The 48,972-nt window shown below is 36.2% G+C and carries 42 protein-coding genes and 5 tRNA genes (2 of these 47 running past the window's edge); 19 read left to right on the top strand and 28 right to left on the bottom strand.

Annotated features, from left to right (window positions below; genetic code table 11):
• The 9 genes from CALKRO_RS01455 to CALKRO_RS01410 form a co-directional block, all read right to left on the bottom strand.
• Positions 1-768, bottom strand: partial view of a family 43 glycosylhydrolase gene (locus CALKRO_RS01455; RefSeq protein ID WP_013429358.1) — the 5' portion only. The gene continues 168 nt to the left of window position 1, outside the view; only the first 768 of its 936 coding nucleotides appear in the window; the start codon lies at positions 766-768; the stop codon falls past the left edge of the window.
• 15 nt (positions 769-783) lie between these two features.
• Complete coding sequence (locus CALKRO_RS01450) at positions 784-3,162, bottom strand: beta-galactosidase (protein ID WP_013429357.1); 2,379 nt, start codon at positions 3,160-3,162, stop codon at positions 784-786.
• A gap of 44 nt (positions 3,163-3,206) precedes the next feature.
• Entirely contained in the window at positions 3,207-5,360 is a 2,154-nt protein-coding gene (locus CALKRO_RS13200; RefSeq protein ID WP_013429356.1) for a uroporphyrinogen decarboxylase family protein, read from the bottom strand.
• Between the two features lie 216 nt (positions 5,361-5,576).
• Positions 5,577-6,782, bottom strand: coding sequence for a sugar ABC transporter substrate-binding protein (locus CALKRO_RS01435; protein WP_013429355.1), 1,206 nt, complete (start codon positions 6,780-6,782; stop codon positions 5,577-5,579).
• Positions 6,783-6,921: 139 nt separating this feature from the next.
• Positions 6,922-7,944, bottom strand: coding sequence for a LacI family DNA-binding transcriptional regulator (locus tag CALKRO_RS01430; RefSeq protein ID WP_013429354.1), 1,023 nt, complete (start codon positions 7,942-7,944; stop codon positions 6,922-6,924).
• Between the two features lie 6 nt (positions 7,945-7,950).
• Positions 7,951-9,573 (bottom strand): alpha-glucan family phosphorylase, encoded by a 1,623-nt coding sequence (gene glgP / locus CALKRO_RS01425; RefSeq protein WP_013429353.1) that lies wholly within the window; start codon positions 9,571-9,573, stop codon positions 7,951-7,953.
• A gap of 63 nt (positions 9,574-9,636) precedes the next feature.
• Positions 9,637-10,506, bottom strand: coding sequence for a sugar ABC transporter permease (locus CALKRO_RS01420; protein ID WP_013429352.1), 870 nt, complete (start codon positions 10,504-10,506; stop codon positions 9,637-9,639).
• Positions 10,506-11,414: a carbohydrate ABC transporter permease gene (locus CALKRO_RS01415; protein ID WP_013429351.1), complete on the bottom strand. Its 909-nt coding sequence runs from the start codon at positions 11,412-11,414 to the stop codon at positions 10,506-10,508. The genes CALKRO_RS01420 and CALKRO_RS01415 overlap by 1 nt, the downstream gene beginning before the upstream one ends.
• A gap of 107 nt (positions 11,415-11,521) precedes the next feature.
• Entirely contained in the window at positions 11,522-13,255 is a 1,734-nt protein-coding gene (locus CALKRO_RS01410; protein ID WP_013429350.1) for a glycoside hydrolase family 13 protein, read from the bottom strand.
• A 236-nt stretch (positions 13,256-13,491) separates the two neighbouring features.
• Here CALKRO_RS01410 and CALKRO_RS01405 point away from each other — a divergent pair, with 236 nt between their 5' ends.
• Genes CALKRO_RS01405 through CALKRO_RS01395 form a run of 3 tightly spaced genes read left to right on the top strand, consistent with a single transcriptional unit; the run spans position 13,492 to position 17,813 of the window.
• Positions 13,492-14,133, top strand: coding sequence for a class II aldolase/adducin family protein (locus CALKRO_RS01405; RefSeq protein WP_013429349.1), 642 nt, complete (start codon positions 13,492-13,494; stop codon positions 14,131-14,133).
• Positions 14,134-14,161: 28 nt separating this feature from the next.
• Complete coding sequence (locus CALKRO_RS01400) at positions 14,162-17,152, top strand: alpha-L-rhamnosidase (protein ID WP_013429348.1); 2,991 nt, start codon at positions 14,162-14,164, stop codon at positions 17,150-17,152.
• Positions 17,153-17,171: 19 nt separating this feature from the next.
• The gene (locus CALKRO_RS01395; RefSeq protein WP_013429347.1) at positions 17,172-17,813 is read left to right on the top strand and encodes a cobalamin B12-binding domain-containing protein; all 642 of its coding nucleotides are present in this window, start codon (positions 17,172-17,174) and stop codon (positions 17,811-17,813) included.
• A 58-nt stretch (positions 17,814-17,871) separates the two neighbouring features.
• On the opposite strand, the gene CALKRO_RS01390 is transcribed toward CALKRO_RS01395, so the two are convergent.
• From CALKRO_RS01390 to CALKRO_RS01380, 3 genes are all read right to left on the bottom strand, one after another.
• Positions 17,872-18,390: a spore maturation protein gene (locus CALKRO_RS01390; RefSeq protein WP_013429346.1), complete on the bottom strand. Its 519-nt coding sequence runs from the start codon at positions 18,388-18,390 to the stop codon at positions 17,872-17,874.
• Complete coding sequence (locus CALKRO_RS01385; RefSeq protein ID WP_013429345.1) at positions 18,387-18,956, bottom strand: nucleoside recognition domain-containing protein; 570 nt, start codon at positions 18,954-18,956, stop codon at positions 18,387-18,389. Before CALKRO_RS01385 ends, CALKRO_RS01390 begins: the two co-directional genes overlap by 4 nt.
• A gap of 152 nt (positions 18,957-19,108) precedes the next feature.
• Positions 19,109-20,215, bottom strand: a complete 1,107-nt coding sequence (locus tag CALKRO_RS01380; protein ID WP_013429344.1) for a Gfo/Idh/MocA family protein — start codon at positions 20,213-20,215, stop codon at positions 19,109-19,111.
• A 205-nt stretch (positions 20,216-20,420) separates the two neighbouring features.
• Between CALKRO_RS01380 and CALKRO_RS01375 the strand changes: the two genes are divergently transcribed.
• From CALKRO_RS01375 to CALKRO_RS01365, 3 genes are read left to right on the top strand one after another with little or no spacing between them, the layout of a single operon-like run.
• On the top strand, positions 20,421-21,587 hold the full coding sequence (locus CALKRO_RS01375; RefSeq protein WP_013429343.1) for an efflux RND transporter periplasmic adaptor subunit: 1,167 nt from the start codon (positions 20,421-20,423) through the stop codon (positions 21,585-21,587).
• 2 nt (positions 21,588-21,589) lie between these two features.
• The gene (locus tag CALKRO_RS01370; RefSeq protein ID WP_013429342.1) at positions 21,590-22,282 is read left to right on the top strand and encodes an ABC transporter ATP-binding protein; all 693 of its coding nucleotides are present in this window, start codon (positions 21,590-21,592) and stop codon (positions 22,280-22,282) included.
• A gap of 24 nt (positions 22,283-22,306) precedes the next feature.
• Positions 22,307-23,515 (top strand): ABC transporter permease, encoded by a 1,209-nt coding sequence (locus CALKRO_RS01365; RefSeq protein WP_041741485.1) that lies wholly within the window; start codon positions 22,307-22,309, stop codon positions 23,513-23,515.
• Between the two features lie 61 nt (positions 23,516-23,576).
• On the opposite strand, the gene CALKRO_RS01360 is transcribed toward CALKRO_RS01365, so the two are convergent.
• Entirely contained in the window at positions 23,577-24,848 is a 1,272-nt protein-coding gene (locus tag CALKRO_RS01360; protein WP_013429340.1) for a sensor histidine kinase, read from the bottom strand.
• Positions 24,849-24,869: 21 nt separating this feature from the next.
• Positions 24,870-25,535, bottom strand: coding sequence for a response regulator transcription factor (locus CALKRO_RS01355; RefSeq protein ID WP_013429339.1), 666 nt, complete (start codon positions 25,533-25,535; stop codon positions 24,870-24,872).
• A gap of 160 nt (positions 25,536-25,695) precedes the next feature.
• Here CALKRO_RS01355 and CALKRO_RS01350 point away from each other — a divergent pair, with 160 nt between their 5' ends.
• Positions 25,696-26,241 (top strand): DUF2680 domain-containing protein, encoded by a 546-nt coding sequence (locus CALKRO_RS01350; protein WP_013429338.1) that lies wholly within the window; start codon positions 25,696-25,698, stop codon positions 26,239-26,241.
• A gap of 109 nt (positions 26,242-26,350) precedes the next feature.
• Here the strand turns inward: CALKRO_RS01350 and CALKRO_RS01345 are convergent, their stop codons facing one another.
• On the bottom strand, positions 26,351-26,974 hold the full coding sequence (locus tag CALKRO_RS01345; RefSeq protein ID WP_013429337.1) for a class I SAM-dependent methyltransferase: 624 nt from the start codon (positions 26,972-26,974) through the stop codon (positions 26,351-26,353).
• 305 nt (positions 26,975-27,279) lie between these two features.
• Here CALKRO_RS01345 and CALKRO_RS01340 point away from each other — a divergent pair, with 305 nt between their 5' ends.
• The 8 genes from CALKRO_RS01340 (at position 27,280) to CALKRO_RS01310 (ending at position 33,667) form a co-directional block, all read left to right on the top strand.
• Positions 27,280-27,816: a hypothetical protein gene (locus tag CALKRO_RS01340; protein WP_041741483.1), complete on the top strand. Its 537-nt coding sequence runs from the start codon at positions 27,280-27,282 to the stop codon at positions 27,814-27,816.
• 13 nt (positions 27,817-27,829) lie between these two features.
• Positions 27,830-28,561, top strand: coding sequence for a cytochrome c biogenesis CcdA family protein (locus CALKRO_RS01335; RefSeq protein WP_013429335.1), 732 nt, complete (start codon positions 27,830-27,832; stop codon positions 28,559-28,561).
• A 35-nt stretch (positions 28,562-28,596) separates the two neighbouring features.
• Positions 28,597-29,466: a spermidine synthase family protein gene (locus tag CALKRO_RS01330; RefSeq protein WP_049775605.1), complete on the top strand. Its 870-nt coding sequence runs from the start codon at positions 28,597-28,599 to the stop codon at positions 29,464-29,466.
• A 46-nt stretch (positions 29,467-29,512) separates the two neighbouring features.
• Positions 29,513-29,644, top strand: a complete 132-nt coding sequence (locus tag CALKRO_RS13960; RefSeq protein ID WP_272940825.1) for a hypothetical protein — start codon at positions 29,513-29,515, stop codon at positions 29,642-29,644.
• Positions 29,645-29,667: 23 nt separating this feature from the next.
• Entirely contained in the window at positions 29,668-29,889 is a 222-nt protein-coding gene (locus tag CALKRO_RS01325; protein WP_013429334.1) for a hypothetical protein, read from the top strand.
• Between the two features lie 117 nt (positions 29,890-30,006).
• On the top strand, positions 30,007-31,551 hold the full coding sequence (locus tag CALKRO_RS01320) for an alpha-amylase family glycosyl hydrolase (protein WP_013429333.1): 1,545 nt from the start codon (positions 30,007-30,009) through the stop codon (positions 31,549-31,551).
• 297 nt (positions 31,552-31,848) lie between these two features.
• The gene (locus tag CALKRO_RS01315) at positions 31,849-32,688 is read left to right on the top strand and encodes a 5'-methylthioadenosine/S-adenosylhomocysteine nucleosidase family protein (protein WP_013429332.1); all 840 of its coding nucleotides are present in this window, start codon (positions 31,849-31,851) and stop codon (positions 32,686-32,688) included.
• A complete protein-coding gene (locus CALKRO_RS01310) occupies positions 32,657-33,667 on the top strand; it encodes an SPL family radical SAM protein (protein ID WP_013429331.1) in 1,011 nt (336 codons plus the stop codon). The genes CALKRO_RS01315 and CALKRO_RS01310 overlap by 32 nt, the downstream gene beginning before the upstream one ends.
• Positions 33,668-34,063: 396 nt before the next feature.
• Here the strand turns inward: CALKRO_RS01310 and CALKRO_RS01305 are convergent, their stop codons facing one another.
• Positions 34,064-34,480: a type II toxin-antitoxin system HicB family antitoxin gene (locus CALKRO_RS01305; RefSeq protein ID WP_013429330.1), complete on the bottom strand. Its 417-nt coding sequence runs from the start codon at positions 34,478-34,480 to the stop codon at positions 34,064-34,066.
• Between the two features lie 7 nt (positions 34,481-34,487).
• Entirely contained in the window at positions 34,488-34,697 is a 210-nt protein-coding gene (locus tag CALKRO_RS01300) for a type II toxin-antitoxin system HicA family toxin (RefSeq protein ID WP_013429329.1), read from the bottom strand.
• Positions 34,698-34,929: 232 nt separating this feature from the next.
• On the opposite strand from CALKRO_RS01300, the gene CALKRO_RS01295 reads away from it, so the two are divergent.
• The gene (locus CALKRO_RS01295; RefSeq protein WP_013429328.1) at positions 34,930-36,117 is read left to right on the top strand and encodes an ISL3 family transposase; all 1,188 of its coding nucleotides are present in this window, start codon (positions 34,930-34,932) and stop codon (positions 36,115-36,117) included.
• 404 nt (positions 36,118-36,521) lie between these two features.
• Here the strand turns inward: CALKRO_RS01295 and CALKRO_RS01290 are convergent.
• The 5 genes from CALKRO_RS01290 to CALKRO_RS01270 form a co-directional block, all read right to left on the bottom strand.
• Positions 36,522-36,598: transfer RNA gene (locus CALKRO_RS01290), tRNA-Arg, on the bottom strand.
• Positions 36,599-36,605: 7 nt separating this feature from the next.
• Positions 36,606-36,681, bottom strand: a tRNA-Lys gene (locus CALKRO_RS01285).
• Between the two features lie 28 nt (positions 36,682-36,709).
• Positions 36,710-36,785, bottom strand: a tRNA-Thr gene (locus CALKRO_RS01280).
• Positions 36,786-36,802: 17 nt separating this feature from the next.
• Positions 36,803-36,887 (bottom strand) — tRNA-Tyr (locus CALKRO_RS01275).
• A gap of 93 nt (positions 36,888-36,980) precedes the next feature.
• Positions 36,981-37,057, bottom strand: a tRNA-Pro gene (locus CALKRO_RS01270).
• Between the two features lie 151 nt (positions 37,058-37,208).
• Between CALKRO_RS01270 and CALKRO_RS01265 the strand changes: the two genes are divergently transcribed.
• Positions 37,209-37,916: a tRNA 2-thiocytidine(32) synthetase TtcA gene (locus CALKRO_RS01265; protein ID WP_013429327.1), complete on the top strand. Its 708-nt coding sequence runs from the start codon at positions 37,209-37,211 to the stop codon at positions 37,914-37,916.
• 45 nt (positions 37,917-37,961) lie between these two features.
• Entirely contained in the window at positions 37,962-40,595 is a 2,634-nt protein-coding gene (locus CALKRO_RS01260; protein ID WP_013429326.1) for a phosphodiester glycosidase family protein, read from the top strand.
• A gap of 42 nt (positions 40,596-40,637) precedes the next feature.
• Here the strand turns inward: CALKRO_RS01260 and spoIVA are convergent, their stop codons facing one another.
• The 6 genes from spoIVA to CALKRO_RS01230 all read right to left on the bottom strand — a co-directional run bounded on the left by spoIVA (position 40,638) and on the right by CALKRO_RS01230 (position 48,565).
• Complete coding sequence (spoIVA, locus tag CALKRO_RS01255) at positions 40,638-42,113, bottom strand: stage IV sporulation protein A (RefSeq protein ID WP_013429325.1); 1,476 nt, start codon at positions 42,111-42,113, stop codon at positions 40,638-40,640.
• Positions 42,114-42,203: 90 nt separating this feature from the next.
• Positions 42,204-42,923, bottom strand: coding sequence for an FTR1 family protein (locus CALKRO_RS01250; protein ID WP_013429324.1), 720 nt, complete (start codon positions 42,921-42,923; stop codon positions 42,204-42,206).
• A gap of 161 nt (positions 42,924-43,084) precedes the next feature.
• Positions 43,085-44,101: an alpha-hydroxy-acid oxidizing protein gene (locus tag CALKRO_RS01245; protein WP_013429323.1), complete on the bottom strand. Its 1,017-nt coding sequence runs from the start codon at positions 44,099-44,101 to the stop codon at positions 43,085-43,087.
• 119 nt (positions 44,102-44,220) lie between these two features.
• Entirely contained in the window at positions 44,221-46,011 is a 1,791-nt protein-coding gene (locus tag CALKRO_RS01240) for a carbon starvation CstA family protein (protein ID WP_013429322.1), read from the bottom strand.
• 145 nt (positions 46,012-46,156) lie between these two features.
• The gene (locus CALKRO_RS01235) at positions 46,157-46,906 is read right to left on the bottom strand and encodes a LytR/AlgR family response regulator transcription factor (RefSeq protein WP_013429321.1); all 750 of its coding nucleotides are present in this window, start codon (positions 46,904-46,906) and stop codon (positions 46,157-46,159) included.
• Between the two features lie 15 nt (positions 46,907-46,921).
• Positions 46,922-48,565 (bottom strand): LytS/YhcK type 5TM receptor domain-containing protein, encoded by a 1,644-nt coding sequence (locus tag CALKRO_RS01230; protein WP_013429320.1) that lies wholly within the window; start codon positions 48,563-48,565, stop codon positions 46,922-46,924.
• A gap of 245 nt (positions 48,566-48,810) precedes the next feature.
• On the opposite strand from CALKRO_RS01230, the gene CALKRO_RS01225 reads away from it, so the two are divergent.
• Positions 48,811-48,972 carry the 5' portion of an FmdB family zinc ribbon protein gene (locus tag CALKRO_RS01225; protein ID WP_013429319.1) on the top strand. It continues 57 nt past the right edge of the window, so only the first 162 of its 219 coding nucleotides appear in the window; it begins with the start codon at positions 48,811-48,813; the stop codon falls past the right edge of the window.

The following is a 48,972-nucleotide window of genomic DNA, read 5'->3' as shown; positions in this document are numbered from 1 at the left end:
ATAAGCTGTCTCATCATCTATTACAAGAACATCAGCATGATGTCCTATTTGCCCATCATCTTCCCTTTTTCCTGGCTTGTCTAAGATATTTTCTTGCCTGTGCCACACATTTGCATCTTCTGAAGAATAAACTCCCAGTCCACACCACGGGTCTGTTATCATCCAGTATTTGCCTTTCCAATAAAAAACGTTTGGCCCCTCTTGAGGTCTGTCAGTTAAAGCTGGTCCTAAAACTTTCCAATCTTTTAGATTGGTACTCTCTGCTACATAGATGTATGAATGGTCCGCTTCATCCTTGTACCACATCCTAAAAGTTCCATCTGGCATCTGGAAAACACACGCGTCAATAACTTTATTTGAAGATAGTTTAAGCTTGCAGATAAACTCCCAGTCCCACAGATTCTTGCTTTTGTAGTACAAAATGTATCTGTCTGCATTCCAATCCTGTGGAACACCAGGTACAAAGCTCACATACATATGGTATTCCCCTTCATAGAATATCACCTCAGGTGCCCAGAAGGTGTTTCTGCCCCTGCCATATTGAAGGTCTATAGTACCTCTATAAAGCCAAGTTCTGCCACCATCTTTTGATTCAGCAATGCCTATGTCAGTCCCATGCATAAAAGCCTTGCCAGGAAGTTTTTGGTTTGCTCTTCTGTTTGTGTACAAAATCCACCAACTTTTTTCAAGGTGATTGTATATGATTGTGGGGTCTGCCGCACCGTCATAGATTGGGTCTCTAAAAAGTGGAGCTGGTGGTCTTGGCACATTTATCATCCCCTTTTAATAAATTTTTATTTCTCTTTTGTACACTGGAATTAACTTGGCCGATTTAATCACAGCAACCCTGTCATTTTCCTTGTAATCAGGCACTTTCTGAAGATATATGTTATGAAACTTTGAAATAGCAGATATCTTTATTATGATTTCCTCAGGAAAATAGAGCTCTTTGAGGCTCAGGTGAAATCTATTAAAACCATCATAAAAATCGTCGTTTACAAGTTTGTCATTTACAAATGCTTGAATGACATCCCCAACATATTCTATCTCAAGAAGCAAATCGTCCAAATCTTCTTTTTTACCCCAAATCATGGATCTGAACTTAAACTGTTTGACATTGTCTTTTCTGTCGACATCAGCATATAAAAATCTATCAAACTCATTTTTAACAAACTCTTCTTCATACCATTTCACATCTGTTTTTATTTCTTCGAACCAAAAACTGATTCTATAAAAGTTTTCCGCAATCATTTCAGCGCGCAAGTTCTCATCAAATTCTATTTTATCATCTTCATAAGCTGGATATAGATAAAAATAACCCTCAGGATTTTCACCAAACACATGGACAGTATCATCTTCCACAAATATATTGTGTGTTGGGCATATCAATATTCTTTCTCGACCGCTAATCTTTAGCTTCCACATCTTTTCAGCTTGCATCTGATCAAGTGTTATAATTCTTAGATTCTTATCACTTTCTTTATGTTTTAGCGAAATTGATTTTTCAACTCCCAACTGAACATTTGAAATTTTTGTGTAACTGCTGCCATCAATATTGCAAATTTCAGAAAATTCCTTATGAGAAACAATGTTTTCCGTGATATCGCCCTCAAATACATATTCAACCTCAAGCCCTTTGCATTTTCTGAAAACACATATTAATTCATTATTTTTTTCATTGTACAGCTTGCAAAGAGGCTGGGCTGTTGCATATACAATTTTAAAATTACCAACATCAAAGTTAAATGGTAAAAAGAAGTATGCATCTTTTTCAAGTGTAAATGACTGAAAAGGTACTGTCAGAGCTTTTTCAGGAAGCTGAATTTTTACCTGCAATTTTTCTATATCAGAGAGTTTAGGATTTCTTTGATAGTTGTTGAAAAATACAAACCCACTTTTACCATTGCTTCTTACTGCCACTCTTGGAGTTGTTATGTCAAATCTATTAGCTGGGACTAACTTAGGAAGATACATCTCCATTGGTGCTAAAATATCACCAAAATCTTCTACAAACATGTGAATAATTCTCAAGATGTGATAATGCCGCCTTACCTCACCAAACTCTCCAAGTGGTGCTTGAAAGTCATACGAAATCACTGGATAGTCGTTAGGGTATCGTGTATCTTTACTCTCTTGCAATGTTGAGAGTTTGCCTATTGCATGTCTTCCCCCGTGATACATATAATACCCTAAGAGTGTACAACCACTACCAAGCTTCACAAGAGCAATTGCTCCAACATCATCTGGATCAATATATGGTCTTCTGTGATATGTCTTTTGAACTCCACCTCCAAGCTCGCACGTCCAAAACGGATAGTTATAAATTGCTGGATCATCTGATAAAGCATCGTTCGAAGATGAGATCAAATCATTCCCAATACCCGCATCATTTCTCAAGTGTGTGAAGAAAAAGTTGGGATTTGGAGGAAGTTCTTTTGTGTGTTGCTCCCACGGTGCTTCAGGATAGCCTCCAAACACAGGTATGACCTCACCTTCTGGGAACTTTGCTCCACCTTTTGGTCCCCAGCCTGTGACTGTATAAATGGGTGCTCTTAAACCAACTTTATTTGCAATCTTTTTGAGAGTTACTATGTGTTCTTTGTTGTCATAAAGCTCATTTTCAAGCTGGATGCTAATTATTGGTCCGTCTTGGTCAAAATAAAGTCCATCAACTTGTTTAGCAATCTCTCTATACCATCTTTCTACATACTCTAAATACAAAGGGTCATCTGTTCTCAAATTGCAGCCTTTTTGTAAAAGCCAATCAGGAAAGCCTCCATTTCTGCACTCACCATGCGCCCATGGTCCGATTCGTAAAAATACAAACATATCATGTTTTTTGCAAAGCTCAACAAACTTGCGGATATTTTTATTTCCTGACCAGACAAACTCTCCTTCAATCTCTTCATGATATATCCAAAAAAGATATGTAGCAATTATTTGAATACCGCCAAATTTTATTTTGAGAATTTCCTTTTCCCATAAATCCTCTGGATATCTTGAAAAATGAAACTCTCCCATGGTAGGAAGCCAGGGAATTTTGTTTTTGAGAAGATACTTGTTTGTGACAAAGATTTCCATCGAAGAATTTTTGCCACCAAAATTAAGTAAACTAATGTTTTTCTGAGGGCATGCCATATCAACATTCACCACAATCTGCACTATTATTCATCCCCTTAAATTTCAATTTGTTTAAAACAAAGTTTTCAATACCCCAGCATAGCCTTTTTGTTTTCTAAATAATAAAGATAATTCTCATACGGCACATCTGGGGGACACCTGTGGTCAACATGGGGTATAAAACCGCCTTGTTCCACCACCTTTTCAAGCCTTTTTAGTTCCTTTAGTATATCTTCTTTTGAACCCTGAAGTTTTGTCTTGTCAACACCGCCCATAAGCCTTATACTATCTCCGTAAAGTTTTTTCAGCATTACTGGGTCTGTGCCAGCATGAACCTCTACAGGAAACATGAGGTTAAACCCTGCTTCCAGCCAAAGCTCAACAATTGGCATGACGTTACCGTCACAGTCAGTTCCTATTATATCTACCCCATGCTTGTGCAAAAAATCTGCTATCTTCTTGTACCTTGGCATTAAAAATTCTTTGAACATCTGTGGAGATATAATTGGTCCCTTGTTAAACGCTATATCTTCCCAGCCGAGAGCAAAATCTACCTCAACGTCTTTCAAGGCCTTTTCCATGAGCTTTATTGAAAAATCAGTCATGTACTCAATCATCTCGTCCACCAAATCGGGCATGTCATAAAATGCAAGTGCAATGTTCTCGAAACCCATCCAATCACGAAGTTTCCCTAACAGGCTTCCACAGTGAATGCACACCGGATAGTCCCTCTTTTGAAGCTCTAAAACTATCTCATCCCAGTTTTCAGGGTATCTTGCAGGGTCCTCGGGATTCAGCCTTTCTTTAAACCTTTCCCAATCATCTTTATTTTTGATAGGATATTCAAGATAATGAGGGATTGTTGATGCTCTGTTTTTAAAGATTTGACACTTTATACCTTCCGCATCAATTATTATCATGTACTCTTGTGTCTCTTCTAACACCTTTTGTTCAAATTGCGGAAGAAGCCCATTTTTTATTGGAACATATTTATAAGAGTCTATACCAAAAAATTTATAAGCCTTTTCTTCATTATCTATCTCCGGCGGAAGACCTTGAGAATGCCAAGTTGGAAGTGTTTCATTCCAGTAGCCAAATTCAAAGTTTGGTATTCGGTCCACATTCTGATAGTGCATAACTCGTCTAAATCTTTCTCTATTTGTCAATTTACCTGATGGGAATTTATTCTTTATTGTTCTTTCCATCAGTTTTTCCCCCTTTAGCAAATCTTTGTTAAAATCCTCCACAGCTTCAAAAAATGCTTTTATATTTTCAATTGGAGTATGATAAGGAATGTCACAACCAGAGGAAATAACAAAATTGGAATACTCTTTTAACTTGAAGAGAAGTTCCTGAGTCTTGTGATACACACCTTCTACAGAGTCATTTCTAAATACACCCACAGGGTCAAGGTTGCCAAATACAAGTTTGCTCTGTGGAACCCTTTTTATGATCTCACAAAGGTCAACACAGTTGCCAAAATGAAACCCCATGCATTCAGTCTCAAGCATTGACTCAACCAAGTTCTGGGTATTTCCACAGTTATGAAGAAACACAGAAAAACTCTCATCCTGCACGCTTTTTACAATCTCTTTTATGTAATGAGATGAAAATTCTGAGCACTGCTGAGGTGACAGAAGACCTGCTGCCGGTTCTGCAATCAAAAGCCCATTTGCACCCGCCACTTTTAAAGCATGGGCATATCTTCTTAAATATTCTGAGCACTTTTCAAGCAGCAAATGAACTTTTTCAGGCTCAAGCATAAGACTTATCATAAGTTCTGTTATGTCAAAAAGCCTCACAGCAAGAGAAAAAGGACCAATCATTGTTCCAAGAATGGGTTTTTCAATATTTAAAGTTTGCAATCTTTTTATAACTTCAATCACATTTCTTGTTCGCTTTGATCCAATTTCAGGAATTTGTAGCTCTTCTGCTTCATCCAACTTTTTAATAAGAGGTCCTATAACAGATGGCACTTCTTCTGAAGAAAACCGAACAGCGCACCCAAACTCTTCTGCCTCAACTGAAAGGTCCATCGCAGTTGCGATTGCAACCATATCAAAGTTTTGGCAAATTTCTTTTAAGACGTTAAAATGGACATGACCATTCTGTGCCAAATCTTTGACATCAAAACCATCCATAGATTTCAAAATTGGATAACTCAAAATTGGAAAAGCTTTTTTGGTATTTTTTCCTTTATTAATTAACCTTTCTTGCCACTTTTGCATATTAAGTTTCATGCTTAAACACTCTCTTTCAGACAAAACATTATATTTATTATGTTTATTAATGATTTTTTATTTTTGCTTTTATTATATCACACATCATATTCGATTTAATAGAATTTTATTTTGTAAAGATGAACTTTTTTACAACAAACAAAAAGGACAGCAGAATTTTTCTGCTGCCCTTTCGCAACCTTTAAGTTATTCAATTTTCTACGCGCTGCACATACTTTACTGCATCTGAGCAATACCTTGCTTGATCTGTTTTACCATAGCCTCTGCTGCCTGCTTTGGTGTTGCTTTGCCTGTTGTGATAAGTGAGAGTGCATTACCAGCTGGTGTCCAAACAGCAGACATCTCTGGGATGTTTGGCATAGGTATTCCAACTTTTGCTTGTTCCGCAAATGCACTCATTATCTTATCGGACTTAACTTCATTGCTTGCAAGAACGCTATTCAATACAGGAATTCTATGTCCAACCTTAAATAATGTCAAAGCTGAGTTTTCAACCAAATATTTTGCTAACTTGAAAGCTGCATCTTTGTTTTTGGACTTTGCCGAAACAAACGCTGCCTGAACACCAACAAAAGATGGTGTTGGTTTTCCATCGTCTGTCTTTGGCAGTGGTGCAACTGCAAATGGTACTTTTGCCTTTATAAAGTCCTGAACATCCCATGGACCGCTGATGTAAAATGCAATCTTTCCATTTTGGAAGTTGCCCTTTGCAATATCGCCTCTTATATCCTTTGGCATGAATTTATATGTCTGAACAAAATCTCTTATCAATGAAAGTCCTTTTATCGCACCATTTGTTGCAAGTCCGATATCGTTTGGATCAAGCGAACCACCTTTGTTCTTGAACACATATCCACCATTTTGAGCAATGAACGCAAAGCTGAAATAGAAGTTGTTAACATCGTACATAAACCCGTATTTCTTAGCCAATGTGATGAGCTGGCTCATTGTCTTTGGAGCCTCTTTTACTTTTGATGTATTATAGAAAAGCGCATATGTCTCCATAGCAATTGGAAGAGCATAGAGCTTTCCTTCAAATGAACATGCATCAAGCGCAGTTGATACAAAGTTTTTCTTGTCAATGAGATTTGCTGGAACTGCTTCTAAAAGCTTTGCTTTCCAGAAAGCACCAAGGTTATCATGTGGAATACCAAACATGATATCTGGACCTTTTCCACTCATTGCAGCTGTCTGGAAGCTCTGGAACGAACCTTGGTCTGTGATGACTTTTACAGTGTATCCATTTGCTTTTCCCCACTTATCTGCAATTGGTTGCAAAGCTTTTACTTCATCCTGAGTAAGATGTGACCAGACAACAAGCTGTTTTTTGGATGTCGCAAATGCTCCGCTAAGTGGTATCAGCACCATAGCCGCAAAAGCAATTATTAGAACTACTGTCAAGATTCTTTTTAGATTTTTCATAATCAAAACAACCTCCCTTAAATTTATTTGATATGCAAACGTTTGATAATAACATTATATATTTCTCTCTAAAAAAAGTCAAGAGAGAGAAAAAATTTTTTACTCCATCAATAAATTTAGTTTCTTTTTAATGCAATCATTATAACGTTTGAGCTTTTCCGCATGATTCTCTTTCAACAATCTGATGTGGAACTATTATTCTTCTGTAAGTCTTTGCTGACTCACTTAAGTCCATCATCAACACTTCGGCAGCAAGCCTGCCAAGGTGAAAAATATTAATATCAACTGTTGTTAGAGGTGGTTGGCATATCTCACTAACAATGGAGTTATTGAAAGAAATCACTGAAAGTTCTTTCCCCACTTTAAGATTTAGACTTTCAGCAACTTTGAAAATCTCAATTGCAATCAGATCGTCCATACACACTATAGCAGTGGGCCTATCCTCTTGACTCAAAATCTCATATGCATTTTCTCTGTAACTTTTTTTGTAATAGTTTGCAAATTTTATATAGGAATTTTTTGGTTGTATACCGTATTTCTCAAGAGCTTTTTTGTAGCCTGAAAACCTGTCGCTTGTTACTACCAAATCACTGGGTCCGCCCATGAAGGCAATTTTCCTATGCCCCAGCCTTATGAGGTACTCGGTGGCTTCAAATCCTGCTTTGATATTGTCGTTGTCCACCCAGTTTACACTGTTTTCATAGCCAATTGGTCTTCCAATCACAACAAACTTAAAGTCAATGCTCTTTAGATACTCAATTGCAGGGTCCTTTTCCCTTGATGAAAGGAGCACAAACCCATCAACCTTTTTGCTCTCAACAAGTCTTTTCAAAAGCTCTTTTTCCTTTTCAGGATTTGAGATTGCAAGCAGGATATCATACTCAAAGCTATTTACTAAATTACATATGCTTGTTATCACCTGGTCGAAAAAAGAATTTAAAAAAGCATTCTCGGGTTCTCGCGGCACAAATACACCAACAGTAAAGGATTTTTTTATAACCAGCCCCTTTGCATTTGCATTAGGAACATAGCCAAGCTTCTTTATAGCCTCAAGAACCCGCTTGGTTGTCTCAGGACTGATTTTGCTACTGCCTGCAAGAACCCGCGAAACAGTGGATGGTGAGACGTTGGCTTCTTTTGCTATTTCTTTTATTGTTGCCATCGTCTATCAATCCTCGTGGGATTTTGGAATGTACATCTTCTCGTAGTATTCTTTTACCATCCTCTCTGCTGAGAATTTGTCAAGTGTAGATTCAATGCTATTTTGCATCATTTTTACCCATTTGTCTTTGTTTTTATAGTATGTTGGTATTACCTCGTTTTGCATGACATTAACTAAACTCTTAAGGTCGTGGCTATCTTGTTCTTTTTCGTCTTTTGACTCAAAACCATCGCCAATCTGCCACCCATTTATTCCATGTTGGCACGCCTCAGGCCACCATCCATCTAAGGTGGAGACGTTCAAAACACCATTCATTGCAGCTTTCATCCCTGAGGTTCCGCACGCTTCTAAAGGTCTTCGCGGGTTGTTCAGCCAGATATCGCATCCGCGGGTTAGCATCTTGCCAATTTCCATGTCATAGTCTTCCAAAAACACAACCTTGCCAGGATACTTTTTGGACATTGCAATGATATTGTTAACAATCTCTTTGCCGGTATCATCAAGCGGGTGGCTTTTGCCTGCAAAGATTATTTGAAGATCGTTTTTGAACATCTTGTCAGCCGCTTCTTTGTCCCTAAAAATGAGGTCGCTTCGCTTATATGGAGCTGCCCTTCTTGCAAATCCAATTGTCAAAATATCTTCTCTTAATTTAACGCCCGTTCTTTTTTCAACAAAATCCAAAAGCTCACGTTTTATTTGAGTATGTGTCTGCCAAAGCTTTTCAGGATTATGTCTTGATTCTAATATTCTTCTGTCTGCCCATGTTCCAACATGAACACCGTTTGTAATACCAATTATTCTGCTTCTTCTATCAACCTGAGCCCACATAGCATTTGCAGTAACTCTGTGCAGGTCAGACACAGCATTTGAAATGCGAGCAAGTCTTAGCGCTGCAACTGTCATGTTAAAAGGCGCACCGCCAATATAAACAAGCTGCTCTTCTGTAAGATTCAAGTTTGCACCCATATACATAAGAAGTTTTAAAGGATGTGTTTCATTTCCTGCTTCAACAGGTGTATGTGTTGTAAACACAATCTTTTCTCTTGCTTTAGATAGTGCCTGTTCAAATGAAAGACCTTTTTCTTCCATGTAATACCTTACAAGCTCAAGTCCAGCAAACACAGCATGTCCTTCATTGAAATGATACACATCAACCTTGATACCAAGCTCTTTTAAAGCCCTCACACCGCCAATACCCAAAACCATCTCTTGAGCAACTCTTTCTTCACCGAACCAGCCATAAAGCTGTCCTGTAATCCACCTGTCACTATTTTCAGGAAGGTCAGTGTCAAGAAGGTAAAGGTCGCTATTTCCAAAATTGTCAACCTTCCACACCTTGCAGTACACATCTCTGTTTCTAATTCTTACCTTAACCTTAACACCTGTGTCTTTTAAAAAGTTGTACCTGTAGATTGGAAAAGCATCAATCACACCATATTCTTCTGTCACAATCTGCTTATTATACCCTTGCTTCCACAGAATTCCAACACCTACAACAGGGTATCCTAAATCCTTTGCAGCTTTTAAATAGTCACCTGCAAGTATTCCAAGCCCACCTGCGTAGATTTTGAAGTTAGAATCAAGACCAAACTCCATGCTAAAATACGCGACTGTAGGAAGTTTTTTCATTCTATCTAATCCTCCTTCTAAAAAAGAATTTTTATAATTTTTATGGTCAATTTAAACCTCAAATTAACCCTTGATAGCACCTGCTGCAAGACCGCTTTGAATCTGTTTTTGTAGTGCCATGTATATAATCACAATTGGCAGTGATGCTAGTATTGATGCTGCTGAAAACATAGGCCAGTTAGCTGAAAACTGGTTGTTTATAAAGTTTCTAAGTCCAATTGGGACTGTTGCATTTTCAGGTGACTGTAAAACTAAGCTTGAAAGCAAAAACTCGTTGAACACACCGTTAAAACTCCAGATAAACATCACAGCAAGCATTGGTGCAGTAAGTGGCAGGATAATCTTTCTGAAAATCAGAAAATGCCCAGCACCGTCAATTATTGCCGCCTCATCAATCTCGTATGGTATCTGGTCCATGTTTCCTTTCAAAAGCCAGATGTTAAACGCAGAACCGCCTGCCAGTACCAGAATGAGTGCAAAAAGATTGTCAAGAAGATTGAACTTTGCTAAAAGCCCATATATCGCAGGCATTGCCATGAATGTTGGGAACATTTGCAAAATTAAAAGTGTTTTGAGCCCATTTTTCCTTCCAACAAAGTTTATCCTTGAAAATGCATATGCTGCGGGAGCTGTCATGAAAATCTGCAGGAATGCAACTCCAAAACATACAATCAAGCTGTTTTTTACCCACATCACAAAGTCAGGCAGTGTCTGAGAAGGACTGCTCTTTCTCCTGAAAAGCTCAATATAGTTCTCAAACGTAATCTCTTTTGGGAAAAACGACGACTGGAAGAACGCCCCACCTTTTGATAGCGACGCAACTATGATAAACCATGTAGGAAGTAGTGAAAGTATTATCGCAACCCAAATAATCACTCTTGATATCCACAGAACAATAGCATCCTGTTTTGTCATATACTCTCTTCCAATCATTATCTTTCACCACCCTCAAATGCTCTTGTAAGCTTCATATTGATAAGCGAAATTGTTCCCACAATGAAGAAGATTATGATTGACATTGCAGATGCAAGGTCATATCTGTAAAACTGCATTGTAAGCTTGTATGTTGTTGAGACAAGAAGGTCTGTGTGCCCTGCAAACTGAGTGTCAAGCCTTGCAGGTCCGCCGCCTGTTACAAGGTATACAACGTTGAAGTTGTTGAAAGCATATGCAAACGATGAAATCAAAATTGGAAGCGCTGTTGGCACAATCATAGGTATTGTAATTTTAAATAGCTTTGTAAACCAGCCAGCTCCATCTATCTCAGCCACTTCGTAGAGCTCTGGCGGAATTGACTGAAGAGCACCAAGCGACGCATTCATCATAAATGGGTATGAAAGCCACAGATTAACAATAAATATGCTTATCTTTGCCCAAAACGGGTCTGTCATCCAAGGCAATGGATTAAGGTGAATTGTTTTTAAAAGCATGTTTATAGCTCCGTACTCTTCATTCAATAGTCCCTGCCATGCCAAAGAAGCAATTGTTCCTGGGATGGCCCATGGGATTATTAATATTGACCTGTAAATATTTGTCTCTTTCATAAACTTGTTGTTAAGAAGCACAGCAAGCAAAAGTCCCACTGAAAAATTAATAAGAACTGTAACAAGTGCAAATGTAAATGTCCATGCAAATGTTGGCGCAAATACTTCTCTGAACGGTCCTGTTATGATATCTACAAAGTTCTTAACTCCCACAAATTTGTAGTCTTCCATGTGGTTGAGATTAAAATTTGTAAATGCATAATACACCGTCATGGCTATTGGAAAGAAAGATAGCACTGCCATGGATATCAAAGCCGGCGCAAGATATACGTAACCTATTGGCTCGCGCTTTTTCATAATCTTTTTCCTCCTTTAAAATAAAATGTGCAATCGTTTGCTCTTGAAAATATTATACAATCATCTTTTATTCCTGTCAACAAATTTTTATTCTTTTCTCTAATAATCTATTTAACAATCACAATTTCAAAGCTTTCGGGACTCAGATCAAGTTCAATATAGCATGATTGATTTTTAATCTTTTTGTCCATGCTGAAAAATTCAATCTCTTTATCAACAATAAACTCTGACCACAGTTTTACTTTTTGCAAAGCTTTGCGTGGATTAAAAAGAATGTACACAACTTCACTTTCACTTTTTCTTTCAAAGCAAAGCACATCACCAATTGAAAACTCTTTTACATTGTCGCTATTTAGAGCTGAAGATACTTTTTTGAGGTCAATTAATCTTCTGTACAGGTTAAAAATCTCTTTATCATGCTTTACTTCTTCCCATATCATCCCCCTTCTGCAGTCGGGGTCATGTCCGCCTTCCATTCCAATCTCATCACCATAGTAAATCATAGGAATTCCCTGATAGGTAAGGTTATACACTGCGGCAAGCATTGCAAGTTCTTTATTTTTATTTAGTCTTGTTAAAACCCTTTCTGTGTCGTGGCTACCAATGAGGTTAAGCTGACATGAAAAAAGTATAGGATTAAATTTTAGTCTGTAGTCTGCCAAAATCCTTGATGCATCCTCTGCATTATATTTACCCATCAAATACCTTACAAAAACCTCCCACGAAAAGTAGTTCATCACACCATCAAACATGTCTCCCATCAAAAAGTTTTCGCTTCTGTGCATAACCTCGCCAATTAAAAGAATGTCTTTTTTTATTGCTTTTAGCTCTCTTCTTATCCTTCTTATAAAGTTTTTATCCAGCTCATTAGCAACGTCAAATCTAAAACCGTCAATATCAAACTCTAAAAGCCAGTACTTTAAAACCTTTAAAAAGAAGTCCTGAACCTCTTTGTTTGAAGTATTTATCCTCGGCATACTGTTTACATTTGTTGCAAAGGTCTCATAGTTTCCTTTTTGGATATCCACAGGTAAAGACCTTATATTGTACCAGCTATAATATTTTGAATTTTCTCCATTTTTTATAACATCCTGAAAGGCAAAAAATCCAATGCCAGTGTGGTTAAAAACCATATCAAGTATTACCCTGATACCGTTTTTGTGAAGGCTTACTACTAAGTCTTTGAAATCCTCTTTTGTTCCCAAAAGAGGGTCAACGTCAAAGTAATCGTCAACATTGTAGCGATGGCTTGAGTTTGATTTAAAAATCGGTGTAAGATAAATGGCATTTATCCCAAGAGTTTTAAAATACTCTATTTTTTCTTTTATGCCTGCAAAATCACCACCAAGAAAAACTTCAGAGCCTGGTACATCCCAGCTGCAGTAATCCCAATCAAATAGCTTCTTGCTGTGCACTTGTTTTTTGCCTCTTTTGAACCTGTCTGGGAAAATCTCGTAGACAACCAAACCTTTCGTAAAAGAAGGTTTTTCAAAGATATCTGCTTCATTTGCATATGGAAACTGGAAAGCATCAAAATACAGGTTTTCTTCGGTATCTACAAGTCCAAACTGGTTAAATACTTTAAAACTTCCATCCAAAAGTTCAATCAAAAACTTGTACGCAAATCTCGGTGTTTTGTTTTGCACCTGCGCTGTATACACTTCAAAACTTCCAACGTTCATGTAAAAATCCATCTTCACTTTCTGAACATCCAAATCATACCTGTCTGAGAATATCAAACTGACACTTCTTGCAAATCCTTTTTGCACCCAAAGTCTTACATAAAACTTATCTTTGCTCAGAGCAAAAATGTCATGAACTTGATTGTGAATAACCTGCAAATTTTGCACTCTCCTTCTGAAATATTTTTTGAAATACAACATTGAAATTTATTTTATCACTTTTCTATCTATAATGCAAATGTTTGCATAAATTTGTTTTGTAGGCACTTATAAAGTTTTCAAAATGTCAAATTTGGGTATTTTCAAATCAACCAAATAATTGTAAAATAAAATAGAACAAAAAATCAAAACAATACAATATTACGACAATACACTTTAAAAGAAAGGTGGAAAAAATGCAGGATATAAGAAGTATCAAATCACAGATATGCAGAATTGGAAGAATCATGTACGAAAGAGGATATATTAGCGGACCTGATGGAAATATCTCTGTGAGAGTAGACAAGGATAAAATTATTACAACACCCTCGGGTGTATCAAAAGGTTTTTTGAGTGAAGATATGCTTGTTCTAATTGATATGGAAGGCAAAATTCTTGAAAAGACAAATTACAAGCCATCGTCTGAGATAAAGATGCACCTTAAAGTCTATCAAGAAAGAGAAGATGTTAATGCATGTGTTCATGCCCACTCACCTTATGCAACAACATTTGCAGTTTTAAGAAAGCCTCTTGACAAACCAATTTTAGCAGAATCAGTCTTCATCTTTGGAGGGTATATTCCTGTTGCGCCGTTTGCAACACCTTCAACAGTTGAAGTACCAGAGTCAATAGCACCTTTTATAAAAGACTACGATGCTGTGCTTCTTTCAAACCATGGCGTTTTGACATACGACAAGGACTTGGAGATGGCATTTTACAAGCTTGAGATTGTTGAGTTCTGGGCAAAGATTTTATTTCTATCAAGCCAGATAGGCACGCCGCAGGTTCTGAGCCCTGAGGAGATTCAAAAGGTTTTGGATTTGAGAAAGGATAATTAAAAAAGCACAGATAGAAAGGAGAGATAAAATGCTTGATTTAGAAAAACTCAAAAACCCAGATAATTTTTACAGGTGCGCACCTTTCTGGAGCTGGAATGACAATTTAAAAGAGGAAGAGCTTTTGCGTCAGATAACCGAAATGCACCAAAAAGGTTATGGCGGTTTTTTCATGCACTCAAGGGTTGGGCTTGTGACAGAGTATCTGTCTGAAGAGTGGCTAAATCTTGTCAAAAAATGTATAGAGCATGCAAAAAAGCTAAACATGCTTGCATGGCTTTATGATGAAGACAAGTGGCCGTCTGGTTTTGCTGGGGGTGCTGTGGCTTTTAAAAATCCTTCATACAGGCACAAGTTTTTAGTTCTTTTGAAAGAGGACCAGGTTGAACACGACGATGAGGTGCTCTCAAGCTTTGTCCATGGTGGCGTAAAGTACATTGTTGCAAAGCGCACAATGAAGCTTGGTGACATGTGGTTCAATGGAAGCTGCTATGTCGACCTTCTTTCAAAAGATGCAACTATGGAATTTATAAACCTCACACATGAAAGATACAAACAAGCTTGCCAAGAGTATTTTGGTGATGCAATGCCGGGAATATTCACCGATGAGCCAACATATTTAAGAGTCCATTACAAAGATATCCCTACCTTACCATGGACAGAAAAACTTCCAGAAAGGTTTTTGCAGAAAAAAGGGTATGATATAAAAGATCATTTTGAGGAGCTCTTCTTCAATGTGGGTAATTACCACAAGGTCAGGTTTGACTTTTTTGATATTGCCCTTGAAATGTTCATAGAAAACTTTACCATTCCTTATGCAAAGTGGTGTGAAGAAAATGGCATTATGATGACAGGACACTACATGGCAGAAGATACAATGCGTGGCCAGATTGAATGGATAGGCGCTGCAATGCCCCACTATGAGTACATGCAGCTTCCTGGAGTTGACAAGCTTGCAAGACATTTAGAGCAGGTAGTTACAATGAAACAGGTGTCATCGGTTGCAGAGCAGCTTGGCAAAAAAGGAGTGCTGTGTGAAACCTTTGGAACAACAGGTCAGCATGTGAGTTTTCTTCACAGAAAATGGATATCAGACTGGCAGGCAGTGCTCGGCATAACATATATAAATCCGCATCTTAGCCTGTATTCCATGAGAGGCGAGAGAAAAAGAGACTATCCACCAAACCTTTTTTACCAGCAGCCATGGTGGGAAGATGAAAAGTTCTTTGCAGACTATCTTGCAAGAATTTCGTACATAGCAGGGCTCGGCAAAAGAGATGTTGATGTGCTTGTTCTACACCCCATATCATCTGCCTGGGCAGAGTATTCTAAGTTTGATGACAGCGTGGACAAGCTGGATATTCTGCTTGACAAAACGGTAAAAGAGCTAATAGCAAACAAGATTGACTTTCACTTTGGCGATGAGATAATCCTATCAAAGTATGCACAGGTTGAAAATGGCAAAATTAAGGTTGGCAGTTATAGCTACAAAGTAGTTGTCCTGCCGCCTCTTACAAATTTGAGGAAGACAACACTTAAGCTTTTGCAAAACTTTGTAAATACCGGTGGCAAGGTAGTTGCACTTAAAGATTTCATGTTTTCAAGATTTGAACTTTGCATGATAGACGGCAGCAAGTGTGACATTCCTTTAAAAGAAAAATTCATAAATGCTACAGATCTGAATGAACTTGTTAGCATCTTAAAAGAAGAGGTCTCAACCTACATTGAAGTAATTGATAAAAAGACAAGTCAAAACGCTAAAAAAATCATACTTCAGAGCAGAAAGCTAAATGATGGAAGCAGAATAATCTTTTTGGCAAACACAGACCTTCAAAGAGAAGCAGAAATCACAATAAAAATTCCTACTGACAAAAATGTTTTTGTCGCAGACCTTGTAGACTTTGGTGTGTTCAAGATTCCAACATTAAGAAGGGAAAAAGGCTGTGCTGTGATTGATGCAACAATGTATCCTGCATCAAGCCTGTGTCTTTTGGTGTCTGACAAGGAGCTTTCGCAGAATACAAAAAATCTAATCTCAGGCGTTATATTTGACAATAGTTTTGAATACAAAACAGGTAGCTGTGAGTTTGACATAGCGCTTAAAAACTACAATACACTAATACTTGACAGAATAAAATATGAAGTTGATGGAAAGGTAATTTTTGAAGATTGTTATTGTGCCCAGGTTTGGCACAAGCATTTTTATAATCTCCCGGAAGGAACACCTTTCAAAGCCACATACTATTTTAAGGTTGAAAAAGTGCCGTCAAAACTTTTTGTGGCAATAGAGTGTGCAGAGAATCTTGACATGATTCTTGTAAACAATCAGCCTGTCAAATTTGAAAGAAAAACCGAAAGCTTTTCGCCTGAGCAGAACTTTTTGGATGTGAATGTTGGCAAGATTGATATCACCTCTTTTGTCAAAGAAGGAAAAAATGAAATAGTACTCAGTGGTAGAAAGTCAAACAACATCACAGCACCTGGCTGCCATGAGAGGGTAAAAAACTCCAAAAACCACAGACCGACTGAGGTTGAAGCCATTTATCTTGTAGGAAGCTTTTCTCTGATTTGCGTTGATGAGACAAAGTTTATCTTAACCGAGCCCAAAAAGCCATGTCATTTTGATATAACAAAAGACGGGTATCCTTTTTATGTTGGGTCGCTAAGTCTAAAAAGCTCTTTTGAGATTACAAAAGAAAGTTCAAAAAGATTTTATATAAAGCTCAATAACGTAAACGCATCAATTGCCAAAGTGTTTGTAAACGGCAAGAAAGCATGTACTCTCTTTTCCCAGCCGTTTTTGGCTGACATAACAGATCATGTAAATGACGGTAAAAATGAGCTTGAGATAGTTTTAACAAACACACTTTTTAACCTCATAGAAGCAAACCACAAAGCAGACGTGTTTGAGGAGCTGTACAGACGTCCGCAGAGCTTTATTGACTTTGAAAACTTCACATCACGCTATATGCTCTTGCCATTTGGCCTTGGAAGTTATAGTATATTAACATCTGATGTTTAAAAAGGGGGCCGGTTTAAAAATGGAAATTTTGAACGAAATATCACAGCTCGTTCAAAAAGGAAACGCAAAACTTGCACCTGAAAAGGTAAAAGAAGCTTTATCTTCCGGAATCTCTGCTGAGACAATCTTAAACGATGCACTTGTCCAGGCAATGTCGGTTGTGGGTGAGAAGTTCAAAAACAATGAGATTTACGTGCCAGAGGTGTTGATTGCAGCACGTGCAATGAAAGCTGCGCTGGAAGTACTAAAACCAATCCTGACAGAGACAGGTGTAAAGCCAATCGGTAAGGTTGTGATTGGCACTGTAAAAGGCGATTTGCACGATATTGGCAAAAACTTAGTTGCTATGATGATGACAGGTGCAGGGCTTGAGGTAATCGACCTTGGGGTGGATGTTGCACCTGAAAAGTTCTGTGAGGCTGTAAAAAACCATAGCCCACAGATTGTTGCAATGTCGGCACTGCTTACAACAACTATGCCAAACATGAAAACAACAATTGAAAAGCTACAAGAGCAAGGTTTGCGCGACAAAGTAAAGGTGATTGTTGGTGGTGCACCTGTGACAGAGAGCTTTGCAAAAAGCATTGGTGCTGACGGGTATGCACCTGATGCGGCATCTGCTGCAGAGCTTGCAAAAAAGTTTGTCAAGGGTGTTGCATGAAAATTTAAAATATTAATCAAAATAACCACAGGCAGTCTTGCCTGTGGCTTTTTATTTTTTATATACTCTTTCTTACTATCATGGCTGCGATGATTAAAACCAGAAAATCTACAGCTATCGCTACCGGTATCAGATACCTTGTCTTTTTTACATTGGTTGCTGCAAGGTATGTGGTGATGACGTAAAAGAGAGTCTCAGTTGATGCGCATATTATAGAAGAATATATGCCTATGTCAGAGTCAACACCGTACTTTTCGAAGATGTCTTTTAGCACTGCGAAACTGCTACTGCCAGAAAACGGTTTTATGATAATAAGACCAAGCGCTTCTTTGTATATTCCAAAAAAGCTCAATACGGGAGACAAGAGCTTTTGCAGGATATCCAGAACCCCTGTCTTTGTGAAAAGCTCAACAGCCACAATCAGTGCAAAAACGTTTGGGAATATCTTTATTGAAATCCTAAGTCCATCTTTCACACCTTCTACAAAGCTTTTGAAGACATCTATCCTTTTTGAGGCTGCAAACAGGATTATCAGAAGTAAAAAACAGGCTATCAGATAATCTGAGATATTCTTCATTTTTTGCACACCTTCGACAAAACCTTACACAGGATTATTCCTATAAAAAGACTTGCCATTGAAACAAAAAGTGTGGGAAAGGTGATGGCTGCTGGAGCTGATGATGAAAATTTGGTTCTCAGAAGTATCGCAGTTGTTGGAATTAGCTGAATTGAACAGGTGTTTATCAGCACAAACAAAATCATGTCGTCAGAGGCTGTAGAATTTTTGGCTTCTTTTGAAAGCTCTTGCATGGCAAGTATACCTGCCGGTGTTGCAGCATTACCAAGCCCGAGCATGTTAGCAACAACATTTAAAAGTATAAAATTAAGCGCTCTTTCGTTTTTTGTTTTAAATAAAGCTTCAAAAATGGGTTTCAAAAGCTTTTTTAAAATCTCAACAAGGTTGCTATCCTGCACAACTCTCAAAAATCCTGACCAGAGCATTATTGAAAGCAAAATGGTCAAGAAAATATCAGCTGCTTTTTGAGGTGCCGAAAACAGAATTTCTGTAATTTTTTCTACATTCCCAAAAAGAAGCTGGTACAAAATAGAAGATACAATTGCACCAAGCCAGAATGCGTTCATTTTTTGAGCCTCTTTAGAGTTTTTGTCACTATATAATTTATACTTAAGCTTGCTTGAGAATATAACAAAAAAGCACTCTGCCAAAGAATACAAAAAGCACTTTTAGCAAAGTGCAAACTTTTAAAAAGCAAATCCTCATTAAAATTTACAATTTACAAACACAAAACCTCCCTTAATAGCTCCATATCAAGAAGAGGTGTTCGAGGCGCTGTGCTCTCAACATCAACAAACCTTCCCTCTTGTGTCGAAGTGTAGATTGCCCACAGAGTTTCCAGCACATGATAAGAAAGCCTGCCCGATGCCCTAAGAGGTGTTGAAAGCTTTATTGAAAGTGCCATGTCAAGTATCCCAAGCCCGCGCAGGTTGTCGTAATTGAACGGATTGATGGTCGGCATCTTTGTAAATTCCTTATCATCGTGTCTTTTTAAATATACTCTACCATGGTCAAAAAAGTTTGGATCTGGAACAATTAACGTACCTTCTGTCCCATAAATCTCTATCCCACGCAGGTTTGTATCCGGCACATCATACGACACAGTGACATTTCCTATAACACCTGTGTCAAAAAGAAGGTTTGCAGTTACATATGTCGGCATTTCAACCTCAATCTTTTCTCCTCTGTGAGGCTCAGAAGTTATAAGCCTTTCTTTGTATGTTACCATGCCCATACCAGATACTTTTTTGACAGATCCAAGTAAAAACGCAAGAGCTGTTAAACAATAAGGCCCGACGTCAAAAAGCGGTCCTAAGTATTTTTTGAAAATAAAATGAGGGTTTGGATGCCACTTTTCAGGTCCACCGTAGAGTATAAAACAGTTTGCAGCAAAGGGTCTTCCTATCCATCCATCTTCAATTAGCTTTTTTGCTGTCTGAATGTTCGCACCAAGAAATGTATCAGGTGCACATCCAACTTTAAGGTTTTTCTTTTCTGCTAACTCCAGAATTTCTTTTGCTTCCTTAAGCGTTGAGCAAAGAGGCTTTTCACTGTAAAGGTGCTTTCCACTTTCCAAAACCCTTTTGTTTATTTCATAGTGGTGCTGAGGCGGGGTGAGGTTAACAATTATATCCACATCAAGGTCATACACTTTGTCAGGTTCTACCGCCTGCGAAATAGAAAACTCTGTAGCTATGTTCTTTGCCTTATCTGCGTCCACATCTGCGCACGCAACAACGTCAAATATCCCAAACCTTTTGAGATTTTTAAGGTAAACTGGCGCAATGTTGCCACAGCCAAGCACTGCAACTTTTACTTTTTCCATTTTTCTTGCCTCCTGCAGTTTTTAAAAGTTAAAGCAAAATTCATTATATCATATTTTGATCTAAACAATTTAGCTTTTGTTTATTGACAAATTAATTTCAATGCTACAATATTATTTTGTATATAAATATTTCTACACCAAAATTTTTGAGCAGCTAAAAATAATTGAAAAGTCATAAAACTTGAGAAGGTTGGTGAATGGAGCAATGAAAAGGTCATCAAAAGGTATTTTAATCACCATTTTAGTGGTTGCACTGATTGCCCTGAGCGTATATGGTATATCTCAGAGGAACCAGCAGATGCTAAACACGGTTGAGGTGAAAACTGCAAATGTTGAAAAAGGAGATATTGTATGGCTATTCTCAACAAATGGTGATGTTGAATCAAAATCAAAACAAGATTATTTCATCCTCACCCCCACAAAGGTGCTAAAAGTATTTGTGGATGTGGGAGATAAAGTGAAAAAGGGTGACAAGCTTTTAGAGCTTGAAACTCAGGATCTATCAATTCAATACAAAATTGCGCAAAAACAACTTGAAATGGCAAAACTTCAATTAGAATCTCTGAAAAAATTAAAAGAAAAATGGTCAAGTCAAAACCAAAGCTCTTTGCAAAATAGCACAGCACCTATTCAGAGTTATTCTCTGAACACTTTTACATCATCGCAGATGCAAGTGGCATCTCCTGGTTATAGCCTTGACGATCAGATAAAACTTCAGGAAAAACAGGTTGAAATTGCTCAGCTAAATCTTCAAAGTATAAAACAAAACATGGACAAACAGCAGCGATATATCAAATCACAGATAAATGGAGTTGTGACAGCTATAAACGCACGGGAAGGAAACGTTTTTAGCTCTGTGCAGCTTCCTGCAGTTACAGTTGAAGACCCTGAAGACCTTCAGATTGTTCTTAATGTCAATCAATATGATGCTATAAATATTTCTGAGGGACAAAAGGCTTTAATAAGATTTGGTGAAAAAACTTTTGATGGAGCTGTCAAGATGGTTAGTCCCGCTGCAACAAAGGTAATTACTCAAACAGGAGCTGAAAACGTTGTAAAGGTGTATGTGGATATTCTAAACAACGATGGCACGATAAAACCAGGTTTTAACGTTGATGTGGATATAAAGCTTGGCGAAAAGAAAAATGTTTTAAAAGTCCCTTCAGAAGCCATTTTGACAGACAAAAAGGGGCAAAGCTTTGTATACATTGTGGAAAATGGTGTTGCAAAGCAAAGAAAGGTAGAAGTTGGTCTTTCCTCTGATTTAGAAACCGAAATTAAAAGCGGTGTTGCTGCTGGTGAAAAAGTAATTTTAAATCCCAACAGCTCAATCCAAAACGGTACAAAAGTTAAAGAAAAAGGTGGAAGCTAAGTATGATTGAATTAAAGGATATAAAAAAGGTGTACAGTCTTGGGAAGGTGGAACTTGAAGTACTCAAAGGAATTTCTCTTAAAGTAGAAAAAGGAGAATATGTTGCAATTGTAGGTCCTTCAGGGTCTGGCAAATCAACGCTAATGAACATCATCGGACTTCTTGACAAGCCCACTTCAGGAAGTTATCTTTTGGATGGTCTTGAGGTGTCAACATTGAACGACATGCAGCTTGCATCGCTTAGAAACAAAAATATAGGTTTTGTTTTTCAATCATTCAACCTGCTTAGTAAACTCAATGCCCTTGAAAACGTTGAACTTCCAATGATATACGCAAAAATTCCTCCCAAGGAAAGAAGACAAAGGGCACTTTCTGCTTTAGAGCGTGTTGGTCTTTCAGACAGAATTTATCACAGACCAAATGAGCTCTCAGGTGGTCAGCAGCAAAGAGTTGCCATTGCCCGTGCAATTGTTATGAATCCTTCTTTCTTGCTTGCCGATGAGCCAACTGGAAACTTAGATACTGCATCCAGTATTGAAATAATGAAGATATTCCATGAACTGAACAAAGCCGGTACAACCATCATAATGGTAACCCATGAACAGGACATTGCAAACCATGCAAAGAGAATCATCAGAATCAGAGATGGTATGATAATTGATGATGCCCCGGTAAAAAACAGGATAACATACTAAAAAGAATATCAAGGTGATGGGAGCATGTATATGAGAGAGCTTATCAAAGTAGCAATAAAGAGCATTTTTTCAAATAAGCTGAGGACATTTTTGACCATGTTGGGAATTATAATCGGTATCGCTTCTGTGATAACAATTGTATCTCTGGGTGAAGGTGGTAAGACAGCCATTTTGGGCGAATTTGAAAAAATAGGCGTGAATATTTTCTCTGTCAGACCACGAACAGATGTGGAGATAACCGAAAGTGACAGACTCACAGTCAAAGATGTTGAGATGATACGAAAGAGAGTTTCATCTGTAAAGTATGCGGCTCCAGTTGCCCAAAAGTTTGGACTTGTCAAGTCTGGAAAAAGAACCAAAAGAGCTCTTTTTATCGCAACAGACTTTGACTACGGTAATGTCTCAAACTTGAAAATTGTATACGGAAGATTTTTGAACGAAAGAGATATCCTGCTTGGTCGAAATGTTGTTTTGATTGATAGAGAGTCGGCAAAAGAGCTATTTGGATACGAAGACTGTGTTGGTCAGACCATAAAGGTGGGGTCTTCCACATCCTTTGATACCGCAAAGATAATTGGTGTGATAGACAGCAGTAGCTACAGGGCTTTGGGCGGAGCTGCAGCTGATCAGTTTCCTGTTATTGCTGCAATGCCAATAACCTACGCACAAAAGATATTTGATGATGTGACCATCTCACAGATTTACGTAATGACTTACAATTCAGACCAGCTTGATGAGGCAACATCTCAGGTAGTGAGACTTTTAGAGTTGAGACATCACAACAAAGACAAGTATAAAACAGAAAACTTTGTAAATTTCATGGAGCAATTTGAAAGGATACTTGGTATTTTTACAACTGTAATGAGCGCAATCGCAGCAATATCTCTGGTGGTTGGCGGAATTGGAGTTATGAACATAATGCTTGTTGCTGTGACAGAACGAACGAGGGAGATAGGAATCAGAAAAGCAATCGGTGCAACACAAAGAGACATCCTGGTACAGTTTTTAATTGAGGCACTTTTGATATCTCTTATAGGCGGCAGTATAGGTACACTTTTGGGCTATCTTCTCGCAAATTTGGTAGGCCCATTTATTCAAATTACCCCTGTTGTATCGTTGAAGACAATTTTAATAGCTTTTGCGTTCTCGTCGGCTGTTGGAATCTTCTTTGGGATTTACCCTGCAAAAAGAGCAGCACAGCTTGATCCAATCGTTGCTCTGCGGTATGAGTGAAAAACAAATATTACCCCTTTAAGCTATAAAAATATAGCTTTTTTCAGCTTAAAGGGGTTTTCTAACTAGATGATTTTGTATTTTCTAACTTCGTTCTAAAATGAATATATCCATCCTCTATAAATGTCTCAAGTTTTATATCCAAAATCTTGCAGAGTTCTTTCACGATAGACAGCCCCAGCCCAAAACCTTTCCTGCTTGATTTGTATCTTTCAAATAGAAAAATGAGTTCCTCTTCTTTGAGGTCTGTCTTGTTGTAGATATCCACATACTCCCTCTCAGTTTCGATATATACTTTTTTATCCTTTGTATTTTCAATTGCATTTTGCAGAAGGTTGTTTATTATTCTTCTAAATGAATTTAAGTCAGTCTTTATCTTTGGGGAATTTAAGCTTTTGATAATAATCTCAACATCTTCAATCTCAGCAAGCTTTTTGAGCTGTTCGCATGATTGCTTGATTACTAAATTAACATCAACTTCTTCTATCTTTTTCTCAATTATCCCCGCTGAAATCTTTGAAAGCTCAACCATATTGGAAATCAGGTTTTGCATATAATCACATTGTTTTTCAATTCCATCCATATTCTGTTTAATTTTTTCTTTATCATTAATATCCAAATATTTTGTGCTCTCACAATAGCCTTTTATAACAGCAATAGGTGTTTTCAAGTCATGAACAAAATTAGCAACAAATTCTCGCCTTACCCTCTCAAGAAGCCTCAATGAATTTTTAAGGCTATTGATGGACCTTGCAAGGTCTCCAACTTCATCTGTTGAGTTGTCTTTAAGTTCAAAGTCCTCGCCTTTAGCAATCTTTTGCGTAGCAACTGAAATTTTTATTATACGCTTTGAAATATGTCGTGAGATCAAGAGCGATACTAAAAGTCCGATTAAAATAAAAATAATGCTAATTTTAATTAAATTTTTTGATATTATATTTAATGCATATCCATAATATGGTTTTGTAGTTATTGCAATAGAAGTAAAATCTCCTCTTTTCAACACGTATGCAATATATTCAACTTTAAGATGTGGATGAGAAAATTCATAAACTCCTGTCGAATTGAATACAGGCATAATCATGTGATACGGAAGATCCAATCCGCCTTCTTCAAGCACAATTGTGTTTCCTTGTAAAATAAGTATTTTCATTGCTGACAAATCGCCTTCCAATTTGTTTTCAAGCGCATCTTGGGAAAGTTTTTTTAAATCATCAATAATCATATCCTCTAAAAAATACTTAAGGTAAAGCATATTTGAGATGTATATGCTCAAAACCAGAAAAACTATTATTCCTATAAAGTTTAAAGCTATTTTAGTAAAAAGTTTCATCTTACTCTTACATCCTCTCAATTATTCTTTCTCTTCTGAAAGTTTATACCCCACACCCCAAACTGTCTTGATTAAAAACTTGTAGTCTTTTAGCTTTTCTCTCAATTGTTTTATATGAACGTCCACAGTTCTGGTCTCACCAATGAAATCAAAACCCCAAACCTTTTCAAGTATCTCATCTCTTGACTTTACCAAATCTTTGTTTTTAGCCAAGAAAAGCAAAAGCTCAAATTCTTTATGAGTGAGGTTCACATCCTCACCATCTACTATCACCTTAAACCTCTGGGGGAAAATCTCTACCTTGCCACCTAAAAGTTTTATACTTTCTTCAAAATTCCTGTTTCTTCTCAGAACAACCTTTACGCGTGCAATCAGCTCAAGCATAGAAAATGGTTTTGTGATATAGTCCTCTGCCCCAAGTTCAAAACCTTTTAGTTTGTCAAACTCTTCTGACTTTGAGGTCAAAATTATTGTTGGAATGCCTTTCTTGCTGGCTTCTTTCAATACCTCATACCCTTCCATGTCAGGCAGCATAATATCAAGAATTACCAAGTCAGCATCATTTAACTTATTTAGTGCATCTTTTGCAGTGTATGAGTTTATAACATTGAATCCATCATTTTTAAGAAATCTTGTTATTATTTGATTCAAATCCTGCTGGTCTTCAACAACCAAGATATTTGCCATTTTTCACTCACCCTTAAATATTATATCTTTTTTAATGGACTTTTTGCTAAGCTTAAAATTATTCTTTACAATTTCTTTACACTTTGCTTATACCCATCTTACAAATAGAGTTTAACATATAAAATGTAAAACAAATAAGACTTTATGGAGGTTGATAGAAATGAAAATTCTAAAATCAATTTTAGGCATTGGTTTAGTCTTGGCACTTGTTCTGACGTTTACATTTGTATTTGCGAAAGGACTTCAACCAGGTTCTACGCAGAAGACAAAAAATGCTGCAGCAGGATGGCAACAAAATACAGGTTGTGGATATGGGTTTATGCTGCATACAAACATGCAGGAACTTGTTGCAAAAGCGCTGGGTCTTTCGGTTGATGAGCTTGTCCAAAAAATACAAAATGGTCAAACTATAAACGACATTTTAAAAGAAAAGAAATTAACAGTTGATGACCTTAAAAAGAAGCTATATGATTTAAGAGCTGCTGAAATTGACAAACTTTTGAAAGATGGAAAAATAACAAAAGAGCAGGCTGAGTTTTTAAAGAAGCATTTTCAGGCAAACATTCAATACTGCATTGATAACATTTTAGATTGGTCAAACAACGGTTTTGGTGGAATGATGGGTTTTGGACATGGCGGCGGCATGATGGGCATTGGACATGGCAACATGATGGGTGCTGGTTTTAGCGGTATGATGGGATACTAAATGAAAATATTTTTAGCCTGTCTGCAAAAACAAGGCAGACAGGCTGTTTTTTACTACCAGGCACACATTATCAATTCCATTTTTGGGGTTGGAAAATCAACTAAACACCTTATTTTATAGGTTTTGCAATAATCAGTTTCACAATGTCAGATAACAAGTTCTTTTCCTCAACTATCTCAAACCCGGCTTTTTTAACATTCTCCACTGTATTTCGATTTATATTAGCTCCATAAATGCCAACAACTAAGGGGTTTAACATATCCATTATTTTGCCTATTGGCTCTTTTTTGCTTCGAACATGTTCAAGCATTACCAGTACTCCATCACCTTTTAATACCCTGCGAATCTCTTTCAACCCTAAAATTGGATCTGGCACTGAACAAAATACACAGGCTGTCACAACTGTATCAAAAGAGTTATCACTTAATTCCAAATGCTGAACATCCATAAGTCTTAAGTCTACTTGCAAGTTTAATTTTGCAGCTCTTTCTTTAGCTCTTTCCAGCATCTTTGGGCTAAAATCAATTGCAACCATCTCCCAATCTTGATTATAGTAAGGCATATTTTTGCCTGTTCCAACACCTACTTCTAAAACCTTAGGTCCCTTGACAAAGCTAAATAATAACTTCCTCCACTGTGAAAACCATTTCTTCTCCATCATACTTTCAACTGCATCATAGTATTTAGCAGCTCTATCATATCTTTTTCTGATTATCTCTGTTTTGTCTCTCATATATTTTCTCCTTTCCTTTCTCTATTCTTACCATTCTTTTCAAGCTGCCGAAATCATTCCGTAAATTATTCTACCACTTTACAAACACTTAAGTTCAATATTCCTTCAGCTGAAGGTGTAAATAAACTGCAAAGAATTTGTAAAGAATTTGTTAAGTCAATTGACTTTTAAATCACCTCTGATAAAATAATTTATATAATAATTCCGAGTAAATAAATAGGTTTACTTTAAATTTAATGAGAAAAACTGTCTCTTTAAAAATGTTCTTTTATCCTAAGTCAGAATGCAAAAGGGGAAATGTTTTGATGACCAAGAAGACAAAAAGAATAATTGTGACTGCTGTACTTTTTGCATTTGTAGTATCTTCGCTGTATGCTCAAGTTATAATCTCACAGCAAAAGAAACAAAGTAATACACAGACCAAAACCATTTATCGACAGGATTCGAAACAAAGTACAAGTTCCAAAAACAATTCCCCGGACCCTCTGATAATAAATAGTGAAGGCTTAATCACCATTGGAGTGAGGTATCTAAATCCTATAAAAGATGACAAAGATTACCTTGTATTTGAGGTGTTTTTTGACAATCATCAAGTTGATTTATCCACACTCAATCTTAGCGGAAAGATATTGTTTACCACAAGTGAAGGTATAAAAGTTAAAAAAGCAACATGGCGAATTGAGGGTTCAGGGCATCACGTCATGGCATATATCAAAATACCAAAAAAAATAAATGGTAAAAACCTTATTACACCTAAAACCAAATATATCCAATTGGAGTTACAAAATATTGGAGGTGTCAAATCGAGAATTTATAGGTGGGATAAGAAGTTTTTAAATTAGGAGGATCTATAAAGTGGCTTATTTACTACCTTCTGCAGCAGGCTTAGCATCTTTCTTTTCCCCCTGCATAATACCAATGATAAGTGTATATTTTTCATTAATCACAGGTGTATCAATTAGAGATTTGAAGGATATAGAGCTTCACAAAAAAATGAGGAAATTTATTCTCATAAATACCTTTATATTTGTATCTGCCTTTACACTTGTTTTTACAATCGCAGGAGCTTTAGGAGGAAGTATTGGCAGATGGTTAAGTGGTTATACCACGATAATGAACAAAATTGGTGGAGCAATAACTATAATAATGGGATTAAATCTGATTGGTCTGCTAAATCTAAATTTTTCTTTTTTGAATAAATATAGTGCAGATAACATCAAGACATCATCAAGATATTTTACTACTTTCTTAATAGGTTTGTTTTTCGCTATAGTATGTTCCCATTGCATCGGGCCAATTTTATACTCCATATTGATATATACCACTACCACAAAAAGTGCCTTTGTAGGCATGACAATCATGTTATTATTTTCCTTAGGTCTTGCAATACCGTATTTGCTTGTTGGTTATTATTTACCCCACGCGATTAATGCTATAAAAAGGGCAAAGAAATTCCAAAATGCTATCTGTGCAGTTGCAGGAGCTACACTCATTTTCCTTGGCATTGTGATGTTTTTAAATAAACTTCAGGACTTAACAGCAATTCTTAGTAGACTGCTACCTTATAAATTGCCGTTTGGAATGTAATAGATACAAAAATTGTAATAATGGAGGAAATAAAAGTGATTTTAGTTGTCATCAGCTTAGCATCAATTTCATTGTTTATATACCAGGTCATTTTAAATCGAATATATTCTGCCTTATTTTGGTATCATTATACCTTTTTAATTACATCATTTGCTATATTTGGTCTTGGCATAGGTGGAATAATAGCTTACAATCAGCGTCAAAAAAGTGAAAATTTAAAAACTAATTCATTGGTTAAGGCCTTATTCCTTCTATCTATCTCGTACATATTTTCACTGGGAATTATATATGTATTGCCGTTTCAAAACAACGTATTGATTTATTTAATTCTGGCCACATTACCTTTTGTAGCAGGTGGTTACTTTTTCTCTATTGTATTTGAGCAGTTTGGAAAAATAAGCAACAAGCTATATTTTGCCGATCTCATAGGTTCAGGATTTGGCAGCATAATTGTGTTACTTTCTTTAAACAATCTTGGAATATATCGGTCTGTAATTTTGATTTGTATTATTTCAGTCATAGCTTGGCTGATCATAAGTGCCCAGTTTAAAAAGAAAATATTACTTAGTATGGGAGTATTAGCTGTTTTCTTGGTTGGGCTTTTTATACCAAACAAGTACGTTTACTCAATTGAACAGAATTTCATCGGATTTATTACAAACAAAACAAAAACACTTGGCAGTATTGCAAAATCAAACCAAAAAGCTAAGATTGTATATACCAAATGGAATGCATTTTCACGAACAGATGTTGTTAAAGTAGAAGGTGATAACGATGAAATGATAGTCACAATTGATGGAACAGCAAATGCACCTAATACTAATTGCAGCCATACTGGTTATGATTCAAGGCTTTTTCATGGGAATGCCGTTCCCAAGAGGTATAAAGATATTAAGCGAAAATAAAAAGAAAAGCAAAACAATTCCTATGATGTGGGGACTCAATGGTGTAATGTCAGTTGTGGGTTCAGTTTTATCAATTATGCTTTCAATGGAGTTTGGATTTACCATTGCTATGCTTGCAGGAGCTCTTTTATATGGGCTTATAAGCTTACAAAATAGAAATTTGGTAACTGCTAAATAAAAATGGGAAGGGGAAATTTAGGGATGAAAGAGGCACTGCTTATACTTCTCGCAATGAGCGGATGTTTGCTAGCACACATTTTTATGCACAAAGCAATGATGGGTAGAGGTTGCCACGGCCATGCCCACCACCACAGCAATGAAACCCAAAAAGCATCTGACTTCAAAGATCATCAGTTCCATCACCATCACCACAGTGAAGAATTAGTTGCACTTGATAAACCTAAAAGTGAAGAGAACAAGTAGAGGGATTTATCCCTCTTTTTTTGTGATTTATCGCATCAAATTGGACAATATAGACAAAAAAGTTCATATGGTATATAATAATGCAAACGATATTATTTGAGAAAGGTGAATATTTCAATGAAGAGAATCTTAAGGTACATACTCATATTTGCTATCGTTTTCTTAATTGGACTTAGTTCATTTTTGGCAGGTCTTTCTAATTCTCAAAGTCCAGTTCAAACTAAAAAAGACGGTCTGATTTTCTACGAAGTTTTTGTCAGGTCATTTTATGATAGTAATGGTGATGGTATAGGAGATATAAATGGTTTGGCTGAAAAACTTCCATATATCAAATCCTTAGGTGTAAATGCCATCTGGCTTATGCCAATATTTGAATCTCCAAGCTATCACGGATATGATGTAACAAACTATTACAAAGTCAATCCCGACTATGGTACAAATGAGGATTTTGTCAACTTCATAAAAAAGGCTCACAAGATGGGTATCAAAGTAATTATAGATATGATGATAAATCACACAAGCAGCAAACACCCTTGGTTTATAGAGGCATCAAGTAATAAAAATAGCAAGTACAGAAACTATTATATCTGGGCAACACCAAACACAAACCTCGATGAACCATCAGAACTTGGCACAAGGCAATGGTATAAGAAGGGTGATAGTTACTACAATGCTATATTTTGGTCTGAGATGCCCGATCTTAATTTCGACAATAAAGCTGTGAGAGAAGAGATGAAGAAAATTGCCAAGTTCTGGTTAGAAAAAGGAGTAGATGGATTTAGGCTTGATGCCGCAAAGCATATTTATCCTTTGAGCAGAGAAAAAGATACTCTTGTGTGGTGGGAAGAATATGCAAAATTCTGCCGAAGTATTAAAAAAGATGTGTACCTTGTAGCAGAAGTGTGGGACAGCCTTCAAAGAATAGCGCAATATGCAAAGATTTTTGATTCTTGCTTTAATTTTATCATTGCTCAAAACATCATTGAAGGAGTAATATATGAAAATACTCAAACTTTGCAAAATAACCTCTCTTCAATATACAATCTCTACAAAAATGTCAATCCTCAATTTGTTGATGCCCCATTTTTGACAAACCATGATATGAACAGAGCTTATACCGAAATTGGGTCAAATAGCAAAATGAAATTAGCTGCAGCATTATTATTGACACTTCCTGGCAATCCTTTTATTTACTATGGTGAAGAAATTGGCATGAAAGGGCAAAAGCCAGATGAATATATAAGAGAACCATTCAAATGGTATGAGACATGGAAAAAAGGACAGACAAACTGGGAGATGAGCCTTTACAATAGCGGCCCTGATGTTGCTTCAGTTGAAAAACAAGAAAAAGACAAAAATTCTCTGCTCAATTTCTACAGAGACATGATTAGTTTCCGAAAAAAGAACTTACCATTACTAAAAGGGGACTTTCAGTTAATTAAAACCTCTTTTGATATACTTAGTTTCGCAAGAGTTTACAATAATCAGAAGATGGTTGTAATTTTTAACTTCACAGGCAAGGAATTATCAAAGACTATAAACCTGCCATCTAATATAAATATCACTGGCAAAACAGTTAAAGGATCTGGCAAAATCTTGTCTTTAAAAAATGGAAAACTTTCTTTTTCAATAAAACCTTATTCCTTTATCATCATAAATTAAAAAGCCATATAAACTAAAATCATATCTTTAATAGAATCTCAGAGGCGGGCAACTTCTTCAGAATGGTCTGCCTTTAAGTTTTTTTAAAAATTTTTTTAAAATGCTACTTTATAAATTTTTTATCATCTGTTTAACAAAACTAATTTTAGATTTATATGCTCACAATAATTTAACGAAAAATAATTTCAAAACATTGTGCTAAGCTTTCTTCAAACAATATCAGAGAATTTTGATATGTGGTATAATCAAAATTGGAATCTGAAAGCTACAAATAGCAACAGAAGGAGCGAGCATTTAATGATATATATCGTCACTGCTTTCCATGCAGAAGCAAAGGCTCTAATAGAATATTTTGCCCTTAAAAAATTATATGTACCTTCAAAATTTCAGATTTTTTCTGGCAATGATATTCTTCTTATAGAAAGCAAGGAAGGAATTATAAAGAGCAGTATTGCAACAACATTTGCCTTGACAAAGTTTGGAGCAGGTAGCAAAGATATGGCCCTGAACATTGGGATTTGCGGAGCTGTGGAAAATACCTTTTCAAAAGGCGATGTTATTCTTTGCAACAAAATAATAAATCACCACTCAAAAAAGGCATTCTACCCGGATATTTTAATTTCGCATAGCATGAAAGAGGCAACACTCGAAAGCTTTATGCACCCTGTGAAAAAAGATAGCTTGCCAGTTGAAATCGAGGGAGATATAGTTGATATGGAGGGTGCAGGATTTTTTGAGGCATCTTCTATCTTTTTGCCCCTTCATAATATACACTGCATCAAGATAGTTTATGACTTTTTGGACTTTGAAAAGATAAATTCTTCTGAGATTGAAAATCTGATAAAGCAAAGTATTCCTCATATAGAAAATTTGATAAGTTCCCTCTTAAAATTAAATTTTGAATCTTGCAACAATACCCCTGAAATTAATAATATACCTCTGATTGTAAATAAACTAAAACACAGTTTACATCTTACAGCTTATATGACCAACGAGCTTGAAGGTTTGTTAAAAGATTATATAATAAGGCATAAAAAACTACCTAATTCTATTTTTGAATTTTTTGAAGTTCAAATAAACTCAAAAAAGGAGGGCAAAAATTACTTTGACAAGCTCAAAAAAATCCTTCTTAGCTAAGCATTTTTCTCATGTTTATATTGAAAAAGCCGTTCTTTCTCATCCTGTTACAATAAAAATTTTAGAGAAACTGCAAAGGTCTAAAATAGTTAAAATAGATAATTATAAAGAGGTTTTCTGCAGATCAGGTCAAAATTATTTTCTTCAGGAAAAGAGTAAAAAATTAATTCTTGCAAAAAAATCAGGAGAGTTCCTCTATCCTGGCCCCCAGATTTGCCATAACTTTGGATACGACAATTTCTTTTATACAAGCAACATTTTGAACTGTATTTACAGCTGTGAATATTGTTTTTTGAAAGGAATGTACTCCTCTGCAAATATAGTAATATTTGTGAACATCGAAGACTACTTCAAAGAGATTGATACTGTTTTGAAAAATAAGACGCTGTATCTTTCTGTATCATACGAAACAGACCTTTTAGCACTTGAAAATATTGTCCCATTTTCTTCTGCTTGGATTGAATACGCAACTTCAAAGCAAAATTTGACAATTGAAATCAGAACAAAAAGTACCAACTTCCAAACTATAGAAAACTTAAAACCTAAAGATAACGTAATTTTGGCATGGACACTATCTCCTGAAGAAATTATAGAAAAGTTTGAAAATGGCACACCTTCTTTATATTCACGGATTTCTGCAATTAAAAAAGCTACAGAAAAAGGCTGGAATGTGAGGCTTTGTTTTGACCCAATTTTATACATTCCCGACTGGAAATCAATTTATGAAAAGTTCTTAAGACAGGTTTTTGAAGAGTTGAATCCTGATAAGATTGTAGATATTTCAGTTGGTTTGTTTAGAATTCCAAAAGACTATCTTAAGAGTATGAAAAAAGTTTTTGCAAACGAAATTACCTCTTTTCCTTATGAAGAATCACAAAATATCTGCACTTACCCCAAAAAGTTAAAAGAAGAAATGATAAATACAATACTTTTAATACTTGGTAATTTTATTTCTTCTTCAAAGATTTTTGTGATTTAACTATTCTCGAGACCAATTATCAATGTACCCAAAACACTAACAATTTACAGTTCAAAAAAAATCAAAAACCTGTTTCTAAATCTTCTTTTAAACTCTAAAATGCTGCCTTTATTTTGTGTAACTATGTCTATTTATAGCAAAATCAAAACAAAAAAGGTATAACAGTTTTTTCGCTATCCCCTTCTTACCTTATTATTCCCTTGAAAACAAACGGCGCACCCAGGAGGATTTACCCTGACCTTTAGAACCATAGTTTGAGGAGATATTATTTTACAAACCTTAACAAGATACAAATATCTTGATACATCTTAATTACAAGACTCTGAGAATTTATTCCAGCTCAATAAAATATACATTTTTTTATTTCGGTAGCTGTAGTGTAGCTGTAGTAAAATTTTAGCTGTGATGATATTCATTTATTCCTAATTTTTCTTTTAGTGCTTCTTGGAGTACTTGAGAAAAATTTATGTTGTTCTTTTCTGCTAAGATATTTAACCACTGAGGAATTGTCAAAGTCTTTTTTACTGCTTTATTATCCATCTCATGTCGAACAAGAGGCATCCATACTTCAATCAAAATTGGTATTTGATTTTGTTCAAGTTTTAAGTTGTTCACAGGTGTTGGCTCTGGTATTGGTTCATTGTCTTTTTCCATGCTCCAAAGATACAGCCCTAATACTTCTTTTGCATTTTTCACTGCTTCATCCAAAGTCTCAGCACATGAAATACAACCGGGCAGGTCGGGAAATTCAATTGTTATTCCGTCATCATCAAAAGTAAAAATGGCTGGAAAGACATAAATATCTCTATTCATTTCTTTTTCACTCCCCAATATCTTCAATTTTAATTCCAGCTTGTTTTAAAATACTTTTAACTGTTCTTATTGGCAAATTCTTTTTGGGATGAGGTACAGTAACTTTGCCTTTTTTGACAGGATGTTTAAATTGATAGTGGTCTCCTCTAACTGCCTCTAAGTACCATCCGTCAGCCATTAGTATTTTTATTATCTCTCGTGAAGAATAAGCTTTCATTAAACTCATCCTTTCATCATTATTTTAATACGTATTTTAATACGTGTCAATAATTTGTTAACCTTAATCCTCAAGTTTTATCAAATTCAAAACCTTAACAAACCTGGCTCTATAATAAATATTGGGGTGGTAAGAAAAGAAAAAATATAGCACTTATTCTGAATGCCTGCTATAATTAAAATTGTTTTTAGGTATAAAAAAACACACAAAAGAAAGGAGGCATCCAGAATAAGTGCTTAATTATAACTATATCACAGAACTTTTGAAATCAAAAGATATCATTCTCCACCAAGTAGTAGAAAGCGAAAAGGAGGTAGAACTGCACATAAGTCAGACGCAAAAACCTCACGAGTGTCCTAAGTGTGGTAGTATCACAAGCAAGATACATGATTATCGTGTCCAAAGAGTAAAGGACGTACCAATAATGGGTAAGAGAACATATTTAGTTTTAAGAAAGCGAAGATATGTTTGCAAAGAATGTGGAAAGAAATTTTTTGAACACATAAATTTTTTAGGCAAGAGACAAAGAATGACAAATAGATTAGCAGCATACATTATAAGTCAGCTCAGTAGCTTAAGCAGTATGAAAGAAGTGGCAAGACAGACAAATGTATCAGTTACAACAGTTATGAGGTTATTTGATAAGGTAAGTCCTACCAAGAAAATAGAGGATTTTTCTTCTGAGGCGATATGCATAGATGAATTCAAAGGAAATGTAGGTGGAGCTAAATATCAGTGTATAATTGTGGACCCTGTGAAAAAGCAGATAGTAGAAATTTTAAAAGACAGAAGACAAGATGTTTTGATTGAATATTTTAAGAGATTGAAGGATAGGGATAAAGTAAAATATTTTGTATGTGACATGTGGAGACAATTTGTGGAGACAGCAAAGATATATTTTAAAAACGCGAAAATAGTAATAGACAAATTTCATTTTACAAGATATGTGTATTGGGCGTTAGAAAATGTAAGGAAGAGAGTACAAAAGGAATTAGAAGATAATTTAAGGAAGTATTTCAAAAGAAGCAGGAAACTATTGTTAAAGTCTTATGAAGAACTTACAGCAGAGCAGAGAGAAGAGTTAGAAGTGATGTTTTGGTACAGTAGAGATTTAAGGAAAGCGCATAGACTCAAGGAAGAATTCAGGAAAGTTTTAGAAAGCAGTAATTCAACACAAGCAAAAGTTGAATTAAAAAAATGGATAGAGGCAGCAGAGAGAAGTGGCCTTTCTGAATTTTGCAGATGTATAAAGGTTTTTAGGAACTGGTTTTCAGAGATAGTAAATTCATTTGATGTTCCATATACAAATAGTGTAACAGAAGGTTTTAACAATAAGATAAAAGTTTTAAAGAGAAATGCATTTGGGTATAGAAATTTTGAGAGATTTAGAAAGAGGATTTTATATAGTTGTAGTAGTTAGGAATTAGAAAGAGAATAATAAAAACCCGCAAAAATAGCGGGTAAAGGTAAGATTGAGTTTTTAAAATTATTTACCTCTAATATACATATATTACAATTAATGCTTGGTTGATAAAACTGAAAAAGGTGGGCATTCAGAATATCCACCCCAACTCTTGACAAAGAGCCAACAAAAACTGCTGAATTGCTTCTTGCCAATCCAATTTAACAATGCTTCTTTTTGGCATAATAAAACCACCTCTCGCATTTTTTGCGATTGGTGGCTATGATTTGCCATTTTTTTAGTCCAATAGTAATGTTAAAGTCCACCGATTTAAATTTTCTATTGGACTTGCTGTTTTAAAGCCTCATTTCCAATTTTTGTCGCTACTTTGTAACCCTTGAAATTTCAGCCTTGAAAACAAATGGCGCGCCCAGGAGGATTCGAACCCCCGACCTACGGATTAGAAGTCCGTTGCTCTATCCAGCTGAGCTATGGGCGCATTTAAATGGTGCGCCATTAGGGACTCGAACCCCAGACCCGCTGATTAAGAGTCAGCTGCTCTACCAACTGAGCTAATGGCGCACCTGTTATTCTCTTTTATTAAATTAAATGGAGCTGGCGATGGGACTCGAACCCGCAACCTGCCGATTACAAGTCGGCTGCTCTACCGATTGAGCTACGCCAGCACCATTTTTAATCTTAGTGGTGGAGGGGGTTGGATTCGAACCAACGAAGCCTGCGGCAACAGATTTACAGTCTGCCCCCTTTGACCACTTGGGTACCCCTCCATATTTTACTTTCTTTTTTAGAGAGCCGACGTTTTTGTATTTTAACATAGGCTCTACATCTCTGTCAATACCTTTTCAAACAAACTCCTTTAATGGTCGGGGTGAGAGGACTTGAACCTCCGGCCCCATGGTCCCAAACCACGTGCTCTACCAAGCTGAGCTACACCCCGCCATCAGCATTTATATGATATCATCATTTTTAGTTTTCGTCAAGAGGTTGTAATGAGGAATTTTTTAACTTCCTTATATTATAGCAAACATGGTATAATTCAATAATGTCTACAATATAAATCAAAATAATAGCATTTGGAGGAATGAAAAATGCAGCATATATTCAGCAAGGTGAGAAAAGCTGTTGAAGATTTCAACATGATAGAAGAAGGAGATAAAATTGCAGTTGGTGTTTCTGCGGGAAAAGACAGCCTTACCATGCTTTATACTTTAAGTTTTTTGAGAAAGTTTTATCCAAAAAAATTTGAGGTTGTAGCAATCACAGTCGATATGGGATTTGAAGGAATGGATTTTTTGCCAATCAAAGAATTTTGTGATAAAATAGATGTTGAATTTCATCTTGTTCCATCGCAAATAAAACAGATTGTGTTTGACATTAGAAAAGAAGAAAACCCTTGCTCGCTTTGTGCAAATCTTCGCCGTGGAATACTCAATTCCACTGCAAAAAGTCTTGGCTGCAACAAGGTTGCGCTTGGGCATCACCTGGATGATGTGGTCGAAACATTCTTCCTGAGCTTATTTTTTGAAGGAAGAATCCACTGTTTTTCACCAAAGACATACCTTGACAGGACTCAAATTACAACTATAAGACCTATGATTTACTTAAAAGAACATGACTTAAGGTCTGCTGCAAAAAAGCTTGAACTACCTGTAATTACAAATCCATGCCCTGCAAATGGAAAAACTAACAGGCAAAGAATGAAAGAGTTTGTAAAAAGCTTAAAACAATTTCACCCTGCAACCAAAGATTTGGTCTTCAATGCTATAAAGAGAAACATATGGGGGTTGAAAAACTAAACTCTTGCAATTTTCCATGACAAAAGACTGGAGGCAAGCGTGAAGATGAAAAGGTTTTTAAGCTTTATCTCATTTGCAACAATTTTGTCGATTGTTCTATCAGCATTTGCAAAACCGTACACAGAAATTTTGAGATTTAAAACAATACAGCAGATTGCTCCTCGTACGTACTATGAAAAGTACGAACTTTTAACAGATGAGGGGTTTGTAGATATAAACTGCATAAAGCTTGACCTTATAGATGGCGGGTTTTACTTTGACGTGTTGAAAGCCAGCGTTGCAAACACTGGTGATTTTGTCTATAACATGGTTTACAATCAAATTGACAAAAACCCTGTTGCTGCAATAAACGCAAACTTCTTTTATACAAACACCAAAACAGATTACAATAAAATCTGGCCGATTGGAATTTCAGTGTCAGGTGGCAAAATTCTTTCTTCACCAAACAACAAGCAAAATACCTTCCCGGCCTTTGTGTACACAAATGCAAGTGAAATTCTTTTTGACTATATAAATGGTCTTTCATACAAGCTTGTAAACTTAGATTCTGGCTATGAATTCAAGATTGCACACATAAACAAGTTCACAGGCGATTTGACATACCCTATTTTGTTCACGGGCGATTATGTTCAAAAAACCATTGGTAACAAATACAAGGGAATTGTGGAGTTTATCATAAAAGATGGCATCATCAAAGATATCAGAGAAGAAGATCAGACTGTTGCATTGGATAAAGATGAGTATCTTTTGGCAGCAACAGGAAACTATGCAAAAAACCTAAAAACAAACTTCAAAGTTGGCGACAAGGTGGAAATCAAGATAGACCTCTCTGTTCCCCTTGAGAAGATAAAAGCTGCAGCATCCGGCAATACCTTTTTGTTAAAAGATGGCAAAATACCATCTTTTACACATGAGATTGCAGGTAGGCATCCGCGCTCTGCAATTGGCATTGATAAAACTGGTCGGTATCTTTATCTTGTTGCAGTTGACGGTCGAAATGGAAAGAGTATTGGCCTTTCACAGGGTGAACTTGCAAATTTTTTGCAGTCAATTGGCGTGTGGACAGCCATAAACCTTGATGGCGGGTATTCCACACAGCTTATTGCAAAGGACAACGATGGAAACCTCAAAGCCTTTTATAACACAGGTGAGACCAGAAAAGTATTTGACAGCATAGCAGCTTTTTACAAATACAGAGATGATAAAATTTCCACATTTTATATAGACTGTCCTGATAAGGTTTTTGCAGGCGAAGAGTATCCCATAAAGGTTTTTGCAAAGGACAGGTTCTACAACACAATCACATATGATGCTGTATATTTGAAGGTATACCAGGATGCCTATGAGATAGACATAAAAGATGGTTTATTTATACCTTACAAAGATGGTGTTGTTACAATATCTTGTGTTTATGAAGATGTGTACCAAAAAGCTTTCGCACAAAAAAAGATTTCGGTGTACAAGCCAGAAATTTTGACAACAAGCAAAAAGCAGCTTTATCTTTTGCCCGGTGAGTCTGTAGCGCTGAGGTTTTTTATAAAAGATAAGGTTGGTCACTTTAAAGAGATAGACCCAAGAAAAGTTCAAGCAGAAGAAAACCCTGCTTTTGAATTCAAAGATGGGACTTTCATAGCAAAATCTAACTTCCGAGGCTTTGTAACATTTACTTATAAGGATTTAAAATGCAATATACCTGTTGGGATAGGTGAGACTTTACAGCTTCTTCGGTCGTTTGACTATCTTGCTTTGAGCTGGCCAAAAGGTATTTCAATGTTTCTTTCATCTAAGAACAAGACACAGGGGAAATATTCAAACAAGATATACTTCAGCGTTTCATCAACAAAAGGCAAAAGCTTTAAGCTCAACTTTAAAACTCCTGTTGATCTTACAAATATAAGTAAAATTTCATTTGACCTTTGCGCAAAGAATGTCAAAGTCTATCTTGGTTTTAAAATGTTAAATGGCATGCAAAAAGAGGTTGAGATTTCGCAGCTTAAAGGCGACAATTTTAAAAGCTATTCCTTGAATGTAGAGAGTTACAAAACCTTAGATTATATTCTTCTTATTCCTCAAAAGACACAAGGTTATATCTGGATTGACAATCTTACAGGCAATGTTGTGAATTTACCACCTGTTGAAAATATCAACCAGTATGTTGCAAAGTTCGATAGTAACCTTGCAAAATCATCTGTTATCTTTCTGACAAAGAGTTTCGAAAACCTGCCAAGTGACATAAAGAAAAAAGTTGAATCTAATCTTGGCAGCTATTTGAAATGCTACAGTCTTGAAAAGTATAATCCTCCATACGACATGAATGAAAAGTTCAATGCAGTATTTTTGAGAACAAAAAGTGGCTCGATTTTAGATTTTTCATACTATCAGTGGATTAGAATTAAAAATTTATCAACTGAGAAAAAATCTATGATTGTTGTTTTGGACATTCCCTTTGAAAGCCTCAGACAAGATGAAAAAGATATACTCATAAGACTTTTAAAATCAAGAAAATCACCCTCAATGATTATCTGCACTACAAGTGATTATACCCGTGTAGAAAGATATGATACTTTTTACATCGGCTATGCATCAACAAATGCCCTGCTTTTAAAATCAAATGCAAAAAATATAAACCTCGCATGTGATGTTGAGAAAGGCTACATTTACCTTGCAAGAGGGTATTAAAACACAAAAAGGTCCAAGACTTAGCGTTTGGACCTTTTTGTGTTAAAGGATAATACAAATAAGACCACCACTTCCCTCGTTTATAATCTTTTGCAAAGTTTCCTTTAGTTTTGACTGAGCATCTTCTGGCATTCTGTATAACTTGTTTTGCAATCCTTCCTTAACAAGCTCGTGCAGAGATTTTCCAAATATATTTGACTCCCAAATCTTTTTTGGGTCATCTTCAAACTCTCTCATCAAAAAGTTTACAAGCTCTTCGCTCTGTTTCTCTGTTCCAACAATTGGTGACACTTCGGTCTCAACTTCTACTCTTATGATGTGCAAAGATGGGGCTGATGCCTTGAGTCTTACACCAAAACTGTTTCCTCTTTTGACTATCTCAGGAGTTTCAAGCTTAAGTTCGTCTAAAGATGGTGGTACAATACCATAACCTTTTTCACCTGCTTCTTCAAGCGCATCTTTGAGTTTATCATAGTCTTTCTTCACCTGTGCAAGTTCAGAAAGAAGTTTTAATAAGTGATGATCGCCTTTTATTTCAAATCCAGTGGACTCCTCAATAATCCTGAACAAAAGCCCTTCTTTGAAGTAAATCGAAAGCTCACTCTTTCCATCACCCAAGTTGATTCCTACAACATCACACCTGTCAATTTGAGGATGTTGTTTTAAAACTTCAAGCTGGTCTGTTATATCTCTGATTTTATCAAGTTTTTCTGCATATTCTTTTATCTTTTCATAAATCTCTTTTTTGAGCCATGACTCATCTTCCAGCTCGTCAAACCATCTTGGCAAATTAATCTTTACTTCAACAACAGGAAACTCAAATAGCACTGTCTCTAAAATTCTCTTTACATCCTCAATCTGCATCTGAAGACAGTTTACAACCAAAACTGGCATCTTGTACTTCTCTTCAAGATCTTTTTTGAGCTCTTGTGTATCGGGTGAGTAAGGTTTTACAGTATTGAGAACAATCACAAATGGCTTATTGAGTAACTTTAGCTCTTCAATCACTCTTTCTTCTGCCTTTATGTAGTTTTCTCTTGGTATCTCAGTAATTGTGCCATCTGTAGTAATAACAATTCCAATTGTTGAGTGGTCCTGGATAACCTTTTTAGTGCCAATCTCTGCTGCCTCTTCAAACGGGATTGGCTTTTCAAACCACGGTGTTGTGACCATGCGCGGATGGTTTTCTTCCAAATGTCCCATTGCACCTTCAACCAAATACCCTACACAGTCAACAAGCCGGACTTTAAGCCTTGCACCGCTTGATAGCAAAATTTCGACAGCTTCATTGGGAACAAATTTGGGCTCTGTTGTCATTATGGTTTTTCCCTGTGCGCTTTGAGGTAGTTCATCTTTTGTTCTCTCTTTTTTATACTCATCTTCAATGTTTGGAATTACAAAAAGGTCCATGAATCTTTTTATGAAGGTTGACTTTCCTGTTCTGACAGGTCCAACCACACCAATGTAAATGTCACCGTTTGTCCTTTTTGCTATTTCCCTGTAGATATCAGTATCCATCAAAATAATCTTTCCCCCTATGCAATTTCAAATGGACTTGTCAGTAAAAATATATTTTTGTTGAGGGGGAAATATTACAAGATTTAACCTTTACTCTGTTTTTTGCCTTGAAATTATGTTTGACCTTATCATCAAGACTAAGAATACTAAAATATATACAAAGCTTAAAGCAATAGGAATAACCTCATTCTGAGTTTTTAACCCTTCTTTAAGAATTTCTTCAACCAAGTCTCTTAAAACTTCAGACGAAACAATTGCTAAAATTAATGTCGTGGCAATGAAAAAGAGTCTTATATTTATTCTGTTAGAAAGCTTAAACACAAAGTAGCCCAAAAGTACAGCTGCAAATATCCCCAGACCAATTCCGTAGAATAAAGTTAAGGATTTATCCTTGAAAAATGAAGCCAATGAAAATATTACTAGCTCTGCTCCTTCACGTAGAACATTTACAAGAGATAGGACAAAAATACCATATGAATATTTTTGGAAATTAACAACCTTTTCATAAGTCTGCTGTTTTAAATCTCTTTTCTGATATTTAATAGCTAAAAATAAAAACCATGTAATAAGAATCACCAGTAAAGCTTTTAATGCTATCTCAATTCCCTCAAAGGACTCTTCCAAGCTCTCATAAAAGGCAAATACAATAATACCAAGCAATGCACTCAAAACAATCCCTAATACCAGCCCAATATTCATACTCTTTAATAAATCCTTTTGGTTAAGCTTTTGAATAACCCCAATCATCACAGCAACTACAAGAATTATCTCGAAAACCTCTCTAAAAGCAATTACAAATCCCTGAACCATACCAAAAACTCCTTTCTGTGTTTTTGAAATTGATTTTCATTTTCAATTATAAAGCAATGTAATGATAATGTCAAGTATTTCTATATGAATAGTAAAGTTTTCTTGCATAATAAAAAGGGCTTATTTCCAAGCCCTTAGCAACAATTATTCTACTAAAGCTATCATTTATATATGACCTTTACATCGATACTTTTTATATCTTTGCAACCTGTTAAAATCATGGCTTGTTTTAGCTCTTGAGCCATTTTTTCTAAAATGAGTTTCACTCCCTCTTTACCACCGCCAAAGGCTGCATGAATGATTGGTCTTCCTACCAACACTGCATCTGCCCCAAGAGCCAAATACTTCAAAACATCAACACCAGATCTTACCCCTCCATCAGCAAAGATTAAAATCTTACCCTTTACTTTTTCAGCAATTCGCGGCAGCACTTCTGCAACACCTGGTGTATGATCTAAAATCCTACCCCCATGGTTGGATACTACAATTGCGCTTGCTCCAACTTCCAAAGCAATTTCTGCTTCGTCCTCTGTCATGATCCCTTTTAATATGAATGGAAGGCTTGATGAAGAAATAAGAGCTTTTAATTCTTCTTTTGTTTTTGGACCAATAGGCTGGCCCATTAGCGCCATTGTAATAAGCCCTGCGCCGTCAATGTCTATCCCAACAGCTAAAGCTCCTGCATCTTCTGCTTCTTTTATTCTTTTTATTATTTGGTCATTACTCCTTGGCTTTATGATAGCAATTCCATGCCCATTTTCGTTTCTTATAGCCTTTAGGCCTGACTCATAAAATACAGGATCACCGCCATCTCCACACATCCCTATGGTCCCTGCTTCTTTGCTTCCTGATATTACCATTTGAATGAAGTCTTCCTCAGAAATTTTTCCTCCCATATTATAGCTCGAACCTGTTATAGGTGCTGCCAAAATCGGCATAGCTAACTTTTTCCCAAACATTTCTACGCAAATATCTGGTTCTTTTGCGTCATGAATAGTTCTTAAATTTAATCTTATTTTTGAAAGCGCCTCAACATTTGCAACAAATGAGCTTCCTGTGCCTATACCACCCATTCCAGGGACTTCTCCACGGCATGCTTTTCCATCACAGATTGGACAAACTCTGCAATAACCTTTTAACATCTCTCTTGCTTTTTCCCTGATTTCTTTGACTGTCATATCAAATTTAACCCCCTTGCAAAAAATTAGTTGAGTTTTGAATTTATGAAACAAAAGGCTGCCCTTCTGCAATTTACGGACAGCCTTAGAGATTTTCTAACAATATTCTGCTAAAAGTTCTATTCATTTTCCAAAGCTAACTCTGCTTTTCGTGTCTTTGATAATATGCTTATCCACTTTATAACTGAACTTACCATGATAATAATTGCCAAAATCATCAGAGTAATTACTAATACAGCAGGTACCATTTGTTTTTGAGGCAGGTATACATTAAATACATTCGTAATTCCAGCATCCAATACAGTTATGAACAGGAAAGTCATTGGTAAGAAGGTGGTCAGTGCATATATTTTCTTCTTGCTTCTTTGCAAGATCATAGTAGTGCCTATTGCCAAAGCCAATGCGCCAATGGTCTGATTAGCTACACCAAACACCGGCCATATTGTTTTAATATCACCACCGTAGATGAGATAGCCCCATGCAAAAGAAACAGCTGCGCTAAGTAATACAGTCAATCCAACTGACTTGTTTTCTTTAATTGGTGAATAAATCATTCCAAGCAAATCTTGTGCAATATATCTTGCAACACGTGTCCCAGCGTCGATTGTTGTTAGAATAAACAAAGCTTCAAACATGATTGCAAATTGATACCAATAAGCCATCAAGTGTCTAAGTCCACCAATTCTTGAGAATATGTCTGCCATTCCTACTGCTAAAGTAACAGCTCCACCTGGTCTGCCTGCAAGTTCTTCTCCTACAAGTTTTGAAAGCTGCGGAAGATGAACGATTTGCATATTAAGTTTCTGGAAAATTTCTGGCTTTGTATTGATAGCAAAATAATCGCCGGGCATCAAGGTTGTTGCAGCAATCAATGCCATCAATGCAACAAAAGCCTCTGTCAGCATTCCTCCAAATCCTACAAGCTTTATGTCTTTCTCATTAGCTATCAGTTTTGGAGTCGTACCAGAACTAATTAACGCATGAAAACCAGAAATTGCACCGCACGCAATTGTAATGCATATAAACGGCCAAACCTTACCGTTTATAATAGGTCCTCCACCATTGATAAATTGTGTAACAGCTGGCATATTTATACGCGGATTTACAATTATAATACCAATAGCTAACAGTAAAATAGTTCCTATTTTCATATATGAGCTCAAATAATCTCTTGGCGCAAGAAGTAACCATACTGGTAAGGCTGCAGCCAAAAAGCCATATAAAGGTAATAAAATTTCCAATGTTTTGTCAGAGAGCATTAAATAAGAACCTAATGGAGAATTTTTGATGTAAGGTCCTACCAACACAGCTAATAATATTAATGCAACACCAATCAGAGAAGCTTCTGCTATTCTGCCAGGGCGAAGTTTGTGCATATAAATGCCTATGAAAATAGCAATTGGAATTGTCATGCCGATAGTAAATACACCCCATGGATTTTTGAACAGAGCATTGACCACAACAAGCCCTAATCCTGCCATTGTTAAGATTATTAAGAAGAATATTGCTATTGCAGTGGCAACCCCAGCAACAGGTCCGACCTCTTTTTTGGCAATCTCGAACAAACTTTTTCCATCATGCCTAACTGAAGCCAACAAAATAACCATGTCATGCACTGCACCGGCAAGCACTGCACCGATCAAAATCCACAGTGTCCCTGGTAAATACCCAAACTGAGCTGCTAATACTGGCCCTACTAACGGCCCTGCTCCTGCTATTGCCGCAAAGTGATGCCCAAATGCTATCCATTTGTTCATAGGTACGTAGTCTTTCCCATCATAGTGCCTTTTTGCTGGTGTCTCTCTTGAGCTATCCAAAACTAATACTTTGGCAGCTAAAAAGCTCCCATAGAAGCGATAAGCCAAAACTAAAATAAGGGCTGCTGCAATTATCAACTCAAGTGCACTCAAGCTTTCTCCACTCCTTTGTTCTTATTCTCTCATTCTGTTTAGTTATATTTTATAACGCAGCCCTTATTCAAAAAATAAATTTGTAATAAAATGCTGAATTTTTGTATTAAATAGCGTGAAATGGTGCATAAAATGAAATAAAAAATTAAATCTTTAATCCAAATTTTTCTTTAAATCCTTTTAAAAATGTTCTACCTACTGGTACCTCGGTTGCATTGTCGTCCGCCATTCTCAGGATTATAGAACCACCAAAAAGTGGTATTATCTCTTTTATATGCTCAACATTCACGATATAACTTTTGTGAACTTTCATAAATTGTTCGGCCAAGATTTTTTCAAGGTCAGAAAGAGAATGACGAGATGCTATCCACTTGTTCTTCAATTTTATCCTTGCATAGCGACCCTGAGCCTCAGCTATATAAATCTCTTCCTTATTCAACAATAAAATCTTATCCTCTGTGTGAATTAAAACCTTTTTGTTGGTAAATGTTCTCAGGTTCTCTAATAACTTCTTAGTATATAGCCCTCTATTTTCTAATGCTCTTTTTATCCTCTCAATGCAAAGCTTTACCCTCTCAAAAGAAAAAGGCTTGAGCAGATAATCCAAGGCGTTGAGCTCAAAAGCCTTTACTGCGTATTGGTCGTATGCTGTGGCAAAAACAATAATTGGTGGCTGAGGCATTTTTAATAACTCAAAAGCCGCATCCAAGCCACTCAAGCCATACATTTCAATATCTAAAAATACAACATCAGGCTTTGTCCTTTCAACAACTTCAAAAAGCTCTTCTGCCGAATCTAACTCAGCTACTACTTCAACCTCTTTAGTTTCTTTTAGCAAAAAATCCAACTCTTTTCTTGCTAACTCCTCGTCATCAACTATAATAGCCCTAATCATATAATTCTCCTTCCTTTAATGCGTAATAGGTATAATTAATCGTGCAATCGTTCCTCCTTTTTCATTAGGGGTTATAACAAGTTCTCCCTCTTCCCCAAAAAGATTCTTCAGCCTCTCCTTTAAGTTTGTCAGTCCTACTCCATCCTTTGCATTTCCATTTATACCAATACCATTATCAGCAACCTCAATCACAACTTTATGACCATTTTTTGAGGCTTTTATTTGTAAAGTACCTCCCTTTTTGGGCAGCAATCCATGTTTTATAGCGTTTTCAACTAATGTCTCCACAGAAAATGGAGGTACCTTTATAGTAGTCGTCTCATTGTTAATATCAAATTCGATGTGTAGCTTGTCTGAAAATCTTGCTTTTTCAAAAGTAAGATATAAATTTACATTTTCTAATTCTTCAGAAAGAGGAATCAAAGGGTCCCATTCTCTGAGATTGCGTCGAAAATACTCACTTAGCTTAATTATTAGTTCTCTTGCCTTTTCAGGGTCAATTCTGCAAAGTGCAACTATACAATTTAGGGAGTTAAACAGAAAATGCGGGTTTATTTGAGCTTGCAAAGCTTTTAGTTCAGCTTTTGCTAAAAGTTTAGTTTGTTTCTCTAAAGCAGCAATTTCCAATTGAGTAGAAATCAATTGCGATAAACCTTTGACGAAAGTTGTTGTAAATTCGTTAAGCTGCACGAAACGATTATAAAAAAGTTGCAAGGTTCCTATCAAGTTGTTTTTAATAAATAATGGGCAAATAATTGCAGTAGTCAAATTGTTGTCTTTACTATCACCTTTATTATTTTCTTTTTCGGAAATTGTGCATATATCTCCTTTTTCCAATGTTCGCAACATTTCTTGGTCTTCTATCGCCTTTATGATAATCTCTTTATGATTCCCACAACCTGCATATGAAAGCACTGAATTTCTATCTGTAATAGCAACCGCATCTGCATCAGTTTTATTCAAGATTATCTCAGCAACCTTCTTTGCTGTCTCTACAGTCAACCCTTCTCTTAAAATTGGCAAGGTTTCATTTGCAATATGCAAAGCTTTTGCTGCAAACACTGCTCCTATCTTCTTCTTTTCTTCAATAACATTTTCAAGGATTAGCAGGAATATACCAATACCTATGCCATTGATTACAATCATTGGAATTCCAATCACTTCAACTAAGTCAAGCGCATTCTTAAAAGGTTTTGCTAAAGTTAAAATAATAATCATCTGGAGCATCTCTATACTCATTCCTGTTAAAATTCCAAAATACCATTTGAATTTCTTATCAGAAAATTTTTTAGCCACCAAACCTGCAATAAGTCCCTCAACAGTTGTCGAAATACCACAAGCAACAGCAGTAAAACCACCCAGCAAAGCGCGATGAAACCCTGCAATGAATCCAGCCAAAAGACCAATATAAGGTCCCCCAATGATGCCAACAATAGCAGGTCCTATCACACGCGAATTTGCAATTGCACCTTTAATTGGTATTCCCCAATATGTCCCTAATATCCCAAATAATCCTCCGCCTATTATTAACCCTACTTTTTGAATAATATTTAATTGCTGGTTCAGTATATTGCCAAACAATTTAGTTCTTGAGAGAAAAAAAGCCAACGTGACAATTACACCTAATCTTTCTGCCAGGTTAAAAAATACCTCATGCATATACCCTTCACCCTCAAAACGTTTTATTATTTTTTTCAACTTTCTTGTTGGTTCAAAAATGATTATACCATAAAAACAAATGCTTAAAGATATATTGCGTAATCTCTTGAATACTCAAATGCATTTCATTTTAGTTGATATTTGTTCGTTTTTTAAGTATACCCTACTATAGTATATTGACATAATATTCAATGCTGCTTATAATAAATATTAAGATATTCATTGTTCTTAAGGGGGTATAAGGTATGCCATTTTACGATTTGAGGTGCAAAGATTGTGGTGAGGAGTTCAATGTTAGAGCATCAATTAAAGAGAGGGAAAACAAAGAGATTGAATGTCCAAACTGCCACAGTCATGAGCTTGAGGCAGTTTTCAAAAGCGTCAATATAATCTCATCTTCGCGTTCA

It is taken from the genome of Caldicellulosiruptor kronotskyensis 2002, assembly GCF_000166775.1.
Classification (GTDB): Bacteria; Bacillota; Thermoanaerobacteria; order Caldicellulosiruptorales; family Caldicellulosiruptoraceae; genus Caldicellulosiruptor; species Caldicellulosiruptor kronotskyensis.
Note: the sequence above shows the minus strand (reverse complement) of the source record. Positions and strands in the feature narration are given on the sequence as shown.

Excerpts from the sequence above, each read along its gene's own strand:
- CALKRO_RS13200 (WP_013429356.1), bottom strand. The coding sequence starts at position 5,360 with ATGAAACTTAATATGCAAAAGTGGCAAGAAAGGTTAATTAATAAAGGA.
- CALKRO_RS01435 (WP_013429355.1), bottom strand. The coding sequence starts at position 6,782 with ATGAAAAATCTAAAAAGAATCTTGACAGTAGTTCTAATAATTGCTTTT.
- CALKRO_RS01430 (WP_013429354.1), bottom strand. The coding sequence starts at position 7,944 with ATGGCAACAATAAAAGAAATAGCAAAAGAAGCCAACGTCTCACCATCC.
- glgP (WP_013429353.1), bottom strand. The coding sequence starts at position 9,573 with ATGAAAAAACTTCCTACAGTCGCGTATTTTAGCATGGAGTTTGGTCTT.
- CALKRO_RS01420 (WP_013429352.1), bottom strand. The coding sequence starts at position 10,506 with ATGATTGGAAGAGAGTATATGACAAAACAGGATGCTATTGTTCTGTGG.
- CALKRO_RS01415 (WP_013429351.1), bottom strand. The coding sequence starts at position 11,414 with ATGAAAAAGCGCGAGCCAATAGGTTACGTATATCTTGCGCCGGCTTTG.
- CALKRO_RS01405 (WP_013429349.1), top strand. The coding sequence starts at position 13,492 with ATGCAGGATATAAGAAGTATCAAATCACAGATATGCAGAATTGGAAGA.
- CALKRO_RS01400 (WP_013429348.1), top strand. The coding sequence starts at position 14,162 with ATGCTTGATTTAGAAAAACTCAAAAACCCAGATAATTTTTACAGGTGC.
- CALKRO_RS01395 (WP_013429347.1), top strand. The coding sequence starts at position 17,172 with ATGGAAATTTTGAACGAAATATCACAGCTCGTTCAAAAAGGAAACGCA.
- CALKRO_RS01390 (WP_013429346.1), bottom strand. The coding sequence starts at position 18,390 with ATGAAGAATATCTCAGATTATCTGATAGCCTGTTTTTTACTTCTGATA.
- CALKRO_RS01385 (WP_013429345.1), bottom strand. The coding sequence starts at position 18,956 with ATGAACGCATTCTGGCTTGGTGCAATTGTATCTTCTATTTTGTACCAG.
- CALKRO_RS01380 (WP_013429344.1), bottom strand. The coding sequence starts at position 20,215 with ATGGAAAAAGTAAAAGTTGCAGTGCTTGGCTGTGGCAACATTGCGCCA.
- CALKRO_RS01375 (WP_013429343.1), top strand. The coding sequence starts at position 20,421 with ATGAAAAGGTCATCAAAAGGTATTTTAATCACCATTTTAGTGGTTGCA.
- CALKRO_RS01370 (WP_013429342.1), top strand. The coding sequence starts at position 21,590 with ATGATTGAATTAAAGGATATAAAAAAGGTGTACAGTCTTGGGAAGGTG.
- CALKRO_RS01365 (WP_041741485.1), top strand. The coding sequence starts at position 22,307 with ATGTATATGAGAGAGCTTATCAAAGTAGCAATAAAGAGCATTTTTTCA.
- CALKRO_RS01360 (WP_013429340.1), bottom strand. The coding sequence starts at position 24,848 with ATGAAACTTTTTACTAAAATAGCTTTAAACTTTATAGGAATAATAGTT.
- CALKRO_RS01355 (WP_013429339.1), bottom strand. The coding sequence starts at position 25,535 with ATGGCAAATATCTTGGTTGTTGAAGACCAGCAGGATTTGAATCAAATA.
- CALKRO_RS01350 (WP_013429338.1), top strand. The coding sequence starts at position 25,696 with ATGAAAATTCTAAAATCAATTTTAGGCATTGGTTTAGTCTTGGCACTT.
- CALKRO_RS01345 (WP_013429337.1), bottom strand. The coding sequence starts at position 26,974 with ATGAGAGACAAAACAGAGATAATCAGAAAAAGATATGATAGAGCTGCT.
- CALKRO_RS01340 (WP_041741483.1), top strand. The coding sequence starts at position 27,280 with ATGACCAAGAAGACAAAAAGAATAATTGTGACTGCTGTACTTTTTGCA.
- CALKRO_RS13960 (WP_272940825.1), top strand. The coding sequence starts at position 29,513 with ATGTCAGTTGTGGGTTCAGTTTTATCAATTATGCTTTCAATGGAGTTT.
- CALKRO_RS01325 (WP_013429334.1), top strand. The coding sequence starts at position 29,668 with ATGAAAGAGGCACTGCTTATACTTCTCGCAATGAGCGGATGTTTGCTA.
- CALKRO_RS01320 (WP_013429333.1), top strand. The coding sequence starts at position 30,007 with ATGAAGAGAATCTTAAGGTACATACTCATATTTGCTATCGTTTTCTTA.
- CALKRO_RS01315 (WP_013429332.1), top strand. The coding sequence starts at position 31,849 with ATGATATATATCGTCACTGCTTTCCATGCAGAAGCAAAGGCTCTAATA.
- CALKRO_RS01305 (WP_013429330.1), bottom strand. The coding sequence starts at position 34,480 with ATGAATAGAGATATTTATGTCTTTCCAGCCATTTTTACTTTTGATGAT.
- CALKRO_RS01300 (WP_013429329.1), bottom strand. The coding sequence starts at position 34,697 with ATGAAAGCTTATTCTTCACGAGAGATAATAAAAATACTAATGGCTGAC.
- CALKRO_RS01265 (WP_013429327.1), top strand. The coding sequence starts at position 37,209 with ATGCAGCATATATTCAGCAAGGTGAGAAAAGCTGTTGAAGATTTCAAC.
- CALKRO_RS01260 (WP_013429326.1), top strand. The coding sequence starts at position 37,962 with ATGAAAAGGTTTTTAAGCTTTATCTCATTTGCAACAATTTTGTCGATT.
- spoIVA (WP_013429325.1), bottom strand. The coding sequence starts at position 42,113 with ATGGATACTGATATCTACAGGGAAATAGCAAAAAGGACAAACGGTGAC.
- CALKRO_RS01250 (WP_013429324.1), bottom strand. The coding sequence starts at position 42,923 with ATGGTTCAGGGATTTGTAATTGCTTTTAGAGAGGTTTTCGAGATAATT.
- CALKRO_RS01245 (WP_013429323.1), bottom strand. The coding sequence starts at position 44,101 with ATGACAGTCAAAGAAATCAGGGAAAAAGCAAGAGAGATGTTAAAAGGT.
- CALKRO_RS01235 (WP_013429321.1), bottom strand. The coding sequence starts at position 46,906 with ATGATTAGGGCTATTATAGTTGATGACGAGGAGTTAGCAAGAAAAGAG.
- CALKRO_RS01230 (WP_013429320.1), bottom strand. The coding sequence starts at position 48,565 with ATGCATGAGGTATTTTTTAACCTGGCAGAAAGATTAGGTGTAATTGTC.